The organism is Alteromonas sp. MTD1 (assembly GCF_042848195.1).
Classification (GTDB): Bacteria; Pseudomonadota; Gammaproteobacteria; order Enterobacterales; family Alteromonadaceae; genus Alteromonas.
The window spans coordinates 173,015-230,685 of the sequence record NZ_BTGG01000007.1 but is presented as its reverse complement, the minus strand read 5'-3'; the positions used below and the strand labels follow the sequence as shown (position 1 = coordinate 230,685).

Below are 57,671 nucleotides of genomic sequence, written 5' to 3'. Positions count from 1 at the left end.
AGCTTTTTCATATTTCGCAATGCATCTAGCGTAGTGAAATCTAAATATCGACGGTAAGTAAAAGGATGGAGAATACTGCTTAACCAGGCGACCGACTTTTCATCTTTGCAGTGTGGATTATCTGTATTTATTATGCGCGCTTTCACCATAGCAAAGCGTTCCCAGTGACGTCCTTGATCTTGGTAGTAGTCTTCAAGTGCAGCAAAGTGCATTACCAGAGGACCAGAATCACCAAACGGGCGAAGGCGCATATCAACGCGGTACACTTGACCATCGTTGGTAATTTTATTCAGTGCTTGAATAAGTTTCTGCGCAACCTTGATAAAGAATTGCTGGTGCTCTATGGATTTCCGTCCACCACTGGTTTCACCTTTCTCTGGGTAGCAAAATATAAGGTCTATATCTGAAGAGAAGTTAAGCTCTTTACCGCCCAGTTTACCCATGCCCAAAATGTACATGTGCATATCACCGTGCTCATCGTGTGGCTTTCCGTAGCGCGTAGCTAAGAAATCGTATAGCCAGTGGTATGCTTTTGTAATCAATACATCAGCTAACGCCGATACCTGCTTTAGCGACTGGGTGATAGTTTGTTTGTTCAGTACGTCACTAAACGCTATGCACGCCATTTCTTGATTTCTGAACCGCCTTAGTACCCGTGATAATTCATCTTCCGAGCTAATGTGCTTTAGCTGCTCTGTCAAAGCAACTTCATAGAAAGAGATCTCTTGGTTTTTTGGCGGCGTACCGATAATGCGTGAAATAGCTTTGGGGTTATTAGCAAGTGTATTAGCTATAAATAGAGAGCGAGAGAATGCCAGAAGCAATTCGTCTTTATGTATTTCAATTTGTTGTTTAGCACTGTCGGTTAAATGCGGTGATGCCAATACTTGATGCCAAGCATTTTGGGCGTGTTCAAGGTTTGTCATGCTATTTTCGTTTTCTGTTGGCATAATACTGGCACATCATATTGGATATTATTCTTTAACTAATCAAAGTATTGACGACTGCGCTTCAAACTAAAAGCAAATGCTCGTCTTTGGAGCAACGATAACGTGGAAGCCTTAGTAAAACTAGTACCTCTTACGCAAGAATTAGCAATTTACCTTGCCATGGATGTGGCCATTGCGCTGGTACTGTTGATGATAATGAAGTGGCTTACTGGTGCATTTCGAAAGCACTCTGTTACCGAAGAGCTTGGTGTGAAAGATAACTTTGCTTTTGGTATTAGCATTGCTGGCGGCATGCTGTCGCTGTGTATTGTATTGAGCTCTGTAGTAGGAAGGCATGTGGGGCAGGGGTATCAAGACGCTGCTTTAGGAATGATTGTTTTTGGTGCTGTAGGTATTTTATTGGTAAAGCTTGGACGGTTTGCGCACGACAAATTGGTACTAAATGAAGTAGATACCCATGAAATGATTGCCGAGCGCAGCGTAAGCGTTGCACTGGTTGATGCGGCAAGTTTGGTAGCGAGCGCTATTGTACTTCGCAATATCATGTTGTGGGTGGATGGAAGCGACATGAATGCCCTTATTGCAATAGTCACAGGGTTCTCAGTGGTTCTTACTATGCTGTTAATAATGACGCGCATTTTTGAGTATAGATATGCCAAAGACAACCAGAATGATTCGTTCCAAGGCGCCCTCGAAAAAGGACAGTTAGCGTTAGCTATCGAACATTCTGGTAACTTGTTAGGTACAGCTATGATTGTATCGGCTGCAAACAATTTATTGGTTTACTCACCATCGGGTTATGTAAGTAACGTAACGGGGTGGCTGTTTGTAAGCGTATGTTTAACTATAGCGCTTCACTTGCTAGTACTGGTGAGCAAGAAAATAATCTTATTTGGCATGCACTTTAGGCAGGAAGTAGATCAACAGCATAACGTGGGCGTGGCGGCAGTCGGATTTACCTTGAGCATAGGGAACGCCATGATTATCAATGCTGTTTTGGGTGGGTAGTAGGTGGCTAATTGAGTTGATAATTGTGGTGAAAAGTTGGCTGAACCGCTAGATGGCTAGTTGGTTTAGCAGCTGGCTTGATAGTAGGGTGACTAGCTATTCTTTTTTCTGTTTATGTGAATATGAATAGTTCTTGTAAAACACAGGGCTACTCAAACCCTTTTGACTCCATAACACAGTGTGAATCATTTAGCTTGCGCTGTGCAATTATACTGTCTTTCTTCTGACGGCTCATTTGTTTCACTTCATATTCTAGCTTTGCCGCGTGTGACTTGTCTTGCACTTCAAAAACAGCGCGAAAACATAGCGGCGTTTTACCTTTTAAGGCTTTAGCACCGCCTTTTAATTCGCCCCTATGCTGCGCGATGCGGCGCGTAGGGTTATTAGTAATACCCGTGTAAAGCTGCCCCAGCTTATTTTCAATAAGATAAAGATACCAAGCCGTGTTTGTGTCTTGTTGATGGGTATTACTGATGTTGGCTGGTCTGCTCATTACCGTGTTTTTTGAATCATAAATTGTAGTTCAAGGATGATACCAGAGCTTGACCGGTCATAGCAGGGCAAGCAATTAAATCGACAAGTCGTAAAAGATACCAAGTCGTTAAAATGCTAAGTTGTTAAAATGCCAGTGGCTAAAATTTGAGAAGTGTCGAATTAGCACTACGATAACTAAGCGATGTTAGGTAATATAGCAGCGCGCTATTAAATCGAATTCATTCAACGGTAATATTCATGTACGAAAGTTATTACGGACTTAACTCGAAACCGTTTCAGTTAACGCCAGACCCCGCATTTTTCTTCGCCAGTAAATGGCATAAACGAGCCATGTCTTACCTTCAGTATGGTTTGTCACAAGCGGAAGGCTTTATTGTTATCACTGGTGGCATAGGTACAGGTAAAACTACCATTGCAAATAGCCTGCTAGAAGAAATTGAAGACGATATTGCAGCAGCGCAAATTGTTACGCCAAAGCTATCGCCAGATGAACTAGTAAAAATGGTGGCCGCGAAATTTGATATTCCTACCGAAGGCCGTTCGAAAGCAGACATTCTAAAAGCCCTTGAAATATTTCTATTCGATTTAAACAGAGCGGGGCGCCGAGCACTACTTTTGGTAGATGAAGCACAGAACCTACCGCTAGAAACCATTGAAGAGTTACGTATGCTAAGTAACTTTCAATTAAACGGAAAGCCGCTCATTCAAAGCTTCCTGTTAGGCCAGGAAGAGCTGCAGCCTATTTTGCGCGCACCAAACATGGAACAGTTTAGGCAGCGTATTGTGGCGTCGTGCCATTTAGCGCCGCTGTCGCACGACGAGTGCAAGGAATATATAGAATATCGTTTACGCAATGCAGGTTGGAACGGCTCGCAGCTGTTTAGCGAAGAAGCGTACGAGCGAATTCATCTGTTTACCCGCGGTGTACCTCGTAAAATAAACACCTTGATGGACCGTATTATGCTGTACGGGTTTCTTGAAGAGCTAGATAACATCTCTGCAGATGCCGTAAATGAAGTTATCGACGAAGTAAAAGCGGAAATGTTCGAGCCTGATAAAACTGGCGCTGAAGTAACAGAGCATATGGGCTTTGCTGATAACCCAGAAAGCAAAACGGTAATGACGCCAGAGGGCAACGTTATCCGCGACACTAAGTATTACTTGGATATGCTTGCAGAGCTGGTTGATGCATTAGATGACGCGATTTCTCAAAAGGTAAAAATGACGCAGTACGTCGATAAGCTTATGAAGAAGAAGTTTAAGACTTACGTACGGCTTAAAAGTGATGATAAGAAAGAGTAGTACAGGCTCACTTCGCACTCTCAACTGTAGATAATAAAAAAGCGCCGTTAATTTATATTAGGGCGCTTTTTTGTTGGTGCTATGGTGTGTTATTGATAGGTGTAGGTGATACCAATGGTTATACGTCTATCGGTAAAGTTAGCACCGAAGAAGCCATTACCTATACCACCACCGTTTATTAAGTCACCACTTCTATCTACGTAGTTTAAGTCTGCATTAACGGTTAATGCCCTTCCGAAAGTACGGTCTACACCCAAAATTGCATTCCAGTTGTCGCTTTCACCACTGTTCAAGGATTCAGAGCGCTGAGTAATGTTTGCGTAGTTTACGCTGGCATTCAAATTCGTATAGCTACCAATGCGGTAGGCTAACGTCGAGCCAACAGAGTAGGTACGTGTAAGGCGGTCTTGATCTAGAGCATCATCTTCTGAGTATCGCCATGACATTCCAAGTGTCACTCTTGAAAAGTCATAACCAATCTGGAAGTTACTGCTTTTACGCACAATAATGTCGTCGTTAAATTCAAGGTTTTGCGAAGTTATTTGTACGAATTGCTCATCAGCATTGGGAACATAATTTAAGCTATTCGGCTGAAAACAGCTTGCTATCGCAGAAGAGTTTACCGGACAAACAAACACGCCTAAGTTCTCAGGGTTTGCAAGAAGCCTGCTGGTATTAGTGACATCTTCGGTATAACCAAACGACGTTCTTAGGTACTTTGAGTTATAACTTATATTTGCACCAGCGGTTTCACCAAAAAAGCGCCGTCCGTAGTTCGCGCTTATACTGGTACGAGTGCTCAGCGCCCATTGCAAATCCACACCAACAAAGCTTTCACTATCGTCACTCTGTGTATCAGAGTCAGTGGTGTTCGCTGTAATTGAGATATATCTGTTGGGGCTTTGACGGTAAGTTAAACCTGCACCATAAGAATTGAACTTACGCACTAAACTCGAAGTATCGTTTCTATCTGATATTTGGTTACCTTCATGAGTTCCAGTAACCCTAAGCGCCCAGTTCTTGAAAAAGTGAATATCTAAAAAGCCAGATGCATTTCGGGAGATAAAATCACCTTGCCCTATTTGAGCTCTGTCTGTGTTTTGAAAGCTTCCTGATACGTTCCAAATGAGGTATTCCGCTCTGTCGCCATTAAACAAGTTGCCAGATACTTGATAAGTGTCGTTGTCTAATGCAAACCCGTTGTTTAACGCGTTTCTTTCTGAAGCAACGTCAGAGTAAGATGCTTGGCCGGTGCCACGAACCCAGTCACCTTGCGAAAGAGTAGTTGAAACGCCAAATCGGTTTGAGCGAGTTTTAGCAAGTGCGTCGGCATTGGTGAAAAAATCAGAGACTAAAAAATTACCGGCCTGTGCATTCTGGTAGCTTAGTGCACCAGATGCTTGAAAAACTAACGCTTCATCAAAAGGCGCCCAATTTGCAGAGTAACTATACTCACCATAGGTATCTTCTCGACTAAGGTCGTCGTTATCACGCTCAAGGTGGGTTAATTTACCTTGCCACAGTCCATTGAATGTTCGCGACTGATAGGCTGCGTTAACACTTGGGTTCACAGATAGCGTTGTAAACGAAAACGTACCGTTTTCTTCAGAATCTACATCCTGAAAAACACTTTCGGCCGACGCATTTGCCGTGATGTCCAACTTAGCATGTGCTGCCGTGCTGCTTACTAATATTGCAGCAAGAGCGGCGAAAAGCGGCGCTTTTGCGAAGCAATGCTTAGTTGCTTCGTTCTGAGTAATAATATCCATAATATCCGCTTCCGTCGGTGTCATTATGTACTGATTTGTTAACTACAAAACCAATTGCCATATCAGGGTTTAAGCGCTCCACCGACATTTTAATGTCGTTAATTTTTGCTCTGCCTTCTTCTACTACTACAACAGCTTGGCCTGCGAAGTTAGCAAGAATCGCACTTTCGTTAATACCGATAAGCGGTGGTGTATCGAAAATTACAATACGGTCTGGGTAGCGGTTAGCGAATTCATCAACCGTGTCATGCATTTTCTGGCTGGCTAACATTTCAGTAGATAGGTGATGCGATTTACCCGCAGGAATAATTTTAAGCTTCTCGATATTCGTGGGGTAAAGTACGTCAGAAATGTCCTCAACGTCTCCTGTAAGGTACTCCATCAAGCCTTTTCTTCGTTCTAAACCAAGAGTGTTTAACACATTTGGTTTTAGTACGTCAGCGTCAACTAACAACACTGTTTTATCTTGTTCAGAGGCAATACTCATTGCAAGGTTAGTTGCGGTAAAGGTTTTACCTTCAGAAGGGCGGCTGCTAGATACCATGATAATGTTCGGATTCTTCAACGTTTTCGATAACGAACCAAAGGCGTTGGCAAGCAGTTTGCGTTTAATCTCGCGATACTCTTCATTAATCTGCTTTCTATCACCATTAATAGAAATGTGGCCATTTTTATCAAGGCGTTCAAAGTCAATATTGAATTGCGGTAAAGTATTTCTCGTAGTCTGTGCCGCAGATGTTTCTTGAGCCAATTGTGAACTAGATTCAGATAATTGGCCTTCAGACTCCGTATTACGAGTTTGCGTTGAAGCGCTAGCTTGCTCATTTGGAGTTTGCTGAACTTGCTGAGTTAGCCCGCTCTTTTCAGCTAAATTATTTGTGTTTTCTACAGAAGCCGTATTTTCGGTCTTTGCTGCTTCACTAGCTGCTTTGGCTTGTTTTTGCTTTTGGAGTGCCTTCTCAATTGTATTCTTCATTACAACAAGCCTCCGAATAAATCGATATTCATAAGGTCCGCGGCAACCAATGTGCCGTACATCGCAATAATTGCGCCGCTAGAGAGTAAAAATACAATTAAACGTACGCGATTAGTTTTATTAATTTGTTCAATGTTTAGGTGCGTTACCGTTCCCCAAATCGGGTAGTCAGACACACTCAACAGCTGTTTAGGGCGAACTAATACAGGTTTAAGCTGGCTAATTAAAAATGCCACAGCAATACCTGCACCAAATCCTATTATCAAAACAGCGGTGTAAAATATAAGTCTGTTAGGGCCAGACGGGCGCTTTGGCAGCAAAGGTGGCTCTATAATTCTAAACTGCAATTCTTCTGCAGAAACATCGGCGCGACGTGATAAATCTGCCGACTCTTTTCTGGACAGCAGTTCTTCGTATTTACGTTTGGTAATACCGTAGTCGCGGTTAAGTGCGCTTGACTCTGCTTCAATCTGCGGAATTAGGTCTACCTTACTTTCCAGCTCTGCAACTTTGTTTTCTAAGTCATTTTCTTTTACTCTCAGCGAAGCAATCTGACTTTCAAGGCGACTCGCTTCAAGTTTAATTTCACGATTCAATTCCGTGAGCGGTTGGTTGTCATCACCTTCAGCTTGATTAATAAACGCATCAATTTCCTGCTGGCGAGACTTTTCTAAACTTTCTAGTAGTGCAGTAGTTTCAACTACGTCGGGGTGCAGTTCAGTGAAGCGCAATTTTAAACGATCTAGTTCTTCTTCTAACGATTTAATACGTTCATCGTAGCGAGTTCTTAGCACCGGTTCATCGGCATCAGTTACGCTAAAACTATCACTGCGTTTGGCACTATTAATCTGGTTTTTCAAGCTTTCGGCTTGTTGTTGCGTTTGTTTTATTTGTAAACGCGTTGCTTCAAGCTCGTTGTTTAATGACTGAAGGCTAGAATAGTAAGTTCCTGCGAGGGGGAGTATATCGTTGTATTGACGTTTAAAGTCGGCCAGTCGCTGCTCGGCTTCAGATAATCGAGATTCATACTCTGAAATCTGCTCATCCAAAAAGCGGCCTGCGGTGTCAGTATCTTTTCTGTTATTACCCAATGCACCTTCAACGAACAAATCTAATGTTTCTTGAACAACACGCTGCGCAACAGTAGGCGACTCGTTTTCATAGGAAATATTAAAAATATTATCCCTGCCCGTAGACTGAAGCTTAATATTCTTTGAAAGCGCGGTGACTAAACTTTCAAATTCGGCCTCAGTTGTGGTGGTAATATCAAGGTCGCTTTCTCGGGCAATTTTTTCTACATTGCTTCGGCTAAGCAACGTTTTTGCCATCATTTGAATTTCTTGGTCGGGATTGGTTTGTATTGCCAGTCCGCGTAAAAGCGGTTGAAGAACAGAGCGCGTATCTACAAAAACCTGCGCTTTCGAAGAGAATACGTCTGGAAGGGTGGCTACATAAATAAAGCCAACCGGGCAAATTAGCCACGAAAATATAATCACGTAACGCTTCTTAATCCAGACTCCCTTTACATAATCGAGAATCTGGGTCAGCGTTTGCTGTAAATCCTGCATTTTATTTTTTGTTCCGTTTACTGCTTAAGAACTAAAACCAAGCTTCTGGGATAATAACAATATCACCTGGCAACATATCGACGTTCTCAGAAATGTCACCATCGCGGATCAGGTCGTCAATGTTGATGTCGTATGTTGTTTGTTGACCATTAACAACGCGGACAAGTTTAGCATCATTTCCATTAGCAAACTCAGTTAAACCACCCACGGCTATCATCAAGTCTAATAGCGTCATATGCTCAGTGTAATTTACTGCGCTGGGATTAGTCGCTTCGCCAATAACGCGAACCTGCTCACTAAGTGGCCCTGTAAAGTTGTTAACACTTACAGTCACACGTGGATTGTTAATATAGGTAGAAAGTTGTTCTTCTATTTCTCGGGCAAGCATAGTGGGTGTTCTGCCCGCAACATCAATATCTTCAACCAGTGACGTTGTTACTTTTCCGTCAGGGCGAACAATAAAGTTGCCAGATACTTCTGGGTTTCGCCAAACGAAAATGGTGAGTGAATCACCAGGACCTATTAAGTACTGATAGTCGTTAACATCAGTTGTTAAAGAGGCGCGGGTAGTAGCTTGCGGCAACGCGCCGGTATTACTACAACCGTTTAGGCTTATTAAAATTATTGGTGCAATGCAAGTAAGTAGCGTTCTAAAACGGAACATAAGAGATCATCCTACACTCATTATGGTTAATTTATGCTTTTAGCGTTTACCCTACGGTAAATGTCACTATAATGCCAATAACAATTCTAGTCTATTGTAATAAAACTCTTTATGATGGGAAAAACGCAGCAGTTTTGGGGGGCCAGGGGTGGCAGTAAGCAAGCGTAATCAGAACAAACGCTCGAATATACTAGTAATAACAGAAGCGTTACTTATAGCCTACATGGGCTACATTTCTCATTTTATACTCACGCAGATAGGTATGTCGCCAACTGTTGCAGTAGAGAAACTCGTTATTAACGTTGGTTTGCTCACCATTTGCATTCTACTTTGTTCACTATCGGTAGGGCTTTACGAAGCTAAACTGCGCGAAACGTTTCGTGGAATAATACGGCGTATTTTCGTAAGCGTTGGCTTAAGTTATTTCTTGGTAGAAGTGCTTAGCAGGGCGTTTTTCGATGAGTTGGTAATGGACTCGTACTTCTTACCTGCTGCGGTGAGTTCAGTAATTATAACACTCGTGGTGTTTCGCTATTTTACTAACCGCTTGGGTTTATTAGGCTTAGGGAAAGTTCGCATTTTGGTTTTAGGTGCGGGAGAGCGTGCGTCTATAATTGAAAAACGAATGCGCCGCGATGTAGATCGAATTGGTTTTGAGTTAGTTGGTTTTATTCCTATTCCTGGGGATAACCGTGAAGACGGTATTAAACGCGAGAAAATCATACATCTCAAAATAGATGAAAGCTTCCAGCAGTTCATATTAGACAACGACATAGAAGAAATTGTTATTGCTTGTGATCAACGTCGTGGAACCTTACCTGTAGAAGTTTTATTCGATTGTCGTTTGCGCGGTATTGAGGTTACGGAGTTACTCGACTTTATGGAGCGCGAAACAGGCCAGATAGTAGTAAACCTAATGTACCCAAGCTGGGTAATTTATTCTAACGGCTTCCAAAGCCAAAACTACCTGCGCGACGCTCTAGATTATACGCTTAATGCAGTTTTTGCGTTCTTTGTGCTGTTCTTCGTTTGGCCAATCATGTTGTTCACTGCTGCTGTAATTTATCTAGACGACGGCAGGCGCACTGGTGTTTCGGTTTTCTATAAACAAGAACGCGTTGGGTTAAACGGGAAGTTATTTAAAATAATCAAATTTAGAAGTATGCGCCCTGATGCCGAAAAAGACGGCGCAAAGTGGGCGAGTAAAAACGATGATCGTGTTACACGTATCGGCCACTTTATTCGTAAATACCGCATAGACGAGCTACCGCAGCTTCTAAACGTGTTTAAAGGCGAAATGGCCTTCATCGGACCTCGCCCAGAGCGCCCTCAATTTGTTGAACAGCTTGTACGTGAAGTGCCTTATTACAATCAACGTCATAACGTTAAGCCCGGTTTGGCGGGGTGGGCACAGCTAAATTATCCCTACGGTGCCAGCGTAGAAGACTCAATGGAAAAACTGAAATTTGATCTCTATTACGTTAAACACCAAAGCTTACTTTTAGATATCTTGATTCTAATAAGAACCGTAGAAGTTGTGTTGTTCGGTAAAGGGCGATAAATATGAAGCTAGATAATCGCCTAAATGCTATGACGGTAGATGTTGAAGATTATTTTCAAGTGTCTGCGTTTGAAGGTGTGGTAAATAAAAGCGACTGGGACGACATTAGCCTTCGCGTTGGTGATAACACTCACCGCCTTTTGGATCTGTTCGCAGCGAATAACGTGAAGTCGACGTTTTTTACGTTAGGGTGGGTTGCTAAACGTTGCCCTGACTTGATAAAACGAATTGTTAATGAAGGTCATGAACTTGCAAGTCATGGTTTGGCGCATCAACGTGCCACTACCATGACAGAACAAGAGCTTTATGAAGATATAAAGCAGAGTAAAGATATATTGGAAGATATTGGTGGCGTGGCGTTAAAAGGTTATCGCGCGCCTAGTTTTTCAATTAACGACTCTAACACATGGGTTTACGATATCTTAAAAGACCTAGGTTTTGTTTACTCATCTAGTACATATCCAATTAATCATGACCTTTATGGTGTTCCTGAATGGCCGCGATTTAAATACGAGCGCGAGAACGGCATTATAGAAATACCTATTCCTACAGTAAGAAAAAATAATACTAACGTTGGCATCGGTGGTGGTGGATATTTTCGATTGTATCCTTATTGGTTATCGAAGCGCCGTATTACAGAGTTCATGAAATCCGAAAGTGCACCCTATAGTTTTTATTTCCATCCTTGGGAAATTGATGCGCAACAGCCCCGTTTTGAAAGTGCCCCGTGGAAGTCTAAAGCACGCCACTATATCAACCTTTCTAGGATGGAAGGTAAAATAGAGAAGTTGCTAAACGATTTTAATTGGGTAACTATGGAACAAGCATATAGTTTGTGACGCTATTTGAGAGAGAATTAGGTTAACAGGGAATATAGATGTCGGACGATAATTCAAAATTATTTCAAATCGTGCGTTATAGTTCAAATGATAAAAAAAGTTGGAATAACTACGTTGATAATCACATCGATGGTACGTTTTTTCACCTCGCTGAATGGTGCGAACTTACTCAGGATATTTTCCGTCATCAATCACATTACTTGTATGCTAAGTGCGATGATGGCGACGAGGTTGTTGGTGTCTTACCACTTGTTGAACAAAAAAGTAAGCTGTTCGGGCATTCTCTTATTTCCACACCATTTTGTGTGTATGGCGGAGCAATAGCTGACAACGAGGTCATCCGATGTGCGTTAGAGAATGAAGCACTCAATATTGGTGAAAAGCTAGGCGTAGATTACGTTGAACTTAGATACCGTTACCCTACCGCAAATAAAAATTATGAACGATTCTGCCACCACTCTACTTTTTCGTGTGAGTTGGCGCAAAGCCGAGAAGAAATCCTTGCAAATATTAAGAAAAAGCAAAGAGCAAACATACGTCAGTCTTTGAAAAAAGGAATGAGCTTTAGAATTGATCAAGACACCAAAGTTGCATACGACATATACAGTGAGAGTGTAAGGAACTTGGGGACACCTGTATTCAATGCAAAATATTTTCCTAAATTGGCGGAACTCTTTGGCGAAAAAGTAGACGTGCTAACCGTTGAGAGCGAAGGAAGAACTGTCTCATCGGTTTTAAGCTTTTACTATAAGGGAGAAGTTTTACCCTATTATGGTGGCGGAACTTTTGAAGCAAGAGCCCTGAAAAGCAATGATTTGATGTATTATGAGCTGATGTCACATGCGGTCGACAAAGGGTGCACAAGTTTCGATTTCGGTCGAAGTAAAGATGAATCTGGGGCTTTTAAATATAAATCAACGTGGGGTATGACACCCAAGCCTTTGCACTATATGAGAGCTTTGGTATGTGCCTCCGAACATCCCAATTTGAGTCCAAATAATCCAAAATATAGTTTAGTAATAAATACTTGGAAAAAGCTGCCACTATCGATTTCTCGGCTGGTCGGGCCGTTTATTTCTAAATACTTGGGCTAGCTAGTTGTCTTATGAATAGCGCTACTAATAAAAAATTGTTGTATTTAGGTTTTGTCATGCTCATAGCATGGCTTTTCACTTATTATGAAGCCCTAAAACACATGATACATGTTTGGAGTAGCTCGGAGGCATATAAACACTGCTTCTTCATCCCTGTTATTGTTGTCTACTTAATTTATGAAAAAAAATCGGAACTGAAGGCTGAGAGTATACGCTCCGTTCCTTGGCTTCTTTTCCCTCTACTATTGATTCAGTTAGCGTATGTGATTTTTGCTGAGTTGAGTATCAACTTGCTAATGCACGGTTCTGCGTACCTGACTTTTGTTGTTTTAGTTTGGTTTTTGATTGGGCACAAGTTAACAAAAATAATCGCATTTCCACTTCTATATCTTGGGTTCTGTGTACCATTTGGAGCTGAGTTAGTCCCCTTCCTACAAGATGTTACTGCTGATTTAAGCGTCGGTATGCTCAGATTGGTTGATATTCCCGTTTATCGTGATGGGCTTTACATCTACCTTTCGAACGGTACTTTTCATGTTGCCGAAGCCTGCGCTGGAGTAAGGTTTTTAATCGGCACTTTTGCAATAGGCGTGTTGCTAGCATATCTGAACTATCAAAAGCTGTGGAAGCGCTTGGCATTTATTTCATTCTGTGCCGTTATCCCTATTCTTGCGAACGGCGTACGCGCGTTTGGCATTATGGTAATAGGTTATTTAAGCGATATGAAATATGCTACAGGGGCGGATCATTTAATTTATGGTTGGTTCTTCTTTGCATTCGTTACCATAATTATTTTCTTGGTTGGTATGATTGCTAATGACAAACTAGCCGAGCCTAGAATATTGACTCCAAGCCATAAAAATGTGAAGTCAATTACAAGCATTCCATATGTGGCCTCAATTGTTATCTTAATAGCTCCTGTATTCGCATGGCATTACCTTCTTTCCGATGATAATCAAACTTTGAGCACCTCACGTTTAATACATCTAGAAAAATTCCCCAAATGGGAACGAAGTGCAGACCATAAGTGGGCTGCAACGACTGATGATGAGACTTGGTTTGGTGTGTCGAACGATATTAATATCAGATTGGTTTATGTGAACGAAGCCGCAGCTGACCGAGACTTAGTGAGCTCTCGCCATCGTATTTTTGATAATGAAAACTGGACTCAAAAAAAATTAGAAACAAAAAGCATAGGCGGTATACAGGTAGATATCGCAGATGTCGTAAACATCCATGGTCAAGGAAAAACACTAGCAGCTTGGTATGCGATACAGGGCTTTCAGTCATCTAACAAGCTGAAAGTTAAGGCCTATCAATTAATAAACAAGTTGCACGGAGAAACAGCCAATGGCTTTTACGTTGTCGTTGAAGTTAGCCAGCCTTCTGATGTAGAAAACATTTCTAAAGAGCTCGACTTAATATTACAACAAGGAGTAGATGAGTGAAGAAGATACTTCATGTTGTTTTAAGCTTAGATATTGGTGGGCTAGAGAAAGTGTTAGTAAACTGTGTTAATCAGCTAAACAGTTCAGATTACAAGCACGAAATCATTTCATTAAAGGGGTGTTCTGATTCTTTTAAAGCTTTGCTTCCTTCGAATATAAATGTAACTTCTTTTGATAAAAGAGAGGGGAATGATTTATCTGTTTATCGTAAATTTTTTCAATATTTAAGGAAAAATAAACCAGACGTAGTCCAGACATATAATTTATCTACGCTGGAGCTTCAGGTTATTGCATTTTTATGTCGAGTGAAAACTCGCATTCATGCAGAACATGGAAGAGATATCTTTGATCCAGAAGGTAAAAATAAAAAATATATTCTTCTAAGAAAGTTAGTATTTACTGTAACTCACCACATTGTTGCAGTTTCAAATGATCTGTATCAGTGGCTTCTAAAAGTCGTTGATGTTCCAGCGCATAAAGCATTGTTAGTTGTAAATGGGGTAGACACATCACACTTCAAGCCAAGGTTGCGCCAAAGTCAAAATAATATTCTTACGTTTGGTCATGTTGGAAGACTAGCAGAGATTAAAAACCAACAGCTATTAATCGAATCGTTTAGTTTGGCCTGCGAAATAAGTGACAATTTCGATAAGCAAGCACAGTTGCTAATAGTTGGAGAGGGACCTTGTAAACAGCAACTAGTCAAATTGATAGAAAAACATAAATTATCAGATTCAATTCACCTTCTCGGGGCAAAGATTGACATGCTTAGTGAATATCACAAGCTAGACGTGTTTTTAATGAGCTCGCTCGCAGAGGGAATCCCTATGACGTTGCTAGAGTCCATGTCATGTGGTCTGGTTCCGGTAGTAACTAAAGTAGGTGGTATCCCCGAGGTGGTTTCACATGAGAATGGAATCCTTTATGAAAGTGAAGATGCCGAAGCACTAGCAAATATTCTAATTCATTTAATTGAAGACCCAGAATTAGTCAACAAGCTGGGTAACTCCGCTAGAAAAACAATAGTTGAGCGTTTTAGCGAAAAGGCAATGGTTCAAGCATATGACTCACTTTATCAGGGAGCTAAACAAAAGTAATGTGTGGTATTAGCGGTATATTTTCATTTAATGAACACTTTTCTGTGGATGAGCAGCAGCTAAAAGCAATGAACAGGGCAATTGCGCATCGTGGACCTGATGATGAGGGCTATTTTATTGCTAACGGCGTAGGTCTCGGTCACAGACGCTTATCAATTATTGATGTAGCTGGCGGGCATCAACCTATTTTCAATGAGGACGACACCGTTGCCATTGTATTTAACGGTGAAATTTATAATCACAAAGAAATTAAGAAAGAACTTGTCGCCTTAGGGCATATTTTTAAGACGAACAGTGATACAGAAACTATTGTTCATGCTTGGGAAGAATGGCGGGAAGCTTGCCTTGAGCGATTGAACGGTATGTTTGCCTTTGCCATTTGGGATTCCAATACCCAGGAATTGTTTATTGCTAGGGATCGAGCGGGAGAGAAACCGCTTTACTATTCGCGTTTAAAAAATGGATGTATTGTTTTTGCTTCAGAACTTAAAGCCTTGAAGCAACATGAGCTATTTGATAGTCATATAGATAAGAGAGCAATCGAAGATTTTTTAACATTTGGCTATATCCCCGAGCCAAAGTCTATTTATTCTTCAGTAAAGAAGCTACAAGCAGGCCACTTCCTCTTGCTTGAACGAAACGAATTAGAATCAGTAGAACCCAAAGAATATTGGGACTTGCCGTGGCAGCAAGGTGATATAGAGGTTGACGAAGGCCTTACTGAGCAACTGTTCGAAAAGTTAAAAAGCGCTGTAGAGCTTCGGATGGAGTCTGAGGTGCCACTAGGTGCATTTTTGTCAGGTGGTGTGGACTCCTCATCAATTGTTGCACTCATGAGCCAGTTACAAGAAAAACCCGTTACCACATGTGCGATAGGCTTCGATGTCCCTGAATTTAATGAGTCGGAGTTTGCACAAAAGGTTGCTGAACACTGCAATACCGCACACAATCTTGATGTGGTAAAAGTAGATGACTTTTCAGTAATTGATAAATTGCCCAGCATGTATGATGAGCCGTTTGCTGATAATTCTGCCCTACCAACCTACTTAGTTTGCAAGTCAGCAAAAAAACACGTGACCGTCGCATTGTCTGGCGATGCAGGCGATGAATTATTTGTTGGCTACAGGCGTTATCGCATGCACTTTAATGAGCACAAAGTACGTCAAAACGTGCCTAAAGTGATTCGTGATAAAGTTATAAAACCATTGGCGGCAATATATCCAAAACTAGATTGGGCCCCCCGTTTCTTAAGAGCAAAGACTACGTTAGAAAGTATAGCAATGTCGCCCTCAGATGCTTATCTGAACTCAGTAAGCCTTATAAGAAAAAGAGAGCGCTTTTCCTTGTACAGCGATTCGTTTAAAGGCGAGCTGAACGGTTATTGTTCAAAGGAAGTTTTTGATGGATACGTGGAGGGAAAGGAGTTCAACTGCCCAGTAAAACAAGCTCAATATCTTGACTTTAAAACTTGGATGCCGAGCGACATTTTGACCAAAGTTGATAGAGCAAGCATGGCCAATAGTCTTGAGGTAAGAGTTCCCATGCTTGACCATCATTTTATTGAGTGGGCATTTAAGCTTCCACTGAGCGTAAAGTTAAATGGCAGTGAAGGGAAAGCTTGTCTTAAGCAATCAATGGAGCCACATCTTCCTCATGATAATCTGTACAGGGATAAGATGGGATTTAGTTCTCCAGTCGCTTTCTGGCTAAGAGGTCCTCTAAAAGAACGTTTGCGTGATGCCTTGAATAATTTAACATCGTCGAAGCTGAATGTTTTTAATGCGAGTGCTTTGGATACGCTGTTCAAAGAGCATCAAAGTAAACGAAGAGATCACGGTACAACGTTGTGGGCATTGATGATGCTAAGCGCTTTTATAGAAGAATAATTAATAGTGAAACATTTACTTTTTTTATGTCATCGTATCCCATTTCCCCCTAATAAAGGGGATAAAATTAGAAGCTTTAACATGCTCAAAAAATTGAGCGAGAACTATATTGTGCATCTTGCTGCATTCGTCGATGATCCAGACGATTGGCAACATAAAATAAAATTAGAGAAATATTGCGCATCAGTGTGTTTAGTTAACCTAAATAAGAAGTTGGCCACAATTAAAAGTGCTATTGGCTTGATCTCAAATAGACCTTTAACGCTTCCTTATTTTTACAGCGCGCAAATTGCAGAGTTTACCGATAATGTTCTTTCTACTCATAACAATGCAAACATTTTTGTTTTTTCTTCATCAATGGGGCAATACGTAGACGGCGAAAAACATAGCCACCTCAAGCGCGTGATTGACTTTGTCGACGTTGACTCAGATAAATGGCTTCAGTATTCGAAGAAAAAGTCTTGGCCAATGAATTGGGTTTACCGAAGAGAAGCTGCATTGCTTGAAAAGGAGGAATTGAGGCTTGCCGCTAATTTCGACAAGAGTCTTTTCGTTTCACCTCAGGAAGCATCTTACTTTGAAGAACTAGTGCCTCAGAAGCTTCGAAATAAGATTGGTTTCGTTCTTAATGGCGTGGATACAAAATATTTCAGTGCCTCCTTCTACAATAAATTAGAGGAAGAACAACCGTTTTTGGCATTTACAGGGGCTATGGATTACTGGGCGAATGTTGACGCGGTTGTATGGTTTGTTAAAAAAGTATGGCCACAATTGACTGTAGCTTACCCTAATCTCAAGTTTTATATCGTAGGTGGAAATCCTACGGATGAGGTCAATGCCCTTGAAGCCGTAGATGGAATCGTAGTTACAGGTCGTGTAGACGACGTTCGCCCCTACATCAAAGGAGCGTCACTATGTATTGCGCCTATGAGAATTGCGAGAGGCATACAAAACAAAGTTCTTGAAGCTATGGCTATGGGAAAGCCTATGGTACTAACAAGTATGGCTGCCGACGGCATTTTAATTCCAAAAGAACAACAAAAATATATTACCGATACAGCTGATTCGTTTTGCGAGTCAATCATCGACATACTCAGTTCCGAAAATAAACAAGCTGTGATAGGCAAAGCAAATATTGCGGTTATCGAACAAAACTTTGAGTGGAAAAGTACCCTTGATTCTCTGCTAAACAGTTTTGACATTCAAAAGAATAATAAAAATACTGCTAGTGGTTAGACACATTAGTAGCTTTTAAAAGGACGATTTAGTGAAAGTTTTACATGTCTTTGACCATTCCATACCACTTCACAGTGGTTATACGTTTCGAAGTAGAGCTATTCTTCGTCAGCAGCGTGCTCTTGGTATAGAAACCTGTCACATTACCAGTCCAAAGCAGGGGGAATGCGAGAACGTTGTTGAAACGGTGGATGATTTAAGATTTTACAGGAGTAATCAGCCTACGGGGTTATTCAGCGTTTTTCCTGGAGTAGACCAGTTAGCAGTTATTTCATCTCTTCGTAAAAAAATTGCCGAGGTAATTGAAATAGAAAGGCCTGATGTAATACATGCCCATTCCCCTGCGTTAAATGGATTGGCTGCTATTCAAGTTGCTAAAGATAAAAAAATTCCTGTAGTTTATGAAATTCGTGCTTTTTGGGAAGATGCAGCCGTCGATCATGGAACCTGTCGCGAAGGCGATTTTCGATATAAGCTAACTAGGGCACTTGAAAACTATGTAGTAAAGCATGCATCAGCAGTCACGACTATATGCAAAGGCTTGCAACAAGATTTAATTAAGCGTGGTGTTGCTAAAGCAAAATTAACAGAAATACCGAATGCTGTTGAGGTTGAAAAGTTTACTGAAAAAGAAGTAAGTGCTAACGAAGTTAATAAGCTTAGAGAAAAGTACGGCCTAAACGGAAAGTATGTACTGGGTTTTGTGGGCTCGTTCTACGCATATGAGGGGTTGGACCTATTATTGGAAGCCATGTCGATTGTAGTACAAACTAAACCCAATGTGCACCTTTTACTCGTTGGTGGTGGTCCACAAGATGCGAACTTAAAAAAGCAAGTTGAGCAATTGAATCTTCAAGACAAAGTAACCTTTACGGGGCGTGTACCCCACGAAAGTGTCGCTTTGTTTTACGATATGATCGACTTATTGGCATTCCCAAGAAAATCTATGCGGCTTACGGAGCTAGTAACCCCTTTAAAGCCGTTGGAAGCAATGGCTCAACACAAACTCGTATTGGCGTCTGATGTAGGTGGACACAAAGAGCTTATTGAGAATGGTAAAACTGGATACTTATTTGAAGCTGATAACGTAGAGGCTCTTGCAGCTAAAATAATTGAAATCTCACAATCTCAAATTCAGCAGATATTGAATAACGGCTTTGATTTTGTGAAAAATGAGCGTAATTGGAAGGTTTCGGTCTCTCACTATCTTCCCCTGTACGACGAGTTGGTAAAAAATGGCTCATAAACCACTTAATATATTAGTTTTCAGTTCTTTATTTCCTAGTGAAGTTCGTAAAACAGCTGGTTTGTTTGTGCGAGAGCGAATGTTCAGGATGCGTGAGCACGCGCAAATTACAGTAGTATCCCCTGTACCTTGGTTTCCTGGGCAAGGAATTATCCGCTTTTTTTTCAAGGGATATCGACCAATGCCAGCTGTAATGGAAGTTCAAGATGGGGTGGAAGTGTATTTTCCTCGTTTTTTGTCGTTTCCTTTTTTCTTTAGGTCGAAAGATGCCACTTTTATGGCTTGGTCTGTAAGAAGGTTGGTAAAAAAGTTAGTTAAGCAAAAAAAAATTAACATAATAGATTCGCACTTTACTTATCCGGATGGATTAGCTGCCACCACGCTAGCCAACGAGGTAGGTATTCCATCTACTATCACTATGCGTGGAACTGAGGTCCCACATTCGAAAGATCCTAGAAAATTGCCATTATTACAAAAAGCATGGGCTAAAGCTTCACATGTGGTAGCAGTTTCGCAGAGCCTAAAAGATGTGGCGCTTGAGCATGGTGTTGAAGATGAGCATGTTACCGTTATTGGCAACGGTATCGATACTGAGAAGTTCATGCCCTTAGATAAGCGGCGAGCAAAAGAAGAGTTAGGTATAAACCCCCTTTCACCAGTGCTTATTACTGTTGGCGGGCTAGTATTTAGAAAAGGTTTTCATCGAGTTATAGAATGCTTGCCCGATCTTAAGAAAAAATATCCTGATATTCGATATTTAGTTGTTGGTGGCCCATCCCTCGAGGGAAATATTGAAAATTTCTTGATAAATCAATGTGAAGAACTGAATGTTACAGAGAATGTAATATTTTTTGGGGCCCAACCTCCTGAAAAGTTAAGCATGTATATTTCAGCGGCAGACTTATTTGTTTTGCCTACGGCAAATGAAGGGTGGGCAAACGTTCTTCTGGAATCATTAGCGTGTTGTACTCCTGTTATCGCTACTGATGTAGGTGGGAACAGGGAGGTCATAACAAAGAGCGACTTGGGTTATATAATTCCCTTTGGCAACTCAAAAGCTTTACTCAATTCACTTTTGTCATCATTAACCAAAAAGTGGGATGGGGGTATACTCAGACAATATGCTGAGTCGAACCATTGGAATGTAAGAGTAACCAAGCTCCACACACTATTTAGTCGGCTTGTAGGATTGTAGATAATGAGTCTTTACACATATTTCTGTGCAAATGTTTTGTTTCCTTTACATGAAATGTTGAAAGGTCATCAGTCATTTGAAATAAGAAAAAATTTAGAAAAGAGTCAATGGAAGCCCTTGGTTGAATTATCAGCGGAGCGTGAAAATAGGCTGAAATCCTTTTTGAGCTATTGTTACGAAAATGTGCCTTATTATGCAGAGCTGTTCAAAGAGTTAGGGCTCACTCCGGATGATATCACTCAGATTTCCGATCTTGAAAAATTGCCTTTTCTTGATAAGAGGTTGATAAGAAATAATTTTGACGGTATTAAGTCAAAAAATGCGGGTAGTTCAAAGGTTTTTACTACGGGGGGATCTAGTGGAACGCCTCTCAAATTTTTATTGGGTAATGAACGCGTAAGTCATGATGTTGCTGAAAAATGGCGCGCCACAAGATGGTGGGGTGTTGATATCGGTGACAGGGAAATTGTGGCTTGGGGCTCTCCAATAGAACTCACCAAGCAAGATAGGTTGAAGAGCATGAGGGATTTCATATTCAGGACAAAGCTTATCCCAGCTTTCGACTTGAGCGTTAAAAACAAGATTTTATTTTTGAAAAAAATTAAACGCTTTAAACCTAAAATGTTGTTTGGCTATCCGTCCGTCTATTATGTGTTAGCAAAAGAAGCTGAAAAAAATAAAATCGACATGTCGCAAATAGGTATAAAAGTTATTTTCGTGACCTCTGAAAGATTATATGACTATCAAAGAGAACTAATAGAGCGGATTTTCAATGCACCTGTTGCCAATGGGTACGGCGGACGCGATGCGGGGTTTATCGCTCACGAGTGCCCCTCTGGGAAGATGCATATTTCTGCCGAAGATATTATTGTCGAGGTTGTGCGTAATGACGGTACGAATTGCGAGCCTGGCGAGAGTGGAGAGATAGTAGTAACACACATGGCTACAGGGGATTTTCCTTTCATAAGATACAAGACTGGTGATATTGGTCGACTGAGTAACGACTTATGTGACTGTGGAAGAGGGTTACCCGTTCTTGAGCAAGTTGAGGGAAGAACAACTGATTTTGTTGTGGCCAGTAATGGGACTCAAATACATGGTCTCTCGCTTATTTATATCCTACGAGAAATCGATAGTGTGGATAGTTTTAAAATAGTGCAGGAGTCGACCGCTAAGACATCTGTGCTTATTGTGCCGACGTCAACCTATACTGATTCGGTTGAGGAAAATATAGTTGCTGCATTCAAGGCTAGACTTGGAAGCAACGTTACTATTGATATAACTATTGTGGATAGTATTGCCGCCGAAGCCTCGGGAAAATATAGGTACGTAGTGAGTAAGGTTGCCTCCTGATGATAGATAAGTTTGCTCTACTTGTATCTCACTTAAGTATTATTTACGTTGTCTATCAAGTAGTAAAATCTGAAAATAGCAAAATAAAAGACAGAAACCGAGATGAGTGATTTTTTTATACTTGCAGTTATTTTGACGTTTTTTGTCTATGGACTTACTCGCCCATATATAGCATTTGCTGGTTATATTTGGGTAGACACTCTAGTACCCCAAACTATTGTATTCGGCTTTCTTCATGGAAGGCCTATTTCAATGATCATGGCTGGATTGTGTTTTTTTAGCCTAGTTATTGGGGCGGGAAAAATTAGTAAACCGACAAGAGGAATTCCTGTTTTTCTTCTTGTCTTATTCATGATTTGGATCACCATATCGACCGATATGGCTCAATTTCAAGCAGTTGCATGGGTCAAGTGGGATACAGCGATCAAAACAGTTTTGATGGCTACGTTAACAATGTTTGCGATTAAAACTAAAAAACAGCTGGAATCTGTTTTATTAGTATTGGTTTTTTCACTCAGCTTTTTCATGTTAACCGCGGGTATAAAGACGCTTTTTGGCGGCGGCGGTTATGGCCGAGTACTAATAACTGGCGTTGGTAATATGGGGATGGCTGAAAGCTCAACGTTGGCGGCGTTCTCAGTTCTTGTAATTCCTTTTCTTATGTTTTTTAAAAAACATATAACTCTTATGCATTTTTTAAGAGGTAAGAACTGGGTTTGGAACGCAGCTATACTGTCTTGCGTAGCCGCAAATATTGGGACTACTGCCAGAACTGGGTTGGTTACTTTGGCTGGATACATTGGATATCGTTCTTTAAATAAAAAATTCTTCATACAAGGAATTGTAGTATTTTTGTTTGCAGTTTTATGTTTCCAAGCATTTGCACCAGCGGACTGGAAAAATAGGATGAATACTCTCACGGAGGTTACTGATGAAAGCTCCGCAATGGGAAGAGTTGTGGTATGGCAGTGGACGATTGATTATGTCAAAGAACGCCCTTTTTTTGGTGGAGGCTTCCAAAGCTTTTTGGCTAACAGGGGGCAATTGATAAATTATAACGAAAATTTTTCGTTTACCGTAAAAGCATTTCACAGTATCTATTTTGAGTTATTGGGTGAACAAGGCTATGGTGGCTTAATAATCTATCTAGGGCTAATTTTTTGGGCCTATAATCAAAATAGAAAAATAGAGAAAAATGATAGGCTGGGTGAGTGGTCTCGTGATTTAGGAAGCTGTATGAAGTCAGCTATTGTGATTTTTTGTATAGGGGGAGCCTTTGTAGGTATCGGTTATAAGCCCATAATTTTCCAGCTAGTTGCACTTACAGTTGTCCACCTCAAAATAATTGACAGAGATAGCGATGCTGAGAAATAAAAAAGAATTTCGTCTTTTAACTGCTGCCAGAGGAGTAGCTGCATTATGGGTCGTTCTATATCATGTAAGAGATAGACTATCTCTTCATATCTCGCCACACGTGGTTGACGTAATAAGCCTTGGCTATGTAGCAGTTGACTTTTTCTTCGTACTGAGCGGTTTTGTGATATCGTTAAGTTACAGTAAGGTGTTTTCGGAAAACATACTTTTCAAAAGCTTCGTGTTTTTTATCATAAAGCGAATTTTTAGAATTTATCCTCTTCACTTGGTAGTACTAATTCTCTATTTAATTATCCCGATTTTGTATTTTGTTTTTGATAAACAATTTTTTTTCGAAGGTCGCTTTGCGATTGAGGGTTATGTTTATTCGTTATTGCTAATTAATAATTGGGGGATTGTTGATACTCTTCCATGGAATGTGCCTGCTTGGTCTATCAGCGCAGAGCTTTTCGCGTACCTTTGTTTTCCTATATTGATATTTTGTATGTCCAGGTTAAATAGAGGTTGGACAGTGGGTGCTGCGTTAGTAAGCTCTTTGGTAATCCTTCTATTGATCTTCGACAAGTATGGCTCCGGAAGTATAGGGAGTAATATAGCCACATTAGGGATATTTCGGTGCGTTGCGGAATTTATATTAGGGATCGTTATATTTAAACTATATCAATCTGGCTTCATTGATAATATAAATTGGAAAACTTTGGCTTTTTGCTGGTCAACTTTAGTAATGGTAATTTTTATTGGCTTGCCAGACTATTACTATCTTCCACTATTAATTTTCTTTTCAATATTGGGCTTTGTAAAGTTCGAAAAGGATAGCGAAGTGAACATAGGCGCATTTCTTAATTGGTTGGGCATAGTTAGTTATTCAATTTACCTTTGTCATTATTTAATAAAAGATGTCTTGAAGTTGATATTGGAGACAGAATATACGCCTATATGGTGGCTCATACTTTATATTGTGTTGACGCTAATTATGTCTCATTTCATGTATAACTACGTTGAAGTTCGTGGTGTAAAGTTGTTTGAAAAACTCAAGAGATGACATGAGCATAGCACTACGTATTTTCTTTATTTTGATAGTTTTATTTACTGTTCTGTTTTTGTCCGGAAGCGTGGTCGTCATGAAAACGTATCACTTGACTTTTTTTGAAGTGATTAACAAAAGCGCGACAAAACTGGGTTTAGTTGAAGAGGGTAAAAGATTACTTGATTATAAAAAAAAGTATACTGAACCAGTAATTGCTTTGCGGCACAAAGACACATTCCCAAGAATACTACCCTCAGACAAAAATGCTGGTTTGACGTATTCTGAGTACTTGAAAAATAATCTAAGTGCCCTAGAGGACAGCAAAAGCTACACACCAGATTGTGCTCGAAAGAATATCCATGGATTGCTTTATTGTTATTTATTGGATGAGCTTGAAATAGAAGAGCTTCTGAGAGAACTAACACTTTACGAATTTGTGCCACCAAGAGAAGTTGGCTTTTACGGGAATGTGTTAGAGTTTGTCGTCGTGCTTGACGTGCTAAGAGGTAGTGGTTTGGAAATACCACTTTCAACTCAAGCAATGATAGATGAGAAGCTGCACCAAATGTTAGAGTCTTATCTTTTTGTTTTGGACGGTGATAGTGCTTCTCTGTTTCATGGTCGCAGCGTGTTGGCTTCTAATGCTTGGCTGCTTGCAACACAACTTGATTCTGATGAAAAAAGAAATCAAGAAAACATAAATAGGGCGTTTGGCCATTTCTATGATTTTTTTGAAGCGTTGGAGGCCGTTGAAATATGGCCAGAAGGATATAATTATTGGGCTAACTCTCGCGGCTTTCAGATTACTTTGGCGGTCTCGGCTTTAAAGTCTTTAGAACCTAATGAGTTGCTTCTGGACGTACGCGCTGAAGCACTTCTTGAGAGGATCGGTTTATGGCACATCTACAACACACGGCCAGATTGGACTATAGCTGGTTGGGGTGATGAAGGACCAAGAGTCGATTTGAGAGATGAAACTTCAAGAATAATAGACCTAATAGCACTTAGTACCGATAACCTAGTTATTGGAAAATACGCTGATTTACTAAGGCAACGCTTTGGGAACTTCAATTACTACAGAGCTTATAAATGGTATTTACCTTTACTAATATCAAATGAAGCAGTGGAGACAGATTACAAGAAAAATGAGGAAGTTACGTTAGAAGAACTTGCCCCTTTTTTGATACCGACAGCTATTTTCGGTAAAGGTATCAGTAATCATATTGTTATTCGTAGTGGCTGGAAAAATGACGATGCACTTATCCAGATAAGAGCTTCCGACCGTTTGACACATCATCAACATTTTGATGCCGGCGCATTTACTATTCACAGTAATGGTAAGCCTCTCATTGTCAATGCAAGCCGTTATAAAAATATTTTTTCCGAAAACCGAAAGTATTTCTCGAACAGATCTATATCCAAAAATACGATCTTTATTAACAGTCAGGACGATGTTTTTCAGCCTACTAAACACTATCAGCTAAATTCGATGGATGGTGGACAGAGAATCCCATTGGCGACCCACAGTAGTATTACAAGTTTTGATAACTGGAGCCATGAATTAGAACACAAAAACTTAGCGATGGCGGAACTAATAGATTCTGATTTTAAGGCAAACGGTGATGTAAATATTTGGTTGGATATAACCAGTGCGTATAACAGCGTAAAAGGCTCAGATAACGGAAGTAAAGCAAAGGCCAAGCGCGTAAAGAGACAATTTTATTACCTTGGAAAAGAGCAGGTGCTTCTCATCTACGACAGTATAATTACCACAGTAAGTGCTTTGGAGTCTGGAACTCGGTTATATTTCCCAGAAAAGCCGATAATTAGCAATCTAAACGGTACAGTAGCAAAAGGTAATGAGCTTGATGGAATTATCGAGTATGGAGAAAGCAATTTGGTAGATGTTAAAGTGAATGGCGGTAATAGTATTTTGGTTTATTCTCCAAAACGCATTTCGACAAGGTTGCTAGGGGGTAAGCGATACAGAAACTATGTAGAACTTGATAGCGATTATACAATATACGACGGCCAAACGTTTCATGAAGGGTACGACGAGGAGAGGTGGTTCGACAGAGTGGGTTGGCGAATAGAAACGTCCCAACAGGCTAATAAAAATTTTGAGTTGTTGACAGTGATAACTTTAAGTAATGGTACTCAAGTGAAACTAGAACCCAACGAGAACTACGAGGCCGCTATTTTGGTTAATGAAAGAAAAGTTGCATCAGCAAGATTTTCATTTGTTGATAAGACGAATTACGGGATAAGTAGAAACGATGAATAAGTCTGCTAAAACAGCGTTTGGCCGTGCTTATTTATGGAGTTTGTTAGGAAAGTTGCTTTTAAGAAGCATTGGTCTTATCTCGACCTTAATTTTAGTTAGGTTACTCGATCCCAGCGATTTTGGTTTGTATGCGCTTGGTACTGCTGTTATGGGAATGTTTTTCGTTTTCTCAGAAGTTGGAGTAAAGCGCTATATAATAATAAATCAGTGCACTGATGCTGAAACTTTGAATGCTGCGTGGACAATCAGCATCCTGCTCCATGGCAGCATGATAGCAGTTATATTCATTCTCTCGCCATTTCTGGCTGATTATTTTGGACACCCTAAGTTAAAAGACTTGCTTGCACTCTTATGCTTGGCACAGGTTTTCTTGTTACTTCAAAATATAGGCATCATCAAATATGAAATAGAGTTAGATTATAAGCCGTTGGAAGTTCTGGCGTTAAAAGCCAAGATCTTTTCAACAGCGGTATGTTTGACTTCAGCCTTTATATTCAAATCTTTTGAGGCACTTGTTTATGGTTATCTTGCGAATTATTTTGCACTTTTTGTCTTGAGCTACCATTGTTCTAATCATAAAGTGAAATTGAATTTTTCTTATCCTCAGGGATTATTTACGTTTTCCTTTCACCTTATGTTTAGAAACATAGCCGGTTATCTGCGCGCTAAGATTGATGTCTTCATAATAGGTAAGCTGTTTACTTCTGCCGAAGTAGGGAAGTATACCGTCTCTCAAGAATTTGCGATTCTCCCGCAAACCGAGATTGTTAGTCCAACTGCAAAGCCGCTGTTTGGCTTACTTTCGAACAATGAAAGCTTAAAAGATAAATATGAACAAACTTATAAATTTATGAGTGTGCTATATTTTTTCATTGTGCCTTCAGTCGTAGGAGTTAATGTAACGGCAGACCTAATCGCATCAGTATTATTGGGTGATAAATGGAACGATGCTGGCGAGATAATTAAATATCTCAGTGTATTAATGCTTCCGTTTACGTTACAACCATTAATGAATAACTTATACGATTTCAATAAAAAGGGGTTTGTATCGGGTTTTGTTGATATCGTGTGTATAGTAGTGCTTTCTGTTGGCGCCATTTTCATTCATTTTGATACGTTGAACGACTTCAGCTATTTCCGTTTTTTTATTGCCTTTTTTAGCTTTACTTGCATTTTGCTCTTCGCCAAATACTTTATAAATATTGAATTAAAAAGGGTGGTCGATACGTTAGCTATTCCCACTGTAAGCGCGCTTGTTATGGGAAGTGTAGTGGCACAGATTGAATTCATCTTAAATGATCTTTTGATGTTGATTATTAAGATTACAAGTGGTGCCTTTATATACAGTTTAGCATTTTTTTTCCTATCGATAATGTTGAGGAAAAAATCCCCCTCGGCCGAATGGATATTGAGTACTGCGAGTTTCGTAATAACTCGTTACTTTAAAAAACGGTTGCAAATTAAACCATTATTTAAGGATTGATTGTGATATACGAAAAATATATGAAGTTAAAATTTGCAAGGGTTGCAAGACAGGTTAGAAATACTCCACCAATTCGTTATCGTAAAAGTAGAGACGTAAGCATTCTCTCTATGGTTAGCAGTGATACAGTCGATATGTATCTATTAGCAATAAAGTCGTTTATGAGACAATTTGGGTATGGAAGTATTGAAGTGGTAAATGATGGAACGCTCACGAAAAGCGACATCAACATTCTCGCAGAACACGTTCCCGAGATTAATATTTCCAATGCAGATAATATAAATACACACAACTGCCCTTCTTATGTGTCTTGGAAGAGATTATTTAAAGCCCAGGAACTTGCTAAGTTTTCCTACGTTATACAACTTGATTCAGATACACTGAGTCTAGGTCCGCTCGTAGATGTCCATAATCACGTTCAGAATAACACTGGCTTTCTAACCGGAAGTAAACGTTGGAATGGGGCCGTAGATGTAGAGTTTTTAGATGGTATTGTAAGCCAATGGAACTCAAATCACGTTCAAGCCCGTGCTGAGAAAAACTTTAAACACTTACGTTTTTTCGAAGATGGAACGAAGTATCTGCGTGGATGTGCGGGGTTTGCGGGTTATCCAAAAAACTTTGCAGATGTAAACACTATCGTCGAGCTCTCAGAAAGCATTCAGAAATATGTTGGTGAGGATTGGTTTAAATGGGGGAGTGAGCAGACTACTACAATGTGCTTAATTTCCAAATGTGACGGTTCTAAGATTTTACCTTGGCCTTATTATCAAAATTTTGGAATGCCTTCGTCGAATGAGAAGATTGCCTCGATGAATTTAGTTCATTTCATTGGCACAAATAGGTTCAAAGACTCATCTTACCTTAGATTATCAAAACAAGTGATCAAAATTTTACAGGGATCTGATTAACGCCTACACGAAAGAAAGGAAGAACGCACGACAACATTTTTATGTGAGCGCTAATTGGACAATTACTGGCTGGGTTCTTTAGTTAGTATCAAAAGAACCGAGCTGAAATATCTTAGAGTCTAAAAGTTTTAGTGGCTAACTGGTTGAGATAAATCGATTATCACTCAAATGCGTTACTAATTTGCGCCCGTGAACTCCCTCATTTTGACCTTTCCCCTGAACTAGCGCCACTCTTTCGATGAGATTTTTCATATAATGCTGCCTGTTTCGCGTACTCAACAGGCGGCAGGTAATTTAGTGAGCTATGTGGCCGAACATGGTTGTAATGCTCATGTCCACTTCCCTAATGACTTAGATAATGCTTTGCCGTGTTTTATCAGTGGAATTTCTATCCAATGGTGTATAACTGCACTGAGACTAATGGTGAGTACCAGGGTACCTGCTATAGTTGCGAATATCGATGACGGCGCTGTCAATACAACATCCATCAAAACATACATTGGGTATATGCAAAGTGTGTGGATAACATATATCGGATAAGAAATTTTTCCTAGATAAACTAAAGCTGGAACATTCAATACTCTTTGCGTAATGTTGCAAAACCAGCTGCTTCCAATGAGACCATAAAAAGTCGCGAACCATATAGTCAAGGGCACGCTTCTGAGAGTAATAGCTATACAGAGGATTACAAGTGGTAGCGCTTTTTGTAATGGAGTATCCCTGTGTTTAAACATGTAATATGAAGCCATACCAACGATAAAAAAATGTAAGTTATTAGATAAATAACCAGCATCGAAAAAACCGTAGGTAGCCGCCATTGTTATAGCAAATAGTACAAGCCAAATTTGCTTTTTAGTATTTGTATAACTGTAGAATAACAATGGCGCGACGAGATAAAATTGCCATTCAAGTGATAAACTCCAAGCCGGTTCAAGGAAAGTGTAATCACTATATTTCAGCGTTTCACTAAACAGCCCTTGAAGAAGAAAAAGGTGCGCTGAAAGATGTGGCCAGAAATTATTGTATGTTTCTTCAAGCGTGTTGAGTCTACCGCTAAAGTAACGACCTGAGCTTTCAATGGATTTCCATACTTCTATTTGCCATTCAATGGTAAAGGCCGATATAAAGAGAGCAATAAGGTAAACAGGAAATAATCGAAACGCACGACGAACAATAAAAGGAACATATTTTTCTCTTTGAGTATCTAGCAATAAGAATATTACAAAACCACTTAATATAATAAAAACATCGACCGCAAACGCGACATTTAAAACGCTCTTAATCGAACTAGGCACATTCATATCAAACGTCATAAAAGTATGTGCAGCTGCAACCCACAACGCCATTAAACCTCGTAGTGAATCAAAACCATTAATGTGGTGTTTTTCCTTGTTTTCGGCTTTCATATTAATATCTTCTCGATATGCTGGCGTTAGCTAGCGTATTTATTCCATTTATTGTTTAACAATCCACCCACCTATAACTCAAAAACTCTGCTTAGAAATAATAACTTCTCTAGTAAGCGTCAGGTTTCATTACGCCGGTGTTGTTGTCTGCATCTATATTCTTCTGGAGTTTAAATATTAGCCTTCGACTATAAGCAACAAGTTTCGCTGTATTCATCTTTTTAAAAGTAAATCGAATAACAATTTAACCGCCATATAATTTGTAAAACACCACCATTTCAATGTTGGGTTTAAAGCCAAAGCCTTTTGTGCATAAACTCTGGCTAAATTATATTGCTTCTCAGAGGAATAGATGTCGGAAATATGCTTGAAAATATTTGAAAGAGCAATTCGAGAGTGCGCTTTTACTTCTGGTTTTACACAAAGTAGCAGTGCCTTTTCATAAACAGAAATTTGGTAAAGGTATTTTTCGAACGAAGATATTACTGTGGACATATTACCCTTTTTGCTTTTGTCGGGTATGTGATGCTTTGACACAAATCTTGGGCAAAATAGCATTTTCTTTGCCTTGTCTAAAGTTCTGATATAAAGATCTCTGTCACAGTCATATCTTATACCTTCATCCATGCCTTTCATATCAAGGTATAATTGCCTTTTAATAATCGTGCAGTTTAGATGTGCAAATCCATTACTTGATAATAGAAAGGATGCATCTACCTCACAGGTTTCCAAAGAACTGTTTTTTAGTTTACACCTTAAGTCTTCAATCCAAACGTTTTCTTCTTTTAAAGTTCCGTCACTAAAGAATGCCCGTTGGTTAGTATAGTATGCATCAACATCATCACCCGCCTTTATTATTTCCTCATATGCTTTATTAAGGTGCTCAGAATCTGTCCAATAATCATCGTCATCCAAGAAGGCCAAATACTTACCGCTACCCACAAGTGCCCCTGTATTCATTGAGTAGCTTTGGCCGTGCCCCCAAGGTCTCGAGATTTGGTATCTAAACTTAATCCTGTCATCACAATATTTAGCTTCTAATTCACGATAATGAACCAAAAGTTCAGGTTCACTTCCATCGTTAATAACTATTATCTCTTTATCTTTAAATGTTTGAGCCAATACAGACTCTAAGGCCAATGTAAATAATTCAGGTCTGTTACGAGTTGGGATGATGACTGTAAAAAAGGGGGTTGATGTGGCCAACGTTATATCCTTCATAGTATTGCAATGACTAAGTTTTCTGGCTTTTTATGACTTGGTGTGCATTTTTTATCATTAAGTCTCTTGTTTTGTTATAAGTGTTACTTAATGCAGTGCTTTCTTTTTCAGAAAGTGTAATGTTGTCATATTTTGAAATTGTAGTGCGTACCTTACCCGATAATAGGTTTCCTGATAGATCACCACTCGTTCCAATTCCGGTTAATTTTTTTGGTTTAAAGCTCTCCGTTAAAGGGCTTTTAAACTCAAGTGCTTTTGTTAGCGATTCAAGTGTATTTTTTGTGTTTTGTCTGATAGCGTCAGCGTCTAGATATATGAAATTGTCAACTTGCATGCATAGGCTAGAAAGTTCAGCTAAGCGCTCTTGATAGTATCTTATCGCACCATCTTTCGTATGGCATTCATGATTTGGCTTGTTTTCAAATAGTTTTACAATGCTCGGGATAGTTTGTTCTGGAGCCCTTAGGCTAAAAATAGGAACAACATCTTTTTGATTTAAAATATCGCTTGAAACATGGTGTCCAGTATGCAGGATTTTATCGAAAAAGAATTTGCTTCGTGGTTTTAATTCGTGATCTTGCACATATAACAACTTCTGCCTCAATTTACTTTTCCATGAATAATAGCCAATATGCATTTCATAATAGCCATTCACATCGGGGTGCTCACCGAGAATATGGCCAAACAAACTTGTGTTAGCACGCATGTGGCTTAATAGAAATATATGCCTGTATGGGCGTACTATTGATGGAGTTTTTAGTAGTTGCTTTATCGCTTTGTGTACTTTCATAAATACTTGTCTAATTAACTGCTTATCAAAGCGCTTTGTGTTTGATTATCTTGGTTCATAAAGTTGTTAAACATCGTTATGAATTCAATAGAGTCGTTTAGAAATCGTCTGTGTTCATCAGGGCTTGCATTGTAAGGTGTACAACCAAGCTTGACGCTCGCGGAATGAAACGAAAATATTAGATGTTTTGAGTGCGTGGCTCGCAAAGACTCAGCTAGCATTTTCATTTGTTTTAAATTAAATCCTTCGGCCGAAAGCCTCACTTTCTCAACACCTAACAGCCGCAAAAACACTTTCCCTAAAACGTTTTGGTTTAATCCGGCCAAGTTATTTGGATTTTGATTTAGATAATTGGAAAACGGTTTGAACCAACTTATATAACCCGTGCTATGAGGAATGCACTTAATTCCATGTTTTTCGACAACATGATTTGTGTACTGGCTAAAGTCAGGCCCCTCTTGATGCGTAAAATCAGCGAAGGCTGAAATACTGACATCATGTGTATAGCCGAGTTTAGCCATTATTTCGTAGCTATTTTCACCCACACCATAGCGTCCAGCCAGATAGGTGCTCGGGCGCTTGCCAACGGTTTTTTCGATTAATTCGGTTAAGCATTTGAGCTTGTCATATTCTAATGAGTAGGGCAGGTTGCCTGGATATGAATGTTTTTCGGGAACTGGCTCGGTGTCTTCAAATGGTGGGTTTACCCACGGGTGTAAATGCGTTGCAAACTCAACATCCTCTGGAAAGTGCTGCTGAAAATAGGCGATCACGTCCTTGCCTTCTTCTGAGCTTACAAAGGCATAATCCATAGCAAATACAACTTTTCCGCCTGCTTGAATAAGCTTTTTGCAAAATTCAGTCAGCTCTTTCCCGTGAGTGACTTGATTGTTTCGGCGATAAAATCCACCATTCCAATCAAATTCCTCTTCTGTATGCACAACTATTGAAAGCTTAGTCAACACAGAATCCTTTATTAAAACCCTATTGAATTAAACCACGTGTGTCTATCACTACTTTATTTTTAATCACTTCAAGTGAAAGCGACTTAAATTCAGCGTGATCGACAAGAACTACAACAACATTCGCACTTTCCATTGCATCTGCTAATGTACTGTGTTCGATGTTTAGTGCCGCTAATTCTGTAGGTAGCTCCTTTATATTTGGTTCTACCGCAATAACTCTTGCTATACCTTGCTCTGCTAATTGCATGGTTATGTCTAGTGCAGGGCTTTCTCTAAGGTCATCAATATCTGCTTTAAACGCAAGACCAAGGCAAGCAATAACCGGGCGCTTAAACTCATCCGCCGCTTTTTTCACCTTATTGATTACATAAGCCGGTTTATTGTCATTTATTTCTCTGGCAGTGCGAATAATTTTTGCTGACTCCGGTGCTGAGTCTACAATAAACCAAGGATCTACCGCGATACAATGGCCGCCTACACCAGGCCCTGGTGAGAGAATATTTACACGGGGGTGCCGATTAGCGAGCTTAATTAATTCCCAAACATTGATATTTAGCTCGTCACATATAATAGATAGTTCATTGGCAAAGGCGATGTTAACGTCGCGGAATGAGTTTTCTGTTAATTTTGCCATCTCCGCGGTACGCGCGTTGGTCACAATACATTCACCACGAACAAATACTTTGTACAGGTCTAACGATTTTTGTGCACAGGCAGGTGTGAGACCGCCGATGATCCTATCGTTTGTGACAAGCTCTTCTAAAACCCTTCCAGGCAGAACGCGCTCAGGGCAGTGTGCGATGTATAAATCAGCGCCTGCTGCGTTATCTAATGGACTGGTTAAATCGCTTCTTAAGGCTTTTATCCATTTTGCCAGTTGCTCTGTTGCACCCACAGGAGACGTTGACTCCAGAATGATCAAATTTCCTTTGGCCAGCACTGGGGCAATAGCTTTCGCTGCTGCATGAATGAAGTTCAAATCAGGCTTATTACCTTCCTTAAACGGTGTAGGTACAGCTATCACAAAAACATCTGCAGGTTCTGGAGTTAACGTTGCCTTTAATTTTCCAGTGGTAACAGCGGCTTGCACCACCATGTCTAAATCGGGCTCGACGATGTGGATTTTACCCGCGTTGATAGTATCTACTGCACTTTGCGAAACGTCGACGCCTACAACATCGATCCCTCGTGACGCAATAACTGCTGCTGTTGGTAGGCCTATGTATCCAAGACCAATTACCGAAACTTTTTTAATGAGTTGTGTCATATTCCGCTCTTTCGCGTTTTAATTTTCTAGGATAGCTCTAATACGCGTGCATGCGTTTCCGTCGCCGTACGGATTGTGCGCTTCGCTCATCGCACTGTAATAGCTAGTATCATTCAATAAACGTATTGTTTCATCGATTATTTTCTCAGATGACGTTCCCACCAATTTTACCGTTCCGGCATCAATAGCCTCGGGTCGCTCTGTAGTATCACGCATAACAAGCACAGGTTTGCCAAGAGACGGTGCCTCCTCTTGTATTCCGCCCGAGTCTGTAAGTATTAGATATGACTTGTTCATAAGGTAAACGAAGGGTAGGTAATCAAGCGGTGCAATAAGGTGAATGTTATGCTGGTTGGCAAGTAGCCTATTTACTGGCTCCTGAACATTCGGATTCAAATGCACTGGGTATACAATTTCTACGTTATCGTCTTGCGTTGCAATTGTTTTCAGCGCAGTACAAATGTTTTCAAAACCGCCACCGAAGCTTTCTCTTCTGTGCCCAGTTACCAATATAACCTTTTTATTGAAATTAATGGCTTTGAATTTGTTTGCTATCTCGCCATTTAACTGGATATCAGATTCGATTTTTTCTGACACCCAAAATAAAGCATCAATAACTGTGTTTCCGGTTACATGAATATGCTCTTCATTAATGTTTTCTTTAAGAAGGGCATTCTTTGACGTTAGCGTTGGCGCAAAGTGGTACTTCGTAAGCGCTCCGGTAAGCTTTCTGTTAGCTTCCTCGGGCCATGGGCTATAAAGATTTCCTGTTCGAAGGCCTGCTTCGACATGACCAATTTCTATTTTTTCATAAAAAGCTGCGAGCGAAGAAGCAAATGTTGTAGTGGTATCACCATGTACAAGAAGAATGTCTGGCTGACTTCTTTTTATTACGTCTCTTAGGCCCAGAAGAACGCGAGAGGTTATGTCATAAAGGTCTTGGCCCGATTTCATAATGTTTAAATCGTAATCTGGCTCGATGGCAAAAAGTGCGAGTACTTGGTCTAGCATTTCTCGATGCTGAGCAGTAACGCAGACCTCTATTATCAATTCCGTCGACTTCTTCAACTCAAGTACCAACGGTGCCATTTTAATTGCTTCTGGCCTTGTTCCGAATACCAAGAGTACTTTTTTCATTTTGCTTTGCCCTAGTTTAGTGTTGCTTCCATACTCTTTCGCTACTTTAAACGAAGATAGCTTTCGAAGATAGCCTTCAATGCCTCTATAATAAGTGAATAGCATTTATGCACGGCTTCTTCACCATGTCCATAAGGGTCATCTATTGCTCGGTATTTTCCCATTCCCAATGGAATGAACTCTGCTAGATTAAAAACGTTTTCCGCGTCATAAAACTTATCTAACGTTTCCTGATTATGATGGTCAAAAATAAAGATGATGTCTTTGTCTGAAATGTGCTTTTGAAGCAGTCTTCTTGATCTGTGGGCTGCAAGATCGATTCCCAGCGATGCTGCAACTGATTGGCAAATTTTCGGGCTCGTTCTATTCTCATTTAAATGAAAACCAAAAGACTCGACAGTAAAGTTGAGCTCAGTATTTTGAACAAAAATTTTTGAAAACTCAGCGGCTAAAGGACTTCGCATAATATTACCGTAGCAAACAAAAATGATTTTTCCTTTGCCTTCGGTAACATACATTAACCGGTGTAGCCGACGTAATACTTCAGGGTCGTGATTGAACGGTAGCTTTCCAGCTAATTTATTCAGAAAAGTTGATGAGGCAAGTTGTTTAAATTCGTTGTAAAAGGGTAGCTTGTCATCTTTGTCATAACTATCTATTTTTTCATTTCCAAGCACGCGAGAGAAAGCAGAAAGACGCTTTATCGCGCCTGTAATGGCACTAATTTTTCCTTCTAACTCAGCTACGTGTTGCATTTCTGCTCTGATATCATATACATCGTTAGAGAAGCTTCTAGCTAATGCGCCAATTTTATATTCAGCACAATAGGAGGTTTTTACTTCGTAAGTGCCTAAAAGATATTCGGCATAGTGCCTGGGGAAATCGACACCCGCATGCAACGCGAGGGGTAATGAGCCCCAGAACCTAGCGTTTACTTCGACTAATATCCAATCGTTGGTCGTTTTATTGTATTTAAATTCAAACATACCGACGCCATCATAACTAGTAGCCCTGCATATTGCTTCACAAGCTTTGGCCATGCTAGGGTCTATGGGAATAGCTTTTCGATAAGAGCTTCCTCCTCCTGTTCTTGGCTCATTCACTCGCGTGTGAGCAAACATATATTGTATTACGCCTTGGCAAGAAAAAACTGAGATTCCTTGGCCGACACCCTCAAAGTATTCTTCAATCAAAAAATCAAGGCCAGAAACATCATTTTTAGATAAGTATTTATCGTAGTCATCAGCGTTATCTATTATTTCAACTTTGTTTCTGCTGGAGAGGTTGTTTTCACTAAACGATTCAGTCGGCTTTATGACAAATTTTGATGAGAACTCATCAGCCAATTGCTTGTAAGTACTGTTTTCGATTGAACGTATTTCTCCCTTAGCAACTCGAACTTCGCATTGTTTGGCTATCTTTTTCGTTAAGTTTTTATCGAATAAATTATCTCTAACGGCTTTATTAGGTAGTGCTAGCTTTGTATGACGGTTTATTTCTCTTTTTGCATTTACTAAAGGGTATATAGCTCTTTCATCACAAGGAAAAACTAAATTATATGCACCATCATTAATTAGTTTTGTAACGAGCGTAATCCATTCATCTGCTTCACAGTTCTGATAATTGTAGTAATAGGCCTCTCGAATAAACTTAGACTTTAGCGAGGGTGATGTTCTATCAAAGCAAACTACATCAACCGTGATACCCATTCGACCTAAAGAGCGAATTACACTTAAAAAGCTTCTTGTATCTTCTCCAATAATTAGTGCTTTAGTCATTTTTAGGTACCTCAATGACGCTAAAGATTGCGTCTAAGCCAAGGCTTCCCACACCCCATGTCTGAAGTATCTTCTTTTTATAGATATCTACAAGAATTAGAAGTGAACCTCTACTTTTTTTACTCATGCGTTTTGACTTTCTGGATTTGCTCATAGCGATGATTACAATACCATTATCAATGGGGCGAATGCCTCTGAACCAACCATCGAGTCTCACATCAAGTACACTGATGTTAATGGCACAGTGCAAGCTCATTGTTTGCTTGTCGTAAAGCTTTATATGTCCATTCACCGTTGTGAAATAAATATATTTTCCAAACACGACACCGTCGTGTACGAGGCCGTCGCCGATAAATATTCGTTTGTCTGGGGAGTCTATACATACTGCATCCATAAAATCACATCGGGTGACCCAGAGTTTCCCGTCTAATTCAAAACAGTAGTTCGGATGTGATAGGTGAGGCTTGGTAGACGCTAACTCTCTGAAGTCTGTTATGTTGTTATATCTAGAAATGCTGCCATCTACTGTTTCAGAATGAGTTATCGAATTGTCCGACATGTTCAGGTGACTAACACAATCTAACCCTGTGTTAGCAATGTGTAGTACGTTATCTCTTCTAAAAACATGATGTAAATCATTAAAACTTGGAGATGAATAAGAGTCTACTATTGTCATAGTTTTTATGTCGACTTTTTTTATCTCGGTTTCTGTTGGTATGTAAAGAGAGTCGTTATATATAGAAGCTGACTTGAAAATAACATTCGTAGAAGAGGTATAGTTTTTGTTTTTTACATCTGGCTGAAATGAAAGAGCTCTTATTATTTTGGGTTTTTTATTCGATGATAGCTCTATTTCAAGTACGAGGGCGCTGCCATATTTTGCTTTATCAGACTTAGGGTTTAAAGTACCGCCAGTCACAAATAATCGTTTCTTTTGAAAACTCTCGTTTATACTTTTATTCCAAATTGAGTGTTTTATATATCTCGCTTGCTTTTCAAAAAATGTTTTCCAGTTTGAACGTTGAAAGCGAGTGATAGACATCGGCTCCCCGTCGGTCGCAAGAGACCGTTTATACTGTGACTCTCCTCCCATGAAGTCGTATATCTCAAAACCTTTTGAGATGTAATAGTCAATTGCCAGTGTGTGAGCAACTAGCCCAGGTTTTGCATGCCTTTGTATTTTTGTGTACACGTTTGCAGATAAATAAAAGTAAACTCGCTTACCTACTATAAAATTATATAAATATGCGATGGTAACATTACCGAACTTAATCTTAAGTATATCTATGTTACCTTTGGTAAAGCAGCTTCGAATGAAGTCCTTATGAAATAGTGTAAATGAAGTATTCTCGAAACCGCTACCAACCCGCGTATTTTTCCAGCGAGAGATGTGATGAGGAGCTGCTTCATTGAACCATGATACTGCTTGATCGCTTGTTTCAGCGCGGTGTACTTTGTAAGCTCCAAAAGTCAAGTAGCCTTTGAAAGAACGTCGAATCTGATACCTTGTATTGCTTGATAGTGAAGCAAGATACTCCGACTTGTTTTTGAATTGTGTTAAATCTGCTCTGTATGTCTGGGAGTACCATTCGACACGTTTTGTTGTAAAAAACAGCTCAAAGACACCCAGCGACTGTTTTGTTGAAGCCCCAACTACTAATTCATCGAAAGAAACATTTGAAAAAAGATAGTCGGCTACTTCTACAGAGACTTTTTTTTCAAGCTTAGTTACTGTAAGAAAACTATTATATTCAATCCACGGTTGATCAAACTTAGGAATACCTGACTTGTTTAAATATAATACCCTCTTACCTTTCTCTAACCGCCTGAAGAAGAAACAAAGTCCTAATGGCTGGCCCAAATCACATTGTGACTCAATAATAAGATCAGGCCTTCCCGCGTGTGCTACAACGCCACTAAACCATTCCCAAGAAAGAAAGGGGTTTAAAGCAGACTGATAATATACATGTTCCCATTTCTCTTTCAGCTCTGCTGTGCTGATTGCTGTTATTTCGTTAATCATTTAATTTGTGAGCACCATTAGATTCATAGAATTTAAATGAGAGTTGAGTTCATCAAATAGAATAGCTTGAAGAATACAACTCTATCTTTTTATTTTATAAAGCTATGAACCTCTAGAGTATATGGCGATAAATTTTTTGAATTCACATTTTTTATTATGTTAATCGCTTTCTGTCTATTTCCGGTTTTATAGTAGGATGCCGCAACTAGAACTTTTGTTTCATCATCTAAATTACTTACGTCAAGATCTTGGAGTTCAACATGCTCATCCTGTTTGAAGCAGATATGTGCAAATGTGTTTAAGAGAAATGGATCGTTTGGAGCTAAATTTAAAGCGTATGTTATCTGGTTTTTAGCCTCTTCTAGCGAATTAATTGTATATAGTGTCCAAGCTTTATTATTTAGCGCTAAGATATTGGACGGAACGTCTTTCAGAACTTCATCAAAATATCGAATTGCTTCTTCTGGCTCGCTATTTATCATTGAATTTCCTAGCTCTATCGCAACGTCATAGTCCGTTTTATACTCATTGAAATGTGATATCAATTCGACCTTAGAGGATTGCCCCAACGCCTTTTTGACCTTAGACAGAAAGAGAAGTGTGTTATGACTGCGAGTTTTTGAATATACAGCGCGCAGCAACCTCTCGGCAGTAATGAAATCTTGCTTTTTAACTGCGAATTCAGCTTCGATAAAATCGAGAGTCGTAACAGGAAGCCAATCTGAAAGTCGAGCTTTTTTCAACAAGTTTTCAGCAGGGGCAAGCTTTTCACTGTTGAAATATATACCAAACAGTAAAATCGCGATGTCATCTTTAGACTCTATAGGAGTGTCCACGGCATCTTCAAGGACTTCTATAGCTTTTTCCGTGTTTTCTTGTGATATAAGGTATTTAGAATACCTTAGGTAAGGCTGTGCAACTTTAGTTTTGATTTTTTTCCACTCATTAAATGTTGCTTCGACATCATTGCCGTCTCTAATATCGAGCGCAAACGCAATTTCCCAATAATGATTTAATTCTTTTGCGATATTTGTATCAATACTGGTGAATAGAGCTTTAGATTCTGAAATAAGCCCTTGTGAAAGTAGAAACCCAGATTTCAACAGCTCGTACTGCACTTTATTCGTCGAATTTTTAATAGCTTTGCTCAGTGCTTCGAGTGTTTTATCTATGCCGCTTTTAGTCATATACGAAAACTTAACACGACGCCTTAAGGCAGTTAGGTTGAGTGGGTTGTCTGATAATATTTTGTCTACCTTCGCAAATGCATTCTGTGTCTCATTTTTGGACATTGCCTCATCAGCAAAAAATAGGAGAGCAGACTGATTTACTGCGTCAAAGGACAGTATTTTCTCGTAAACTAACGCTGCCTCAAGCGGTTTATCTTGTTGTAGCAATAAAGCAGCTTTCAACTCAAGCATATATAAGCTATCGGACAAGTTAAACAGTTCTAAAGATGTATCTATTTGTTCAATTGCCTTATTATACTGTGACTTGCTGACCATGCTATGTATAGCTAAGAGTTTTAGGAGCTTTGAATGCTCACTATCTCCTGTAAGTTCGAGGTTTATATTACCCTCAACAATAGAACTTATGTGTTTTGATGCGTCATTCAATGCATCCCTTAGACTTTCATTACGTTCTTTTTTCGCGAGCGCTTGCATTTTGAGCGCTGCGTCAAATACACCAAACTCTTTAACTGCAGCGCTAACAATATTTAAAATATCTGCTTCATCCAGTGTTTCACTAGAGTAAAGTGTTTCAAGCAATTCTTTAGTGTTCCCTAATTTTGCATGTGTTGCTGAAATGAGCTTGAGGGCAATAGGGTCGTTTTTATTAATTCTGAGCGCTTGTTGGAACGATAACAATGCTGTTTCAAGCTTGTTGAGCTTAAATTCGGAAATTCCCTTAGCTATAAAAGCGTCAGACAAATTGATGCCATAGTTACTCGCTTTTTGAAAATACACTAGGGATTCAGCATACTTTTCCTCACTAAAAAGTATTTTGCCTTTGATATAATTTGCTAATGGATTCTTATTGTATTTTTGAATTACTTGCTCAACATATAAATTCGCCTCAACAAATTGATTGGCAAAAATATGGAGGTGAGCTAGACGGAGCTTTAATTGGTAGAAATTTGGGTTTTTAGCAACAATATATTCTTGAATTATGAAGGCTTGGTCAATATTTCTTCTTTTTAACTCTATGTCGCTAAAGAAAATTAATGTTTCTGTCGGGTATTTTGCTTTTTCAAGATGTTTAGCCAAATTCTCAGGACTAGTGTCAGCGCTGTTGTACAATTCTAAAGCTGTTTCTACCGTTGTGCTTTTTACGCTATAGTTATCGTCTAGAGCAAACACGAAATCACAAAGTGAACAAAGCTCAATATTGCTAATTTGTGCAATAGTGCTTGTATCCCTAGTAATACTTGCACTTAAAGTGAGAACATTAAACGCTCTTTTAAGTAAAACATCGTCTTCTACAAGCTCAAGAATTTTCAGTGCCTCTTTTTCTGCTCCCTCTGTATTACCCTGCATAACATAAGCTTCAGCAAGCTTTAAACGTAGCATGTTGTCATTTGGAAAGTCAGCAATCGCTTGTTTTAGTGAAATTTCTGCTTCAGCATATTCTTTCTTTTGAAAAGCCCTGTCTAAACGCTGGTTTATTTCATTAAGGTCGGGCGAATTACATGCAGATAGAGAGAATAGTAAAGGAACTAGTAGATACTTTGATAAAGCCATGTTGTTGTAATTTTTATGTTAGGTGATACGTTAAATAATGAAGGTTTTTCAAAAAAAAAGCCACCATAAAGGTGGCTTTTATTCGGTTGTACATCAATGAGCAACAAACATAAGCGAATTGAATGCAGTTGATTCGGCTTATGCTCTGCGTTTGCGTGAAAGTGAGCCCGCCGCGAATAATGCTAGACCCATAAACGCAAGCATGCTAGGTGCAGATACTAAAGAAACCTGCGCGTTGGATGTTTGGTTAATTGTAAGAGTGTAATCACCATCACCAATTGAGAACCAATCAGATGCAAATAACTGGTCATTAGCAACTATTGCTAGTGGTTTGTTAGATGTCAAATTGTCCTGTGCAGTTTGTGAAAAATTCGACGCTCCTGCCGCGACACCAGCTCCTCCATTACCGTTAGAAAAATCAGGCAACAAGAAGAAATTAAAATTACCAAATGCACTAGCGGTTGCTGCAATTGAATTGTCCGAAGCTATATCGTCTGATATGAATGCATTGATAAACAAGTCAACAACAGCAGATAGGCGAAGATTAACGGCTTGAGCAACGCTGAAGCTAATAGTGGTCGTTAAGTTGTTAATAATGTTTGATGATGCGGCAGCATTCGTGTTGTTTCCACTATGAATAGACGCTTCTGCATAAGTGTAACCAATTGCGTCGCCATCAACAGCAGACCCAGTAACGTTGACATCAGAAGCCGCGAAATTGAAGTCATCTGAAGCGATAAGTGTACCAGCGTCAAGGCTCTGACCATCTTCTGTCAAACCTAAAACTGCGCAATCTGGCCCAGCACAAGACAGTGATGCGTTGGCTTCACCTTCAGGACCCGCAGTAACAGCGTTTCCGTCTGAATCATTGTTGAACGTAGCGCTTGTGTTTGTTAAACGTTGTCCGCCCGTAACAGAGATAAAATCGCTCACATTGACGCTGTCTGCTACGCCATCTACGGCGCCGACAGCACCGTCAACTTCAACCTTCAAGTTTGTCAGGCCATAATACGTGGTTGCATAAACGCCGGCGTTTGCGCTTGATGCAAATCCAAGAGTTGCAAGTGTTGCGATAATTAATTTTGTCTTAAACATTTTTAACTTTCCTAAGTTGTATTGTTTGCTTCCTAGGTTAAGCATTTACTGTGCCATTTTTTACGTCTTTGATATTTAAGGTATTTTTATTTTTTTATGTTCTCTTTGTAAACTATCCTGACACAATTTTATACTTTGAAGGTGATAACACTCCGCAAGGGTCTAAATGGCTTTTCAAGGTAATTAGAGGGGTTTCTAATTTCAATGCCTCCTTGGTTAGAAAAGAGTTAGAAAGAGTAGACATTCTATATTGAGTGAAACCAAGTGCCTCTGCTTTCAACATTATGTTTTCATAGCATTTCAGCGCGGCCTCTTCTTCCGTCGGATTTAAGCGATCGTAAGATAGGGATAAAACGAATTCCATTGTTCGTTCGTTTAACATTGTTACGGAAATCGGGCTCTCCATTTTGTATTCGTAACAGACTTGTTCCATCATTGAAGTAATTATTGCGAAGTTTTTAGATGAAAACTTTGCGCATGGCGCCCCCCATATTAAACCTACTTTGTCCGTTACTGGTGAGAGGTTATTTACATCTTTCAATTTGTGTAGGTTGCGCCAATAGATGGTTTTAAGAAAGTAGTTCGTTGGTTTACCTTGTTTTACATCGCATAATTTGTTCAGTGCCCTCGACAAGGTTACTGATGTTGATAGTGACCTTATAAGTTTTATTTTGCTTACTAGCCCTCTTTCGAGCAGTTTTTTGTTTTTTGTTAGAAACACAGCAAGGTGCCTTAAGCAAAAGCGCTTTTTTGGGCCCAAAAATAAAGGCGCAAGCCCTATTTTAGACATCTCTCTCTTTAAGTCTTTCACATGTGCTCTGACTTGATTTTTTGTTCCATAAATGCCACCAGAGATGGTCCAGTCATTTAAATTTAGAGATTGAATTAGACCACTAATATAGTCTGAATTATATGATTTTATTAATGAAGGATGCTCTGCTGCTATCATTTGTAAAGTTTTTACTGCATTGCCGACATGTGAAGCGCTATGAATAGTGCCTTGTTTACGTAATTCTGCACATAAAGATATTACTTTGTCGGCCTCTTTGGTCTGAAAGGGGACTATAAAGGCAACAAATGATTCGGTAACAGGGAACAATTTAATTGTAACGTTAGTTACGACACCTAAATTACTCTGAACAAACAGTTGAGTATAATCTGGCCCAATCGTGTATGTACGAACTACGGTATCGTCTTTTGCCTTCAATATAGTTCCATCTAATGAAGTTACACGATACGCCGGAACGCTGCCCTTTGCTCCGGGAATAATTACACTAGCATTCAAAATATTTTTTGGGTGCTCGGCCATAGGTGTATGTCCGAAGCCCCTGTCAAGATAATTGCCAATGATGCTGGCACTTTTGGGAGCGCCTGTGGTGTCATGGATATGCTGAGAACCATTGGTTTTTAAGAATTTATAAATATCTTCTTGAGTCACTCCTGGCTCTACTCTTATATGTCCAAGTGCGGGATCGTAGTTATCTATTTTATTGAATGCACTTAAATTGACGACAATAGCGTCTCGCTCATAAGGTTCTTCGCCGCCATACCCAAGATTCATCCCACGGCTGACAACGTGAATAGTAAAGCTCAATTCTTTGGCTAAATTTATAATATCGATTATTTGGGAATAACGAAGTTTTCCTGAGGGAGCTTTTGGCAGAGGCTTTATGTGTAAGATAGCGCCAAACGCCCTTCTGTAGGTTTCGCCATTATTTACGCTTTCTTCTGATGAAATTTGTTTTTCATCAATCCCTAAAGTTTTGATTTTAGACACAAGATTTTGTCTCATATCACTTCGAGAATTCATTAATGTGGCTTCCTACCAAATTTTGTATACTGGGTTATGTAAGTAAATAGTAGTTTAATGTTTCACTCATTTTTTTCTATTTGAGCTTGTATGTTATTGAGCATTACCCTGAAACTTGGCCGTAAATTTGCATTTAACAGGGCTGGGTTAATATAATATGGCGCTCGCTTACCGTGATAATCAACAACAGGCCCGATCTGCTCAAATTGTATGCCGACAAAACTCATGCTTCTTGCAAGCCGCGGTTCCATCATAACGTATGTATGCTTAATTTGGTTGTGTATTACCATTGCTGCGGCTGAAAAGTAAAGACCTATCGCAATAAAAGGAAAGCAGCGTAACTCTTCTTCCGAATATGTACTTTCGTTAATTACACCCAAAGCGGCACCCGAGTACTTATCCATTTGGCGTTTTCTAAACTCTTTTGGTACGGCGAGCCTTGATATTTCGCAAACTTCTTTCCTATCGAAATTTGATGGCGAAAGATCACTGTGTGTAATTGAATTCAAACAATATTTTTCTATGGGTAGTTGCTGACTATCTTGTGTAGGTCTCACCAGCCGAACGGTACCGGCGTAATTTGACGTAGTTTTATGCTTGATTAGACAAGGGATAGAGAACTCATCAAATTCATCGTTCTCTAGCCTTTGCTCGTTTGGCTCTTCAAATGCCAACTCTTCGCAATAAACCTTGTGTCGAATATTATAGCTATTTTGTTTTGTTTGAGGATCTTGAGCAACCACAGGTTCTAGGAATTCGGAGAAATGGCTGGATATAAACTTTGCCTCTTGCAAGGTTTCATAACCACTGAGCAATTTCCCAAGTCTACCTTTGGGACCTACAATCTTCTTGATTTTTTTTAAAATTGATTTTCTTGCCAGTGGCATTGAATCCGTCCGAGATCTCAAATGTTTACACGAAGTTTAGCAAAGGAAAATATTTTTAGCGGATTTCTTCGCTACTACTATCGTATAAGAAATATTTTAGTAGTGCCAAGTATTCGTAAGCTGCTCTTTGAATTTTAATTAGCGCGTTTGATGAAGGGGGAACGATATAAAAGCTTAAATCTCCTGAGCTGTGGTAATCAACAGCGCTGATGGTGTGCTCAATTCCTGCATCTGACAGTAGATACGACAATCTTATTTGGTGAGTAGCACTGCTAATTGCAACTACTCTTGCATCTGGTAAATGTTCCTTTAATGAAATAACCTCTGATTTGGTGTTCCATCCTGCTTCAATAACTATTATGTTGTTGTGATTTACCCCAAAGGTGTGTAAAAACTTTTCAGCCTCTCTTGCGAAAACAACGTCTTTGTTTTGAAGGAATTTACCCCCTGTAAGCACGATTGGTACTTCTAATTTTTTTTGCTGTTTAATTGCTTCTAGCATGCGTTGCAAAGAACACTCGTGCCACCGCGTAATTGTGGGTACATTTCCTTCTGTATGATAGTAACAAGCTGGAACAAAAATATAGTCAGGCTGTATTTCTTTTGCTTCTGTACTTGCACTTTGAAATTCAAGGGGGTTCAGAACTAAATCGGCCACCCAAGGTTGGGAAAATACCAATAAAAGGGATAGTGCCACTATGTTAAATGTCTTTACCGCGCTTAGTTTGTTTCTTTTTAGCATTAAAATGTTCAAAAGCAGTAAGCATATAGAAAGGCAAAGCGGCGACACTAAAAACATAGCAAGTTGTTTAGCTATTAACATTTTGATTTAACAACCTTTATGTATTAGGCTCAAAGAAAGTCTTGTAGCTCCAACATATCATGAAAATATTCCGCTTTCCCCTAATCATTTTAGTTTTTGTTCATTTTTGTGGACTGGGTAATGTAGCTAACGCTGAGCATTCTGATGCCAACTTTCCTGATGTAGTTGAAAAGCTTACACGTAGCACATTAGCCATTGCAATTGACGCTCCCATCAAGCATGCCGGCCCTCGAATAGTGGGAACAGGGTTTGTGGTAGGAGATGGTAACTATGCAATTACTAATTATCATGTAGTATCAGAGGTATTAGACCCCACTATTGTTGAGAACTACGTTGTTCTTTCGGGACAGGGAAGAGTAATAAAAAAAGTTAAAGCTGCAATAGAGAAAATCGACCCCGCTCATGATTTGGCGCTTCTTAAATTAGATTCAACGCTTACTCCAGCAGTGCTGAGTACCACTGAGTTATTGCCTCCGGGAACCAGTATTGCATTCACTGGGTTTCCCATTGGAGCCATATTGGGACTATATCCAGCTACTCATAGAGGGTATATATCAGCTATAACGCCCGACGCAATCCCTGCCAAAAACTCAGATCAACTTACAGTGAAAATGATGCAAAGGCTGTCGGATTCAAGCTTGATTTATCAACTTGATGCCGTCGCATACCCCGGAAATAGTGGAAGCCCGGTATATAATCCAGAGTCAGGTGAAGTTATTGGTGTTATAAACAAAGTGTTAGTTAAAGATACTAAAGAGAGTGCGCTGAGTTCGCCCACTGGAATATCTTACGCTATACCCATAAAATATGTCACGAATCTATTACATGATTGACATGGTTATGTGTGTATTTAGTTGCTTTGCAGCATCTTCTGATATTCACGTTGCAGCAAAGACATGATCAAACCTGTGTTTGAACTAAACTAAAAGTGTAACTTCTATTGTTACTTATAACCGAAACGGTAGACGAAAAATAAAGCCGTGGTAATATCAAAAAAAGTATGTATAACCTAAACAATAATAATGTCCGTCAGCTTTCTTTACAGAAGACATTCAGCACATTTAAAAAACTTTAAAAAACAAGGTTTTATTGTTGGCCTGATTCGTGCATCGCGTCCTACGCACAAGAGCAATGATATTGCGAAACAACGAAAATTATTAGAGATGTAATATGAATAATTCAAATAGTAACGAAAAAGCGCAAGGTCGTAGACGGTTCGTAAAAAAGGCTACTGTTGGCGCTGCATTAGTGTCGCTTCCCGTTCGTTCTGTTTGGGCGAATGGAATCACTAATTCTATTGTTGCGTCAGGTCATGGTTCAGATTGGGCGAATGGTGCATCAATCAACCTTAAAGGCCCTAGATATTGGCTTAACAATTTGGCTAGCGAACAGCTAACGGTCGATTTTAGCTCAATTTTCGGTGGTAATCCCGTCGACCGCAACGGCAATGTACAGGGTGCTAGTAGAACGTTTTTAGAAATTCTGTTACCTCTAAACTCTTTGTCTCAACAGGCAGGCATTGGTTTCGGTGATTTATCGGCCGGTCAACAGGACGCACTTGGACAGAAAAAATATAATGCAAAGCTTATAGCCATGTATTTTAACGCTATGTTTGGAAGCGATGAAACCAATATTCATAACATTGTTTATCCTGTCGCTAACGGAAGACCGTTCCAGTCATCAGGGGCATTTGCTACACATCTTTACAGCATAACAGTTTCAAATCCGAAATCATCGGGTGAGCAATTGGGAGAACTGATCAGTAAAGATGAGATGTATTCCTTAATCTGATGCCTCATTCGGTCAAGCTTAAAGAGTCCGTTGTCGCTCACACCTTCAGCGACGACAGTGGTTTGTTGATTTACAACACAACTACCGATGAATCAGTGTTGTTGCCGTGCGATCGTGTTGCTCTAATACAATCCTACCCCAGCGACATCTTTGTTATTTGCAATAGTGACGAACTGAGGGATGAACTTAAAAAGAAGGGAATGGCTTTTGAGGCGTAGTGTTGTACTTGAATGTAGCCCTTTTGCATTTAAAGTAGAATCCTGTTTTCCAGAAGTATTTAGTAACCTTGAAACAATTTATGGAAACAGGATTGTTGATGGAGATGAATACGACGGCTTCATTGATTACTTTGTCTCTATCAAAGACAGTGGTGGATTAAGACGCTTTCTGAAAGACCAAGCAAGATTCACTTGCGATAGTCTAGAGCCTTTCAAGCCGCTCAATCGCTCTCAATCCTATGCTTTGCTCGAGTGGGGATTAAATTGGGTTATTGCAGCGCATGAAGTATCCCATTTAGTAATTCATTCTGCGGTTCTCGCTAAAAACGGAAAAGCTGTTTTATTTCCTGCTCCGCCAGGGTCTGGAAAGAGCACTCTCACTGCTTATTTATCTAGAAATGGGTGGCGATTATTATCTGATGAAATGGCCTTAATCACTCCATTAAGTCTTGAAGTTTCTCCATTTGTAAGACCAATTTGTTTAAAAAATGATTCTATAGATTTAGTTAAAACTTGGTTTCCCGACGCTATATTCTCCTCCGTTGCAACTGATACTCATAAAGGTGATGTTGTTCATATGGCGCCAGACAAAGCATCTGTTGATGGTCAGAATGAGTGCGCTGAGATCGTTGGTGTTGTATTTCCCAAATTCAGCAAAGGTACATTTTGTGACGTATTCGAAATGGATAAATCGACAGCTTATACTGCCCTTGCTGAAAATGCTTTCAATTTTAGTGTGTTGCAAGACAGAGGCATTCAATCGGTTATAAATGTGGCTGAGAAAGTTCCTGCTTTTGAAGTAAAGTATGACAATTTAGCAGAGCTGAATAACTTTCTTCTTGAGGATATTGTGGGGCAGAGCATTGCTAAGTAGAAAGCAAGTTATTCAAGCGATTGTTAATCCTGGCTCCACCCAAAACTTTTCGTTACGTCAATGGAACGAATTAATGATTGTTCTGCGACATGAAAAGTTGTTGGCTAGGTTTTACTTGTTATTAGATGAATGTCAGTTAACTGAGCTCCTTCCCGTTCAGTTAAAGAGGCATTGTGAAAATGCTAAAACACTGGCGGCAAAGCAACGGACAGTAGTTATCGGTGAGGTTTCGAGGTTAAAAGTTACGTTTGCTCGAGAGAAGTATCCGTTACTATTTTTAAAAGGCGCCGCTTATATTATATGTAACTCGCGAGCAGGCTTAGGTAGAGTGTTCAGTGATATAGATGTGCTTGTCCCCAAGCACGTTATTGACAATGCGGAAGGCCGCCTCGCTATTAATGGTTGGCTAAGTAAAGAAATAGACGACTATGATGAAAAATATTATCGACAGTGGTCTCATGAAATTCCGCCAATGCAGCATGGTATAAGAGGTACATTACTAGATCTCCATCATAATTTGGTGCCTCCCGTGTCTGGAAAAGCTATTGAAATGGAAAGGCTCTTAGAAATAGCTGGAACAGATGTTGATGGTGTAATGATATTGAATGAGGCTGGGATGTTTTACCACAGTGCTATTCATTTATTCTTCAATGATGACTATAGTGCTGCCATGCGCGACATGACTGATTTGTATCTTATGGTAAAACAGCAACCAGATTCGTTTTATCAATCGTTGTTTGAATTGCATGCGTTATCAGGGTTTGAAAAAGAAAGTTGCATAGCCCTCAGGTTTTTACAGATTGATTATAATGTCGAGTTACCGGACTGGGTCAGCGAGCGCGTCACGTGTGTATTGAAGAGCATCGGTAAGTGGGAGTTGTCTGCGCTACGATATGCGTCAGGACCTAAACATTCGCTATTAGCACATGGTGAATATAAAGTGCCAACTTGCTTTGCTGAGATTAGGGGGCATTTCTTGAAAATGCCTCTTCATATCTTGGTTTTTCACAGCAGTATGAAACTATTCAGAGCTGTGACAAAGCTATTGTTTGGAGAGCATATTTTTACCAAAGCGACACCGCCAAATTAAGATATAGGGAAAGTCAATGAAAGTGTTAGTCACCGGCGCAGCCGGTTTTATCGGGGCTGCCGTATCGCAGTATCTTATCAATCGTGGTGACCAGGTTATTGGTATCGATAATATAAACGATTATTACGATGTTAACTTAAAGCACGCCCGTTTAGATGCCCTTAAAACATCGAAGGCCGCAAGTTTGTTTTCATTTGTTGAAATGGGCGTAGAAGAGCGCGATAAAATGGCAGCGCTTTTCGAAGAACACAAGTTCGACCGCGTTGTGCATTTAGCTGCACAAGCTGGTGTGCGTTATTCGCTTGAAAACCCAAGTGCTTATATTGACTCAAATATTGTTGGGTTTGGTAATATTTTAGAGGGCTGTCGCCATAATAATGTTGAGCATTTAGTGTATGCGTCTTCAAGTTCTGTTTACGGTGCTAATGAAACCATGCCGTTTTCAGAGCAGCACAATGTCGATCACCAAGTGAGCCTTTACGCTGCATCTAAGAAAGCTAACGAACTCATGGCGCATACTTATAGCCACCTTTATAATTTGCCTACAACAGGCCTGCGTTTCTTCACCGTTTACGGCCCGTGGGGACGCCCAGATATGGCGCTGTTTAAGTTCACTAAAGCAATACTGGAAGGCGAGACAATTAAGGTATTTAACTACGGCAATCATCGTAGAGATTTCACTTACATCGATGACATTGTAGAAGGAGTTGTGCGTTCACTTGATAAAGTCGCGAATGCCAATGAAAATTGGGATGGTGCAAACCCAGACCCAAGCAGCAGTAAAGCGCCGTATAAGGTGTATAACATTGGTGCGCAAACACCCGTACATCTTCTTAAGTTTATCGAAACACTCGAGGACGCGCTTGGTATAGAAGCCAAGAAAGAGCTGTTGCCAATGCAGCCAGGCGATGTGCCAGATACTTATGCTGATGTGTCTTCTCTTGTGAAAGATACGGGCTACAAGCCAAGCACTGACGTTAAGACTGGTGTGAAAGCTTTCGTAGATTGGTACAGAGATTTTTACGATATAAAGGCCTAGGAAGCCTAAGGCCGCCTATCTAAGCAGGTTTATATTTGAAAAGGTGCTATTTAGCACCTTTTTTAGTTTTATAACATTTATAAAAGCGTGGTCGAGGTAAAACCCGCATATTTCTTGGGCAAGAACTCTTTTGTGGTGGTATAGCCAAGTTCAAACAGCGAGTTTTTAATTTCTGGCGAAAGCGTAAAGTCTACCGCCGAAATATCACCCGTATTTACCACTACGGTGTTATGCCAATATTTGGCGTTTACGTACTCCCTCGAAATAGCCGTCATAAAAGTGCGAATAAGCATGCTGATATACTGAGGTAGTTGTAACAAGTTTTTCTTGATAGCTTTACGCTTTTGCATTGTGCTTTGGAGCCTAAAGCATACTGACGGTGTGCCGTCGCCTCGCCAGTCTTCAAACAATGCATCTTCAGAGAGAATCGCGCCATCTACTAAAAGGTGTTCTTTAAACGGCTTAAAAGAGAAAATCAGCGGAATAGACATTGAGTAGCGTACTGCCTCTGACACCTTCATTTGAGGCGAAGTCTTCTTGTTAAACAAAACAGGCCCGCCGCCGTTTACATCTGTGGCAAGGATATTAAGGTCAAGGGGGAGGTCGTCGAATACCGCACCGTTTAGCTGCATGTCTATCCACCTTTGAAAAACATCACCAGAAGAGAGACCACCTTCGCGCAACAAACGCACCAATGAGAATTCGGTAAATTGTTTAAAATCGGTAGCTAGTGCTAGTTCACGCATGTCTTCAACAGTTCGTCCTGATGCGTATAGAGATGCGACTATCGAACCCCCTGATACACCTACTAACGTGTCGAATGAAAAGTCCATGTCGTGTAAGGCTTTTATGATTCCAATGTGCGCACTTAACCGCGTGCCGCCTCCTGAGAATATAGGCACGATTGACGTGGTTACTTTAGTTAAAGCAGGGCTAACTAGCTGCATCGAAAGGCTCCATATTTATATTTAGAGCATAGTAGATAGCCATTCTTACGGCAAAAAAAGTAACAATGGTCTTTAGTCTAAAGTTTGAATTTAATAACTATGGATCAAAAAGGGTTAGCAAACAGGAACAATTTTTTAAACAAAGCCGAGTTACAAAAAAAAGCGCAGGGGGCGACAAAGAGCACAAACGAAGAAATGTTTTCACTGCCTATTAAAGTAACAAAAAGCCCACGTAACTTATTACGCGGGCTTTTGAGGTTAGAAGGTTATTGCAGACGCAACTAGTCAGCTAAATTACATAACTAGCTAGCCAGCTTGGCCTTCATCTCACGACGTCGTGCGTGAAGCAATGGTTCCGTGTAACCGCTAGGCTGCTCTTTACCTTTGAAGATTAAGTCGCTAGCTGCCAAGAAACCAATTGAATTTTCAAGGTCAGGAGCCATTGGTATGTACTCAGGGTCGCCAGCATTTTGCTCATCAACTAAAACCGCCATACGTGCCAAAGACTCTTTCACTTGATCAACACTTACAATGCCATGTTCAAGCCAGTTAGCGATATGCTGTGACGAAATACGAAGGGTAGCGCGGTCTTCCATTAAACCTACGTTGTTGATGTCTGGTACTTTAGAGCATCCAACACCTTGGTGAACCCAGCGCACAACATAGCCAAGAATACCTTGAACATTGTTATCAATTTCTCGCTTAATGCTGTCTCGCGTAAGCGCAGAGGCATCATTTTCAAGAAGCGGAATAGTTAGGATGTCGTTTAGGCCATCAAACGATGCATCTAGCCCCTGCTGTACGTCAAATACATTTACATCATGGTAATGCAAAGCATGCAGCGTAGCAGCGGTAGGCGAGGGCACCCATGCAGTATTGGCGCCCGCTTTGGGGTGACCAATTTTGGTCTGCATCATGTTTTGCATTTCATCAGGAATAGGCCACATGCCCTTACCTATTTGGGCTTTGCCTGATAGTCCACATCGAAGGCCTACTGCTACGTTTGCAGTTTCATAAGCTGCAATCCAAGGCATTGCTTTTAGCGCTGCTTTTTCGGCAAATGGCCCAGCAAGCATAGAAGTATGAATTTCATCGCCGGTTCTGTCCAAGAAGCCAGTATTAATAAATACAACGCGAGAGGCGGCTTCGGCGATACAGGCTTGAAGATTCACACTGGTGCGACGCTCTTCATCCATGATACCCATCTTCAAGGTGTTCGCAGGTACATCAATAATACTTTCAATTTTTCCAAATAGGGCATTCGAGAAAGCCACTTCCTCTGGGCCATGCATTTTAGGTTTAACAATATAAATACTGCCTTCACGGCTATTTTTAAATTGACTGTTGCCCAGCAAGTCGTGTTTAGCGATAAGTGAGGTAACAATACCGTCCATAATGCCTTCCGGCACTTCTTCACCGTCAAACAATATTGCGTCGTTAGTCATTAAATGACCGACATTACGCACGAACATAAGGCTTCTACCAGAAAGGGTAAGCTGCTCATCGGTATTTGCGTGTGCAGACGGTGAATAGGCTCTGTCTTCGTGCATGGCGCGCACTACTTTTTTGCCGCCTTTGGTCATCTCTACGCTAAGCGTGCCTTTCATCAGGCCAAGCCAGTTGCTGTACACTAACGTTTTGTCTTCTGCATCAACCGCTGCCACTGAATCTTCGCAGTCCATGATAGTGGTTAGAGCGGCTTCTACAAGCACATCTTTTACGTTCGCTGGGTCACTTTCGCCAATAGGGTGCGTAGGGTCAATTTGAATTTCAAAGTGAAGGCCGTTATGACGGAAAAGCAACGCTGAAGGTGCTGAAACGTCGCCTTGATAGCCTTGCCATTGTTCAACGTTTGCTAAGGTTGTGATATCTCCGTCAGTCAGTTTAACTGCTAACTTTCCACTTTCAATTTTGTACTCTACGACGTCGGCGTGCGCGCCTTTTGACAGTGGAATCATACTGTCTAGGTATGACTTAGCCTTGGCCACCACTTTTGCGCCACGTGCTGGGTTGTATGTTTTACCTGCTTCAGCACCGCCTTCGTTACTAATTACGTCAGTGCCATATAAGGCGTCGTACAGACTTCCCCAGCGGGCATTTACTGCATTAAGTGCATATCGAGCGTTATTGATAGGTACCACTAGCTGAGGGCCCGCCATGGTGGCAATTTCAGGGTCAACGTTTGTAGTTGAGGTTTCAACCGATGATGGCTGTTCAACCAAGTATCCAATGCTTTTTAGAAATTCAGTGTACTCACTACCGTTTACGGGGTTACCCGCTTTATGATAATCGTCGATAGCGCGCTGCAGTTGTTCGCGCTTCTCTAGAAGTGCGCGGTTCTGTGGAATGAATTCTGCGAAGAGGGCTTCTGCACCTTTCCAAAAAGCGTCTTGTTCTACGCCTGTTCCAGGGAGCGCCTGTTGGTTGATAAAGTTGTCGAGCTGTTCGGCAACCTGTAATCGGCCTCTAGTGATATATCCTTGCATAACTACCTCTATACATTTCTCTGTTGCTTCAGTGTAGTGTGTATAGAGGTAGTTTTTTAATTTATGGTTTGTATTTTTGCCATATATTTTGTGAATGTTTAGCCGGCATTCATTTCACTTGCCACATCGCTAATGAGTCGGCGCAACCAAATGTGCCCTGCATCATGGTGTAAAAGTGCGCTCCACGCCATTTTTAGTGCGATAGGTGGAATGTCGAAAGGTGGCTCTTTAATCACTACGTCAGGGTCGTGCTTGAATAGCCGCGCCGCTTTACTCGGTAATGTGGCGATCAGTTTCTGCTTTTTCGCTATTTGTAATGCCGCATGATAGTGGCGTGTAAATACGCGAATGGCGCGTTGTTTACCTATTTTAGTGAGTTCTGCATCAACCCAGCCTAGCTTTTGTACTTCGTTAGGGTCAATACCAACCCCAACACCAAAGCCTGTTTTACTTACCCATATGTGCTGAGCGCGAAGATAACCATCAAGGTCACACTTCGCTACCAGCGGGTGGTCGGCACTCATAACACAGCTGAAAGTGTCATACCAAATCACCTTTTGGTGAAAGGAAAGCGGTAGTTCGTCAAACCGGTTTATTGCCATATCTACTTTGCCTTGTTCGACGTCATGGAATGTCACGTCGCTGGGCGTGATAAGGTCTAGCGTAATATTCGGCGCAAGGTCCGCTAATCGACCAACAAGCTCGAGCAGAAGTGTACTTTCCGCATAGTCACTGGTCATGATGCGGAATGTTCTATCGCTGGTAAGTGGGTCGAAGTCTGTTTCTGGCTGAATAGAACTTTCTAGACGACTGAGTACATCGCGAATGATAGGTTGAAGTTCAAGTGCACGTTTAGTTGGCGTCATGCCGTCGCTAGTACGAACAAGTAACGGATCTTTAAACAAATCCCGAAGGCGCTTAAGGCCATTACTCATTGCTGGCTGCGTTATACTCAGTTGGTTTGCTGCTTTTGTCACGCTTCCTTCTCGTAGCAGCACATCTAAATACACCAATAGATTAAGATCGACCTTCGCTATATTCATTGTTCTAATGCTCTTCAGTAATCTAATTTAACGTATCTATTGTACGCAATTTTGTATCGCTTGTCAGATAAGCATTTAGTCTTATTGTAAGTTTTTGTTTTTATTTTAAGTGTCTGAATTTTAATTATTTAGTGCTTTTTCATAACTGTATTTCTCAGCTTTTATTAAATATCACATGCATTAAAGCGCATAATTTTAGTGAATAATTGTCGGTGAAATCTCATTAAACGTCAGAAGACACCATTTTTCATATTTAAGATTTATAGTATTCAAAGCAGGGCTTTTAAAACACTTTCAATGTACCTAAACGAAAAAGGGCACCCTAAGGTGCCCCGTGGAAAGGTTGGGATGCTTTCCAGTAAACTATTTTACACGTTATTAAACGTCGAACTGGTTCATTGTGTTGTCTTCACCAGACGCCTTCAGTGCACCGTCACCAGAGAAGTACTCTTTGTGCGTGTCACCAAGGTCAGAACCTGCCATTGCCTGGTGCTTAACACACGCAAGACCTTGACGGATTTCCTGACGCTGAACACCGCGAACATAAGCAAGCATACCTTCTTCACCGAAGTAGCCTTTAGCAAGGTTGTCAGTAGACAATGCTGCAGTGTGGTATGTAGGTAGTGTAATAAGGTGATGGAAAATACCCGCTTCACGTGCTGCGTCAGCTTGGAAGCTCTTAATTTTCTCATCTGCCGCTGCAGCTAGTTCACTGTCATCGTAGTCAGCTGACATAAGCTTCGCACGGTCGTAACCAGATACGTCTTTACCTTCTTCAGTCCAAGCATCGAATACTTGCTGACGGAAGTTAAGCGTCCAGTTAAATGATGGAGAGTTGTTGTAAACAAGCTTCGCGTTTGGAACTGTTTTACGAATTTCGTTAACCATTTCCGCAATTTGACCAACGTGTGGCTTTTCTGTCTCAATCCAAAGTAGGTCTGCACCGTGCTGAAGAGAGGTTACACAGTCTAGAACAACGCGGTCAAAACCAGTGTTGTCTTTAAAGCGGAATAGTCCGTTAGGAAGACGCTCAGGCTTAACAAGTTTGCCGCCTTGCTTAAGTACTAGATCGCCTTCAGCTAGGTCATCAACACCCGCCACGTCAGTGGTCTTAAGGAATGCGTTGTACTGTGCTGCTAGGTCACCTTCAGACGTAGACACAGGGATCTTTTGAGTAAGGCCAGCACCCAATGAATCGGTACGTGCAACAATAACACCTTCATCTACGCCAAGCTCAAGGAACGCGTAGCGTACAGCGTTAATCTTAGCTAGAAAGTCTTCGTGTGGAACCGTTACTTTACCGTCTTGGTGACCGCACTGCTTAGCGTCAGATACTTGGTTTTCGATTTGAATACAGCAAGCACCCGCTTCAATCATTTGCTTGGCAAGTAGGTAGGTTGCTTCTTCGTTACCGAAGCCTGCATCGATGTCTGCGATAATTGGTACAACGTGAGTTTCGTAGTTATCAATTTCT

The 57,671-nt window shown here is 40.3% G+C and carries 45 protein-coding genes (2 of these 45 running past the window's edge); 22 read left to right on the top strand and 23 right to left on the bottom strand.

The window, feature by feature from the left end; genetic code table 11:
• Nucleotides 1-950, bottom strand: partial view of a bifunctional [glutamate--ammonia ligase]-adenylyl-L-tyrosine phosphorylase/[glutamate--ammonia-ligase] adenylyltransferase gene (gene glnE, locus ACGHAV_RS11370; RefSeq protein WP_390380509.1) — the beginning only. The gene continues 1,966 nt to the left of window position 1, outside the view; only the first 950 of its 2,916 coding nucleotides appear in the window; it begins with the start codon at nt 948-950; its stop codon lies beyond the left edge, outside the window.
• 102 nt (nt 951-1,052) lie between these two features.
• Here glnE and ACGHAV_RS11365 point away from each other — a divergent pair, with 102 nt between their 5' ends.
• The gene (locus ACGHAV_RS11365; RefSeq protein WP_334013464.1) at nt 1,053-1,958 is read left to right on the top strand and encodes a DUF350 domain-containing protein; all 906 of its coding nucleotides are present in this window, start codon (nt 1,053-1,055) and stop codon (nt 1,956-1,958) included.
• 148 nt (nt 1,959-2,106) lie between these two features.
• Here the strand turns inward: ACGHAV_RS11365 and ACGHAV_RS11360 are convergent, their stop codons facing one another.
• The gene (locus ACGHAV_RS11360) at nt 2,107-2,451 is read right to left on the bottom strand and encodes a GIY-YIG nuclease family protein (RefSeq protein ID WP_390380506.1); all 345 of its coding nucleotides are present in this window, start codon (nt 2,449-2,451) and stop codon (nt 2,107-2,109) included.
• 239 nt (nt 2,452-2,690) lie between these two features.
• Between ACGHAV_RS11360 and ACGHAV_RS11355 the strand changes: the two genes are divergently transcribed.
• Nucleotides 2,691-3,755 (top strand): XrtA/PEP-CTERM system-associated ATPase, encoded by a 1,065-nt coding sequence (locus ACGHAV_RS11355; protein ID WP_390380503.1) that lies wholly within the window; start codon nt 2,691-2,693, stop codon nt 3,753-3,755.
• Between the two features lie 89 nt (nt 3,756-3,844).
• On the opposite strand, the gene ACGHAV_RS11350 is transcribed toward ACGHAV_RS11355, so the two are convergent.
• Genes ACGHAV_RS11350 through ACGHAV_RS11335 form a run of 4 tightly spaced genes read right to left on the bottom strand, consistent with a single transcriptional unit; the run spans nt 3,845 to nt 8,732 of the window.
• Complete coding sequence (locus ACGHAV_RS11350) at nt 3,845-5,524, bottom strand: TIGR03016 family PEP-CTERM system-associated outer membrane protein (protein WP_390380500.1); 1,680 nt, start codon at nt 5,522-5,524, stop codon at nt 3,845-3,847.
• Entirely contained in the window at nt 5,493-6,500 is a 1,008-nt protein-coding gene (locus ACGHAV_RS11345) for an XrtA-associated tyrosine autokinase (protein ID WP_390380497.1), read from the bottom strand. The genes ACGHAV_RS11350 and ACGHAV_RS11345 overlap by 32 nt, the downstream gene beginning before the upstream one ends.
• Nucleotides 6,500-8,068, bottom strand: a complete 1,569-nt coding sequence (locus ACGHAV_RS11340; RefSeq protein ID WP_390380494.1) for an XrtA system polysaccharide chain length determinant — start codon at nt 8,066-8,068, stop codon at nt 6,500-6,502. The genes ACGHAV_RS11345 and ACGHAV_RS11340 overlap by 1 nt, the downstream gene beginning before the upstream one ends.
• Nucleotides 8,069-8,099: 31 nt before the next feature.
• Nucleotides 8,100-8,732: an XrtA/PEP-CTERM system exopolysaccharide export protein gene (locus ACGHAV_RS11335; RefSeq protein ID WP_390380491.1), complete on the bottom strand. Its 633-nt coding sequence runs from the start codon at nt 8,730-8,732 to the stop codon at nt 8,100-8,102.
• Nucleotides 8,733-8,880: 148 nt separating this feature from the next.
• Here ACGHAV_RS11335 and ACGHAV_RS11330 point away from each other — a divergent pair, with 148 nt between their 5' ends.
• The 15 genes from ACGHAV_RS11330 to ACGHAV_RS11260 all read left to right on the top strand — a co-directional run bounded on the left by ACGHAV_RS11330 (nt 8,881) and on the right by ACGHAV_RS11260 (nt 28,766).
• On the top strand, nt 8,881-10,293 hold the full coding sequence (locus ACGHAV_RS11330; protein ID WP_390380488.1) for a TIGR03013 family XrtA/PEP-CTERM system glycosyltransferase: 1,413 nt from the start codon (nt 8,881-8,883) through the stop codon (nt 10,291-10,293).
• Nucleotides 10,294-10,295: 2 nt separating this feature from the next.
• Nucleotides 10,296-11,132, top strand: coding sequence for an XrtA system polysaccharide deacetylase (locus ACGHAV_RS11325; protein WP_390380485.1), 837 nt, complete (start codon nt 10,296-10,298; stop codon nt 11,130-11,132).
• 38 nt (nt 11,133-11,170) lie between these two features.
• Nucleotides 11,171-12,226, top strand: coding sequence for a FemAB family XrtA/PEP-CTERM system-associated protein (locus ACGHAV_RS11320; protein WP_390380482.1), 1,056 nt, complete (start codon nt 11,171-11,173; stop codon nt 12,224-12,226).
• 11 nt (nt 12,227-12,237) lie between these two features.
• Complete coding sequence (gene xrtA, locus ACGHAV_RS11315; protein WP_390380479.1) at nt 12,238-13,674, top strand: exosortase A; 1,437 nt, start codon at nt 12,238-12,240, stop codon at nt 13,672-13,674.
• On the top strand, nt 13,671-14,771 hold the full coding sequence (locus ACGHAV_RS11310; RefSeq protein WP_390380476.1) for a glycosyltransferase: 1,101 nt from the start codon (nt 13,671-13,673) through the stop codon (nt 14,769-14,771). Before xrtA ends, ACGHAV_RS11310 begins: the two co-directional genes overlap by 4 nt.
• Nucleotides 14,771-16,657: an XrtA/PEP-CTERM system amidotransferase gene (locus ACGHAV_RS11305; protein WP_390380473.1), complete on the top strand. Its 1,887-nt coding sequence runs from the start codon at nt 14,771-14,773 to the stop codon at nt 16,655-16,657. Before ACGHAV_RS11310 ends, ACGHAV_RS11305 begins: the two co-directional genes overlap by 1 nt.
• A 6-nt stretch (nt 16,658-16,663) precedes the next feature.
• A complete protein-coding gene (locus tag ACGHAV_RS11300) occupies nt 16,664-17,893 on the top strand; it encodes a TIGR03087 family PEP-CTERM/XrtA system glycosyltransferase (RefSeq protein WP_390380471.1) in 1,230 nt (409 codons plus the stop codon).
• A 31-nt stretch (nt 17,894-17,924) separates the two neighbouring features.
• Nucleotides 17,925-19,139: a TIGR04063 family PEP-CTERM/XrtA system glycosyltransferase gene (locus ACGHAV_RS11295; protein WP_390380468.1), complete on the top strand. Its 1,215-nt coding sequence runs from the start codon at nt 17,925-17,927 to the stop codon at nt 19,137-19,139.
• Nucleotides 19,129-20,334 (top strand): glycosyltransferase, encoded by a 1,206-nt coding sequence (locus ACGHAV_RS11290; RefSeq protein WP_390380465.1) that lies wholly within the window; start codon nt 19,129-19,131, stop codon nt 20,332-20,334. Before ACGHAV_RS11295 ends, ACGHAV_RS11290 begins: the two co-directional genes overlap by 11 nt.
• A gap of 3 nt (nt 20,335-20,337) precedes the next feature.
• Complete coding sequence (locus tag ACGHAV_RS11285) at nt 20,338-21,687, top strand: phenylacetate--CoA ligase family protein (protein WP_390380462.1); 1,350 nt, start codon at nt 20,338-20,340, stop codon at nt 21,685-21,687.
• A 102-nt stretch (nt 21,688-21,789) separates the two neighbouring features.
• Complete coding sequence (locus ACGHAV_RS11280) at nt 21,790-23,061, top strand: putative O-glycosylation ligase, exosortase A system-associated (RefSeq protein ID WP_390380460.1); 1,272 nt, start codon at nt 21,790-21,792, stop codon at nt 23,059-23,061.
• Entirely contained in the window at nt 23,048-24,103 is a 1,056-nt protein-coding gene (locus ACGHAV_RS11275) for an acyltransferase family protein (protein WP_390380457.1), read from the top strand. The genes ACGHAV_RS11280 and ACGHAV_RS11275 overlap by 14 nt, the downstream gene beginning before the upstream one ends.
• Before the next feature lies 1 nt (nt 24,104).
• Nucleotides 24,105-26,372: a heparinase II/III family protein gene (locus tag ACGHAV_RS11270; RefSeq protein WP_390380453.1), complete on the top strand. Its 2,268-nt coding sequence runs from the start codon at nt 24,105-24,107 to the stop codon at nt 26,370-26,372.
• The gene (locus ACGHAV_RS11265) at nt 26,365-27,855 is read left to right on the top strand and encodes an oligosaccharide flippase family protein (RefSeq protein ID WP_390380450.1); all 1,491 of its coding nucleotides are present in this window, start codon (nt 26,365-26,367) and stop codon (nt 27,853-27,855) included. The genes ACGHAV_RS11270 and ACGHAV_RS11265 overlap by 8 nt, the downstream gene beginning before the upstream one ends.
• Nucleotides 27,856-27,875: 20 nt before the next feature.
• A complete protein-coding gene (locus tag ACGHAV_RS11260) occupies nt 27,876-28,766 on the top strand; it encodes a hypothetical protein (protein WP_390380447.1) in 891 nt (296 codons plus the stop codon).
• Nucleotides 28,767-29,095: 329 nt separating this feature from the next.
• On the opposite strand, the gene ACGHAV_RS11255 is transcribed toward ACGHAV_RS11260, so the two are convergent.
• The 13 genes from ACGHAV_RS11255 to ACGHAV_RS11195 all read right to left on the bottom strand — a co-directional run bounded on the left by ACGHAV_RS11255 (nt 29,096) and on the right by ACGHAV_RS11195 (nt 46,640).
• Nucleotides 29,096-30,172, bottom strand: coding sequence for an acyltransferase family protein (locus ACGHAV_RS11255; protein WP_390380444.1), 1,077 nt, complete (start codon nt 30,170-30,172; stop codon nt 29,096-29,098).
• Nucleotides 30,173-30,385: 213 nt separating this feature from the next.
• On the bottom strand, nt 30,386-31,378 hold the full coding sequence (locus ACGHAV_RS11250) for a glycosyltransferase (RefSeq protein WP_390380441.1): 993 nt from the start codon (nt 31,376-31,378) through the stop codon (nt 30,386-30,388).
• A gap of 28 nt (nt 31,379-31,406) precedes the next feature.
• Nucleotides 31,407-32,183 (bottom strand): hypothetical protein, encoded by a 777-nt coding sequence (locus ACGHAV_RS11245; protein ID WP_390380439.1) that lies wholly within the window; start codon nt 32,181-32,183, stop codon nt 31,407-31,409.
• Nucleotides 32,184-32,197: 14 nt separating this feature from the next.
• A complete protein-coding gene (locus ACGHAV_RS11240) occupies nt 32,198-33,145 on the bottom strand; it encodes a hypothetical protein (protein ID WP_390380436.1) in 948 nt (315 codons plus the stop codon).
• Nucleotides 33,146-33,167: 22 nt separating this feature from the next.
• On the bottom strand, nt 33,168-34,415 hold the full coding sequence (wecC, locus tag ACGHAV_RS11235) for a UDP-N-acetyl-D-mannosamine dehydrogenase (protein WP_390380433.1): 1,248 nt from the start codon (nt 34,413-34,415) through the stop codon (nt 33,168-33,170).
• An 18-nt stretch (nt 34,416-34,433) separates the two neighbouring features.
• Nucleotides 34,434-35,552 carry a non-hydrolyzing UDP-N-acetylglucosamine 2-epimerase gene (wecB, locus tag ACGHAV_RS11230; protein WP_390380430.1) on the bottom strand — a complete coding sequence of 373 codons (1,119 nt, stop codon included), beginning with the start codon at nt 35,550-35,552 and terminating at the stop codon, nt 34,434-34,436.
• 41 nt (nt 35,553-35,593) lie between these two features.
• Nucleotides 35,594-37,330 carry an ATP-grasp domain-containing protein gene (locus tag ACGHAV_RS11225; RefSeq protein ID WP_390380427.1) on the bottom strand — a complete coding sequence of 579 codons (1,737 nt, stop codon included), beginning with the start codon at nt 37,328-37,330 and terminating at the stop codon, nt 35,594-35,596.
• Nucleotides 37,323-39,353 (bottom strand): GNAT family N-acetyltransferase, encoded by a 2,031-nt coding sequence (locus ACGHAV_RS11220; protein ID WP_390380424.1) that lies wholly within the window; start codon nt 39,351-39,353, stop codon nt 37,323-37,325. Before ACGHAV_RS11220 ends, ACGHAV_RS11225 begins: the two co-directional genes overlap by 8 nt.
• Nucleotides 39,354-39,442: 89 nt before the next feature.
• Nucleotides 39,443-42,094, bottom strand: coding sequence for a tetratricopeptide repeat protein (locus tag ACGHAV_RS11215; RefSeq protein WP_390380421.1), 2,652 nt, complete (start codon nt 42,092-42,094; stop codon nt 39,443-39,445).
• 138 nt (nt 42,095-42,232) lie between these two features.
• Entirely contained in the window at nt 42,233-43,189 is a 957-nt protein-coding gene (locus ACGHAV_RS11210) for an EDSAP-1 family PEP-CTERM protein (RefSeq protein WP_390380418.1), read from the bottom strand.
• Nucleotides 43,190-43,301: 112 nt separating this feature from the next.
• Nucleotides 43,302-44,999, bottom strand: a complete 1,698-nt coding sequence (locus ACGHAV_RS11205; RefSeq protein WP_390380416.1) for an FAD-binding oxidoreductase — start codon at nt 44,997-44,999, stop codon at nt 43,302-43,304.
• A gap of 62 nt (nt 45,000-45,061) precedes the next feature.
• Nucleotides 45,062-45,886 carry a PEP-CTERM/exosortase system-associated acyltransferase gene (locus tag ACGHAV_RS11200; RefSeq protein WP_390380413.1) on the bottom strand — a complete coding sequence of 275 codons (825 nt, stop codon included), beginning with the start codon at nt 45,884-45,886 and terminating at the stop codon, nt 45,062-45,064.
• A 55-nt stretch (nt 45,887-45,941) separates the two neighbouring features.
• Nucleotides 45,942-46,640, bottom strand: coding sequence for a YdcF family protein (locus tag ACGHAV_RS11195; protein WP_390380410.1), 699 nt, complete (start codon nt 46,638-46,640; stop codon nt 45,942-45,944).
• Between the two features lie 128 nt (nt 46,641-46,768).
• Here ACGHAV_RS11195 and ACGHAV_RS11190 point away from each other — a divergent pair, with 128 nt between their 5' ends.
• From ACGHAV_RS11190 to ACGHAV_RS11170, 5 genes are all read left to right on the top strand, one after another.
• The gene (locus ACGHAV_RS11190) at nt 46,769-47,542 is read left to right on the top strand and encodes a serine protease (RefSeq protein ID WP_390380407.1); all 774 of its coding nucleotides are present in this window, start codon (nt 46,769-46,771) and stop codon (nt 47,540-47,542) included.
• Between the two features lie 337 nt (nt 47,543-47,879).
• Nucleotides 47,880-48,500, top strand: coding sequence for a hypothetical protein (locus ACGHAV_RS11185; protein WP_390380404.1), 621 nt, complete (start codon nt 47,880-47,882; stop codon nt 48,498-48,500).
• Nucleotides 48,501-48,680: 180 nt separating this feature from the next.
• Nucleotides 48,681-49,592, top strand: a complete 912-nt coding sequence (locus tag ACGHAV_RS11180; protein ID WP_390380401.1) for an HprK-related kinase A — start codon at nt 48,681-48,683, stop codon at nt 49,590-49,592.
• Nucleotides 49,582-50,682 (top strand): nucleotidyltransferase family protein, encoded by a 1,101-nt coding sequence (locus ACGHAV_RS11175; protein WP_390380398.1) that lies wholly within the window; start codon nt 49,582-49,584, stop codon nt 50,680-50,682. The genes ACGHAV_RS11180 and ACGHAV_RS11175 overlap by 11 nt, the downstream gene beginning before the upstream one ends.
• 16 nt (nt 50,683-50,698) lie before the next feature.
• Nucleotides 50,699-51,721: an NAD-dependent epimerase gene (locus ACGHAV_RS11170; protein WP_390380395.1), complete on the top strand. Its 1,023-nt coding sequence runs from the start codon at nt 50,699-50,701 to the stop codon at nt 51,719-51,721.
• 77 nt (nt 51,722-51,798) lie between these two features.
• On the opposite strand, the gene ACGHAV_RS11165 is transcribed toward ACGHAV_RS11170, so the two are convergent.
• The 4 genes from ACGHAV_RS11165 to ACGHAV_RS11150 form a co-directional block, all read right to left on the bottom strand.
• Nucleotides 51,799-52,668 (bottom strand): patatin-like phospholipase family protein, encoded by an 870-nt coding sequence (locus ACGHAV_RS11165; protein WP_390380392.1) that lies wholly within the window; start codon nt 52,666-52,668, stop codon nt 51,799-51,801.
• Between the two features lie 302 nt (nt 52,669-52,970).
• On the bottom strand, nt 52,971-55,154 hold the full coding sequence (locus tag ACGHAV_RS11160; protein ID WP_390380389.1) for a malate synthase G: 2,184 nt from the start codon (nt 55,152-55,154) through the stop codon (nt 52,971-52,973).
• Nucleotides 55,155-55,252: 98 nt separating this feature from the next.
• On the bottom strand, nt 55,253-56,197 hold the full coding sequence (locus ACGHAV_RS11155) for a LysR family transcriptional regulator (RefSeq protein WP_159627081.1): 945 nt from the start codon (nt 56,195-56,197) through the stop codon (nt 55,253-55,255).
• A gap of 378 nt (nt 56,198-56,575) precedes the next feature.
• Nucleotides 56,576-57,671 carry the 3' portion of an isocitrate lyase gene (locus tag ACGHAV_RS11150; protein ID WP_390380386.1) on the bottom strand. Its footprint extends 500 nt past the window's final position, so only the last 1,096 of its 1,596 coding nucleotides appear in the window; its start codon lies off the right edge, out of view; its stop codon occupies nt 56,576-56,578.

Bases quoted from the DNA above. Each gene is read 5' to 3' on its own strand.
- ACGHAV_RS11335 (WP_390380491.1), bottom strand. From the start codon at position 8,732: ATGTTCCGTTTTAGAACGCTACTTACTTGCATTGCACCAATAATTTTA.
- ACGHAV_RS11285 (WP_390380462.1), top strand. From the start codon at position 20,338: ATGAGTCTTTACACATATTTCTGTGCAAATGTTTTGTTTCCTTTACAT.
- ACGHAV_RS11185 (WP_390380404.1), top strand. From the start codon at position 47,880: ATGAATAATTCAAATAGTAACGAAAAAGCGCAAGGTCGTAGACGGTTC.
- ACGHAV_RS11320 (WP_390380482.1), top strand. From the start codon at position 11,171: ATGTCGGACGATAATTCAAAATTATTTCAAATCGTGCGTTATAGTTCA.
- ACGHAV_RS11220 (WP_390380424.1), bottom strand. From the start codon at position 39,353: ATGATTAACGAAATAACAGCAATCAGCACAGCAGAGCTGAAAGAGAAA.
- ACGHAV_RS11255 (WP_390380444.1), bottom strand. From the start codon at position 30,172: ATGAAAGCCGAAAACAAGGAAAAACACCACATTAATGGTTTTGATTCA.
- ACGHAV_RS11160 (WP_390380389.1), bottom strand. From the start codon at position 55,154: ATGCAAGGATATATCACTAGAGGCCGATTACAGGTTGCCGAACAGCTC.
- ACGHAV_RS11270 (WP_390380453.1), top strand. From the start codon at position 24,105: ATGAGCATAGCACTACGTATTTTCTTTATTTTGATAGTTTTATTTACT.
- ACGHAV_RS11305 (WP_390380473.1), top strand. From the start codon at position 14,771: ATGTGTGGTATTAGCGGTATATTTTCATTTAATGAACACTTTTCTGTG.
- ACGHAV_RS11190 (WP_390380407.1), top strand. From the start codon at position 46,769: ATGAAAATATTCCGCTTTCCCCTAATCATTTTAGTTTTTGTTCATTTT.
- ACGHAV_RS11280 (WP_390380460.1), top strand. From the start codon at position 21,790: ATGAGTGATTTTTTTATACTTGCAGTTATTTTGACGTTTTTTGTCTAT.
- xrtA (WP_390380479.1), top strand. From the start codon at position 12,238: ATGAATAGCGCTACTAATAAAAAATTGTTGTATTTAGGTTTTGTCATG.
- ACGHAV_RS11340 (WP_390380494.1), bottom strand. From the start codon at position 8,068: ATGCAGGATTTACAGCAAACGCTGACCCAGATTCTCGATTATGTAAAG.
- ACGHAV_RS11225 (WP_390380427.1), bottom strand. From the start codon at position 37,330: ATGACTAAAGCACTAATTATTGGAGAAGATACAAGAAGCTTTTTAAGT.
- ACGHAV_RS11170 (WP_390380395.1), top strand. From the start codon at position 50,699: ATGAAAGTGTTAGTCACCGGCGCAGCCGGTTTTATCGGGGCTGCCGTA.
- ACGHAV_RS11265 (WP_390380450.1), top strand. From the start codon at position 26,365: ATGAATAAGTCTGCTAAAACAGCGTTTGGCCGTGCTTATTTATGGAGT.
- ACGHAV_RS11210 (WP_390380418.1), bottom strand. From the start codon at position 43,189: ATGTTTAAGACAAAATTAATTATCGCAACACTTGCAACTCTTGGATTT.
- ACGHAV_RS11215 (WP_390380421.1), bottom strand. From the start codon at position 42,094: ATGGCTTTATCAAAGTATCTACTAGTTCCTTTACTATTCTCTCTATCT.
- ACGHAV_RS11275 (WP_390380457.1), top strand. From the start codon at position 23,048: ATGCTGAGAAATAAAAAAGAATTTCGTCTTTTAACTGCTGCCAGAGGA.
- ACGHAV_RS11355 (WP_390380503.1), top strand. From the start codon at position 2,691: ATGTACGAAAGTTATTACGGACTTAACTCGAAACCGTTTCAGTTAACG.
- ACGHAV_RS11205 (WP_390380416.1), bottom strand. From the start codon at position 44,999: ATGAATTCTCGAAGTGATATGAGACAAAATCTTGTGTCTAAAATCAAA.
- ACGHAV_RS11260 (WP_390380447.1), top strand. From the start codon at position 27,876: ATGAAGTTAAAATTTGCAAGGGTTGCAAGACAGGTTAGAAATACTCCA.
- ACGHAV_RS11165 (WP_390380392.1), bottom strand. From the start codon at position 52,668: ATGCAGCTAGTTAGCCCTGCTTTAACTAAAGTAACCACGTCAATCGTG.
- ACGHAV_RS11360 (WP_390380506.1), bottom strand. From the start codon at position 2,451: ATGAGCAGACCAGCCAACATCAGTAATACCCATCAACAAGACACAAAC.
- ACGHAV_RS11155 (WP_159627081.1), bottom strand. From the start codon at position 56,197: ATGAATATAGCGAAGGTCGATCTTAATCTATTGGTGTATTTAGATGTG.
- wecB (WP_390380430.1), bottom strand. From the start codon at position 35,552: ATGAAAAAAGTACTCTTGGTATTCGGAACAAGGCCAGAAGCAATTAAA.
- ACGHAV_RS11200 (WP_390380413.1), bottom strand. From the start codon at position 45,886: ATGCCACTGGCAAGAAAATCAATTTTAAAAAAAATCAAGAAGATTGTA.
- ACGHAV_RS11345 (WP_390380497.1), bottom strand. From the start codon at position 6,500: ATGAAGAATACAATTGAGAAGGCACTCCAAAAGCAAAAACAAGCCAAA.
- ACGHAV_RS11290 (WP_390380465.1), top strand. From the start codon at position 19,129: ATGGCTCATAAACCACTTAATATATTAGTTTTCAGTTCTTTATTTCCT.
- ACGHAV_RS11180 (WP_390380401.1), top strand. From the start codon at position 48,681: ATGAACTTAAAAAGAAGGGAATGGCTTTTGAGGCGTAGTGTTGTACTT.
- wecC (WP_390380433.1), bottom strand. From the start codon at position 34,415: ATGACACAACTCATTAAAAAAGTTTCGGTAATTGGTCTTGGATACATA.
- ACGHAV_RS11325 (WP_390380485.1), top strand. From the start codon at position 10,296: ATGAAGCTAGATAATCGCCTAAATGCTATGACGGTAGATGTTGAAGAT.
- ACGHAV_RS11350 (WP_390380500.1), bottom strand. From the start codon at position 5,524: ATGGATATTATTACTCAGAACGAAGCAACTAAGCATTGCTTCGCAAAA.
- ACGHAV_RS11245 (WP_390380439.1), bottom strand. From the start codon at position 32,183: ATGAAAGTACACAAAGCGATAAAGCAACTACTAAAAACTCCATCAATA.